Source organism: Paractinoplanes atraurantiacus, from assembly GCF_900215205.1.
Lineage (GTDB): Bacteria > Actinomycetota > Actinomycetes > Mycobacteriales > Micromonosporaceae > Actinoplanes > Actinoplanes atraurantiacus.
Map to the genome: position 1 here is coordinate 116390 of NZ_OBDY01000013.1, position 55637 is coordinate 172026.

Annotated in this window: 55 protein-coding genes and 1 pseudogene (1 of these 56 cut by a window edge); 20 read left to right on the forward strand and 36 right to left on the reverse strand. The window is 72.1% G+C overall.

Annotated features, from left to right (window positions below):
• On the reverse strand, positions 1-949 hold a 949-nt coding region (locus CRP55_RS27235), incomplete at its 3' end, for an NlpC/P60 family protein (protein ID WP_498368170.1).
• Positions 950-1318: 369 nt separating this feature from the next.
• On the opposite strand from CRP55_RS27235, the gene CRP55_RS27240 reads away from it, so the two are divergent.
• Both CRP55_RS27240 and CRP55_RS27245 read left to right on the forward strand, forming a co-directional pair.
• On the forward strand, positions 1319-1708 hold the full coding sequence (locus CRP55_RS27240; protein WP_097322979.1) for a VOC family protein: 390 nt from the start codon (positions 1319-1321) through the stop codon (positions 1706-1708).
• A 53-nt stretch (positions 1709-1761) separates the two neighbouring features.
• Positions 1762-2112, forward strand: coding sequence for a VOC family protein (locus CRP55_RS27245; RefSeq protein ID WP_097322980.1), 351 nt, complete (start codon positions 1762-1764; stop codon positions 2110-2112).
• Positions 2113-2161: 49 nt separating this feature from the next.
• On the opposite strand, the gene CRP55_RS27250 is transcribed toward CRP55_RS27245, so the two are convergent.
• Positions 2162-5551, reverse strand: coding sequence for a bifunctional proline dehydrogenase/L-glutamate gamma-semialdehyde dehydrogenase (locus tag CRP55_RS27250; protein WP_097322981.1), 3390 nt, complete (start codon positions 5549-5551; stop codon positions 2162-2164).
• 92 nt (positions 5552-5643) lie between these two features.
• Between CRP55_RS27250 and CRP55_RS27255 the strand changes: the two genes are divergently transcribed.
• Complete coding sequence (locus tag CRP55_RS27255; RefSeq protein WP_097322982.1) at positions 5644-6585, forward strand: LysR family transcriptional regulator; 942 nt, start codon at positions 5644-5646, stop codon at positions 6583-6585.
• Between the two features lie 31 nt (positions 6586-6616).
• Here the strand turns inward: CRP55_RS27255 and CRP55_RS56055 are convergent.
• The 3 genes and pseudogenes from CRP55_RS56055 to CRP55_RS27270 form a co-directional block, all read right to left on the reverse strand.
• Positions 6617-7171, reverse strand: a pseudogene (locus tag CRP55_RS56055) (ion channel); the annotation flags it as partial.
• Positions 7168-7671 (reverse strand): RDD family protein, encoded by a 504-nt coding sequence (locus CRP55_RS27265; RefSeq protein WP_245923394.1) that lies wholly within the window; start codon positions 7669-7671, stop codon positions 7168-7170. The gene CRP55_RS27265 and the pseudogene CRP55_RS56055, both read right to left, overlap by 4 nt.
• Complete coding sequence (locus tag CRP55_RS27270; RefSeq protein ID WP_097322984.1) at positions 7668-8204, reverse strand: hypothetical protein; 537 nt, start codon at positions 8202-8204, stop codon at positions 7668-7670. Before CRP55_RS27270 ends, CRP55_RS27265 begins: the two co-directional genes overlap by 4 nt.
• Positions 8205-8353: 149 nt before the next feature.
• Between CRP55_RS27270 and CRP55_RS27275 the strand changes: the two genes are divergently transcribed.
• Entirely contained in the window at positions 8354-9019 is a 666-nt protein-coding gene (locus CRP55_RS27275) for a nitroreductase (protein ID WP_097322985.1), read from the forward strand.
• Between the two features lie 2 nt (positions 9020-9021).
• Here CRP55_RS27275 and CRP55_RS27280 read toward each other — a convergent pair whose 3' ends face one another.
• The gene (locus CRP55_RS27280; protein WP_097322986.1) at positions 9022-9345 is read right to left on the reverse strand and encodes a hypothetical protein; all 324 of its coding nucleotides are present in this window, start codon (positions 9343-9345) and stop codon (positions 9022-9024) included.
• Positions 9346-9411: 66 nt separating this feature from the next.
• Between CRP55_RS27280 and CRP55_RS27285 the strand changes: the two genes are divergently transcribed.
• Positions 9412-9870, forward strand: coding sequence for a hypothetical protein (locus CRP55_RS27285; RefSeq protein ID WP_097322987.1), 459 nt, complete (start codon positions 9412-9414; stop codon positions 9868-9870).
• Between the two features lie 9 nt (positions 9871-9879).
• On the opposite strand, the gene CRP55_RS27290 is transcribed toward CRP55_RS27285, so the two are convergent.
• The 3 genes from CRP55_RS27290 to CRP55_RS27300 form a co-directional block, all read right to left on the reverse strand.
• On the reverse strand, positions 9880-10821 hold the full coding sequence (locus CRP55_RS27290; RefSeq protein WP_097322988.1) for a phosphoglycerate dehydrogenase: 942 nt from the start codon (positions 10819-10821) through the stop codon (positions 9880-9882).
• 61 nt (positions 10822-10882) lie between these two features.
• Positions 10883-11812: an HAD family hydrolase gene (locus CRP55_RS27295; protein WP_097323097.1), complete on the reverse strand. Its 930-nt coding sequence runs from the start codon at positions 11810-11812 to the stop codon at positions 10883-10885.
• Between the two features lie 71 nt (positions 11813-11883).
• Positions 11884-14433 (reverse strand): winged helix-turn-helix domain-containing protein, encoded by a 2550-nt coding sequence (locus CRP55_RS27300; protein ID WP_097322989.1) that lies wholly within the window; start codon positions 14431-14433, stop codon positions 11884-11886.
• A gap of 308 nt (positions 14434-14741) precedes the next feature.
• Between CRP55_RS27300 and CRP55_RS27305 the strand changes: the two genes are divergently transcribed.
• From CRP55_RS27305 to CRP55_RS27325, 5 genes are all read left to right on the forward strand, one after another.
• On the forward strand, positions 14742-16880 hold the full coding sequence (locus tag CRP55_RS27305; RefSeq protein ID WP_097322990.1) for a winged helix-turn-helix domain-containing protein: 2139 nt from the start codon (positions 14742-14744) through the stop codon (positions 16878-16880).
• Between the two features lie 58 nt (positions 16881-16938).
• The gene (locus CRP55_RS27310) at positions 16939-17370 is read left to right on the forward strand and encodes a DUF7144 family membrane protein (protein ID WP_143234904.1); all 432 of its coding nucleotides are present in this window, start codon (positions 16939-16941) and stop codon (positions 17368-17370) included.
• Between the two features lie 101 nt (positions 17371-17471).
• Positions 17472-17660, forward strand: a complete 189-nt coding sequence (locus CRP55_RS27315; RefSeq protein ID WP_097322992.1) for a hypothetical protein — start codon at positions 17472-17474, stop codon at positions 17658-17660.
• Positions 17661-17662: 2 nt separating this feature from the next.
• Positions 17663-18523, forward strand: coding sequence for a YhjD/YihY/BrkB family envelope integrity protein (locus CRP55_RS27320; protein WP_097322993.1), 861 nt, complete (start codon positions 17663-17665; stop codon positions 18521-18523).
• A 72-nt stretch (positions 18524-18595) separates the two neighbouring features.
• The gene (locus CRP55_RS27325; protein ID WP_097322994.1) at positions 18596-19222 is read left to right on the forward strand and encodes an HNH endonuclease family protein; all 627 of its coding nucleotides are present in this window, start codon (positions 18596-18598) and stop codon (positions 19220-19222) included.
• On the opposite strand, the gene CRP55_RS27330 is transcribed toward CRP55_RS27325, so the two are convergent.
• From CRP55_RS27330 to CRP55_RS27345, 4 genes are all read right to left on the reverse strand, one after another.
• Positions 19213-19434: a hypothetical protein gene (locus tag CRP55_RS27330; protein WP_097322995.1), complete on the reverse strand. Its 222-nt coding sequence runs from the start codon at positions 19432-19434 to the stop codon at positions 19213-19215. The two genes, CRP55_RS27325 and CRP55_RS27330, sit on opposite strands and share 10 nt — an antisense overlap.
• Before the next feature lie 283 nt (positions 19435-19717).
• A complete protein-coding gene (locus tag CRP55_RS53255; RefSeq protein WP_179855350.1) occupies positions 19718-21040 on the reverse strand; it encodes a hypothetical protein in 1323 nt (440 codons plus the stop codon).
• Between the two features lie 16 nt (positions 21041-21056).
• A complete protein-coding gene (locus tag CRP55_RS27340) occupies positions 21057-22160 on the reverse strand; it encodes an aminopeptidase P family protein (RefSeq protein WP_097322996.1) in 1104 nt (367 codons plus the stop codon).
• Positions 22157-23641, reverse strand: coding sequence for an MFS transporter (locus tag CRP55_RS27345; protein WP_097322997.1), 1485 nt, complete (start codon positions 23639-23641; stop codon positions 22157-22159). The genes CRP55_RS27340 and CRP55_RS27345 overlap by 4 nt, the downstream gene beginning before the upstream one ends.
• An 87-nt stretch (positions 23642-23728) precedes the next feature.
• Here CRP55_RS27345 and CRP55_RS27350 point away from each other — a divergent pair, with 87 nt between their 5' ends.
• Genes CRP55_RS27350 through CRP55_RS27365 form a run of 4 tightly spaced genes read left to right on the forward strand, consistent with a single transcriptional unit; the run spans position 23729 to position 28153 of the window.
• On the forward strand, positions 23729-24889 hold the full coding sequence (locus tag CRP55_RS27350; RefSeq protein ID WP_097322998.1) for a threonine/serine exporter family protein: 1161 nt from the start codon (positions 23729-23731) through the stop codon (positions 24887-24889).
• A 35-nt stretch (positions 24890-24924) separates the two neighbouring features.
• Entirely contained in the window at positions 24925-26385 is a 1461-nt protein-coding gene (gene gadC, locus CRP55_RS27355; protein WP_097322999.1) for a glutamate/gamma-aminobutyrate antiporter GadC, read from the forward strand.
• Complete coding sequence (locus CRP55_RS27360) at positions 26382-26819, forward strand: hypothetical protein (protein WP_097323000.1); 438 nt, start codon at positions 26382-26384, stop codon at positions 26817-26819. Before gadC ends, CRP55_RS27360 begins: the two co-directional genes overlap by 4 nt.
• Positions 26816-28153, forward strand: coding sequence for a dipeptidase (locus CRP55_RS27365; RefSeq protein WP_097323001.1), 1338 nt, complete (start codon positions 26816-26818; stop codon positions 28151-28153). Before CRP55_RS27360 ends, CRP55_RS27365 begins: the two co-directional genes overlap by 4 nt.
• A 60-nt stretch (positions 28154-28213) precedes the next feature.
• Here the strand turns inward: CRP55_RS27365 and CRP55_RS55740 are convergent, their stop codons facing one another.
• The 13 genes from CRP55_RS55740 to CRP55_RS27425 form a co-directional block, all read right to left on the reverse strand.
• Entirely contained in the window at positions 28214-28348 is a 135-nt protein-coding gene (locus CRP55_RS55740; protein WP_281260814.1) for a hypothetical protein, read from the reverse strand.
• Positions 28348-28764 (reverse strand): hypothetical protein, encoded by a 417-nt coding sequence (locus CRP55_RS27370; protein ID WP_097323002.1) that lies wholly within the window; start codon positions 28762-28764, stop codon positions 28348-28350. Before CRP55_RS27370 ends, CRP55_RS55740 begins: the two co-directional genes overlap by 1 nt.
• Before the next feature lie 8 nt (positions 28765-28772).
• Positions 28773-29828: a hypothetical protein gene (locus CRP55_RS27375; protein WP_097323003.1), complete on the reverse strand. Its 1056-nt coding sequence runs from the start codon at positions 29826-29828 to the stop codon at positions 28773-28775.
• A gap of 84 nt (positions 29829-29912) precedes the next feature.
• On the reverse strand, positions 29913-30974 hold the full coding sequence (locus CRP55_RS27380) for a sulfite oxidase (RefSeq protein ID WP_097323004.1): 1062 nt from the start codon (positions 30972-30974) through the stop codon (positions 29913-29915).
• A 17-nt stretch (positions 30975-30991) separates the two neighbouring features.
• Positions 30992-31846: an enoyl-CoA hydratase/isomerase family protein gene (locus tag CRP55_RS27385; protein ID WP_097323005.1), complete on the reverse strand. Its 855-nt coding sequence runs from the start codon at positions 31844-31846 to the stop codon at positions 30992-30994.
• Positions 31843-33141: a Dyp-type peroxidase gene (locus tag CRP55_RS27390; RefSeq protein WP_097323006.1), complete on the reverse strand. Its 1299-nt coding sequence runs from the start codon at positions 33139-33141 to the stop codon at positions 31843-31845. Before CRP55_RS27390 ends, CRP55_RS27385 begins: the two co-directional genes overlap by 4 nt.
• A 7-nt stretch (positions 33142-33148) precedes the next feature.
• Entirely contained in the window at positions 33149-34159 is a 1011-nt protein-coding gene (locus tag CRP55_RS27395; RefSeq protein WP_097323007.1) for a DUF4331 family protein, read from the reverse strand.
• Positions 34160-34176: 17 nt separating this feature from the next.
• On the reverse strand, positions 34177-34704 hold the full coding sequence (locus CRP55_RS27400; protein ID WP_097323008.1) for a hypothetical protein: 528 nt from the start codon (positions 34702-34704) through the stop codon (positions 34177-34179).
• Positions 34701-35252: an HdeD family acid-resistance protein gene (locus CRP55_RS27405; RefSeq protein WP_097323009.1), complete on the reverse strand. Its 552-nt coding sequence runs from the start codon at positions 35250-35252 to the stop codon at positions 34701-34703. Before CRP55_RS27405 ends, CRP55_RS27400 begins: the two co-directional genes overlap by 4 nt.
• On the reverse strand, positions 35249-35698 hold the full coding sequence (locus tag CRP55_RS27410; protein ID WP_097323010.1) for a DUF7144 family membrane protein: 450 nt from the start codon (positions 35696-35698) through the stop codon (positions 35249-35251). Before CRP55_RS27410 ends, CRP55_RS27405 begins: the two co-directional genes overlap by 4 nt.
• Before the next feature lie 12 nt (positions 35699-35710).
• On the reverse strand, positions 35711-35929 hold the full coding sequence (locus CRP55_RS27415; protein ID WP_097323098.1) for a DUF8691 family protein: 219 nt from the start codon (positions 35927-35929) through the stop codon (positions 35711-35713).
• A complete protein-coding gene (gene ppk2, locus CRP55_RS27420; protein WP_097323011.1) occupies positions 35926-36720 on the reverse strand; it encodes a polyphosphate kinase 2 in 795 nt (264 codons plus the stop codon). Before ppk2 ends, CRP55_RS27415 begins: the two co-directional genes overlap by 4 nt.
• Positions 36721-36725: 5 nt before the next feature.
• Positions 36726-37577: a M48 family metallopeptidase gene (locus CRP55_RS27425; RefSeq protein ID WP_218854709.1), complete on the reverse strand. Its 852-nt coding sequence runs from the start codon at positions 37575-37577 to the stop codon at positions 36726-36728.
• A gap of 114 nt (positions 37578-37691) precedes the next feature.
• Between CRP55_RS27425 and CRP55_RS27430 the strand changes: the two genes are divergently transcribed.
• Positions 37692-38987, forward strand: coding sequence for a diacylglycerol/lipid kinase family protein (locus tag CRP55_RS27430; RefSeq protein WP_097323012.1), 1296 nt, complete (start codon positions 37692-37694; stop codon positions 38985-38987).
• Positions 38988-39053: 66 nt separating this feature from the next.
• On the opposite strand, the gene CRP55_RS27435 is transcribed toward CRP55_RS27430, so the two are convergent.
• The gene (locus CRP55_RS27435) at positions 39054-39590 is read right to left on the reverse strand and encodes a hypothetical protein (RefSeq protein ID WP_097323013.1); all 537 of its coding nucleotides are present in this window, start codon (positions 39588-39590) and stop codon (positions 39054-39056) included.
• Positions 39591-39677: 87 nt separating this feature from the next.
• Between CRP55_RS27435 and CRP55_RS27440 the strand changes: the two genes are divergently transcribed.
• From CRP55_RS27440 to CRP55_RS27450, 3 genes are all read left to right on the forward strand, one after another.
• Entirely contained in the window at positions 39678-40067 is a 390-nt protein-coding gene (locus tag CRP55_RS27440) for a hypothetical protein (protein ID WP_097323014.1), read from the forward strand.
• Positions 40068-40120: 53 nt separating this feature from the next.
• The gene (locus CRP55_RS27445; protein WP_281260815.1) at positions 40121-40993 is read left to right on the forward strand and encodes a YhjD/YihY/BrkB family envelope integrity protein; all 873 of its coding nucleotides are present in this window, start codon (positions 40121-40123) and stop codon (positions 40991-40993) included.
• Between the two features lie 70 nt (positions 40994-41063).
• On the forward strand, positions 41064-41591 hold the full coding sequence (locus CRP55_RS27450; RefSeq protein ID WP_143234906.1) for a hypothetical protein: 528 nt from the start codon (positions 41064-41066) through the stop codon (positions 41589-41591).
• Between the two features lie 35 nt (positions 41592-41626).
• Here CRP55_RS27450 and CRP55_RS27455 read toward each other — a convergent pair whose 3' ends face one another.
• On the reverse strand, positions 41627-43009 hold the full coding sequence (locus CRP55_RS27455) for an MFS transporter (RefSeq protein WP_097323017.1): 1383 nt from the start codon (positions 43007-43009) through the stop codon (positions 41627-41629).
• A 53-nt stretch (positions 43010-43062) separates the two neighbouring features.
• On the reverse strand, positions 43063-43605 hold the full coding sequence (locus CRP55_RS27460; RefSeq protein WP_245923396.1) for an Rv1733c family protein: 543 nt from the start codon (positions 43603-43605) through the stop codon (positions 43063-43065).
• An 88-nt stretch (positions 43606-43693) separates the two neighbouring features.
• Between CRP55_RS27460 and CRP55_RS27465 the strand changes: the two genes are divergently transcribed.
• On the forward strand, positions 43694-44197 hold the full coding sequence (locus CRP55_RS27465; protein ID WP_097323019.1) for a hypothetical protein: 504 nt from the start codon (positions 43694-43696) through the stop codon (positions 44195-44197).
• Here CRP55_RS27465 and CRP55_RS27470 read toward each other — a convergent pair.
• The 5 genes from CRP55_RS27470 to CRP55_RS27490 form a co-directional block, all read right to left on the reverse strand.
• Complete coding sequence (locus CRP55_RS27470; RefSeq protein WP_245923397.1) at positions 44178-44900, reverse strand: metallophosphoesterase family protein; 723 nt, start codon at positions 44898-44900, stop codon at positions 44178-44180. The two genes, CRP55_RS27465 and CRP55_RS27470, sit on opposite strands and share 20 nt — an antisense overlap.
• Before the next feature lie 17 nt (positions 44901-44917).
• Entirely contained in the window at positions 44918-45754 is an 837-nt protein-coding gene (locus tag CRP55_RS27475) for a class II glutamine amidotransferase (protein ID WP_097323021.1), read from the reverse strand.
• The gene (locus tag CRP55_RS27480; protein WP_097323022.1) at positions 45679-47661 is read right to left on the reverse strand and encodes a phage holin family protein; all 1983 of its coding nucleotides are present in this window, start codon (positions 47659-47661) and stop codon (positions 45679-45681) included. The genes CRP55_RS27475 and CRP55_RS27480 overlap by 76 nt, the downstream gene beginning before the upstream one ends.
• A 3-nt stretch (positions 47662-47664) precedes the next feature.
• On the reverse strand, positions 47665-48246 hold the full coding sequence (locus tag CRP55_RS27485) for an HdeD family acid-resistance protein (protein WP_097323023.1): 582 nt from the start codon (positions 48244-48246) through the stop codon (positions 47665-47667).
• A 73-nt stretch (positions 48247-48319) separates the two neighbouring features.
• Positions 48320-50947, reverse strand: coding sequence for a winged helix-turn-helix domain-containing protein (locus CRP55_RS27490; protein ID WP_245923398.1), 2628 nt, complete (start codon positions 50945-50947; stop codon positions 48320-48322).
• Positions 50948-51118: 171 nt separating this feature from the next.
• Between CRP55_RS27490 and CRP55_RS27495 the strand changes: the two genes are divergently transcribed.
• Positions 51119-51553 carry a DUF7144 family membrane protein gene (locus tag CRP55_RS27495; protein ID WP_245923399.1) on the forward strand — a complete coding sequence of 145 codons (435 nt, stop codon included), beginning with the start codon at positions 51119-51121 and terminating at the stop codon, positions 51551-51553.
• Here the strand turns inward: CRP55_RS27495 and CRP55_RS27500 are convergent.
• Both CRP55_RS27500 and CRP55_RS27505 read right to left on the reverse strand, forming a co-directional pair.
• Positions 51540-54134, reverse strand: coding sequence for a winged helix-turn-helix domain-containing protein (locus tag CRP55_RS27500; RefSeq protein WP_245923400.1), 2595 nt, complete (start codon positions 54132-54134; stop codon positions 51540-51542). The two genes, CRP55_RS27495 and CRP55_RS27500, sit on opposite strands and share 14 nt — an antisense overlap.
• 76 nt (positions 54135-54210) lie before the next feature.
• Positions 54211-55637 carry the 3' portion of an alpha-amylase family protein gene (locus CRP55_RS27505; RefSeq protein WP_097323026.1) on the reverse strand. Its footprint extends 22 nt past the window's final position, so only the last 1427 of its 1449 coding nucleotides appear in the window; its start codon lies off the right edge, out of view; its stop codon occupies positions 54211-54213.

The following is a 55637-nucleotide window of genomic DNA, read 5'->3' on the forward strand; positions in this document are numbered from 1 at the left end:
CCAACTGCTCGACGTCCTCGTATTCGGTGACCCACCGGGCGCTGAGGCCACCGTCTTTCACCATGGCGACACCGTCAGCCGTCAGCACACCGATCCGGTCACCCGCCAGAACCAACTGCTCGACGCCCTTGTACTCGGTGACCCACCGGGCGCTGAGGCCACCGTCTTTCACCAAGGCGACACCGTCAGCCGTCAGCACACCGATCCGGTCACCGGCCAGCGCCAGCAGTTGGACATTTTTGTACTCGGTGACCCACTTAGCGCTGAGGCCACCCTCCTTCACCAAGGCGACACCGTCGGTCGTGAGCACGCCGATGCGCGGCGGCGGCGGGGGCGGCGGTGTCACCGACTTGATGTGGTCGTAGCGGACGGGGGTGTACCGGCTGGCGTGCACCGGCCGCCAGGTGCTCCGGACCGTGTCGTGCGAGCCGGTCTGCTCGATCACGATCGGACGAGTGTGTGCGGCGTCGGCCCAGCGTTCGAACAGCGCCACGTGGTCCTGGTGTGGATCACCCACGTGCCGCAGCAGGGCGTCGCCCGGCTGGAGCGCCCCGCGGGCGATGACATGCGACTTCTCGTGCAGATTGCCGGTCCAGTGTCCCTGGCCAGAACCGCCGAGGCCCCAGGCCATCGAGACGAAGCCGGAGCAATCCGTGCGGTAGCAGCCGTATTCGTTGCTGTAGCAGCGGTTCTGGCTGTACGGAACGACGACGGCGAGCCAGGAGCGCGCTCGGCGGAGCACCTCGTCCCTGGTCGGTGACTCGTCCGCCCCGTTGCTCCGGCACGGCTTGGGCGTCGTGGTGACCCGCTGCCTGGCGAGCGACGCCTTCGGCTGCTCGTCGAGCCAGGGGTACGACGGCAGCGGCGGGTCCCCGGGGAGGGTGCCGGCCGCGGGGGCCGGTGGATTGTCGGCCACCGTGGACGACAGCCGGGGCGATGTTCTGCGCATGGTCGTGGGCCTTTCGGATTCGCGGGCGTCATGGGGAGCCGGAGATACCGGCGCCCCCATAGGAGGGTGGACACCGGCCTCCGGCACGCTCGCCCCAGCTGACGCACCGTAGTCGAATGACCACCGAGTGCCATCTTTGGCATAGGCAGCCCATGAACACAATCAGCCCTCTCCAGGCGACAGCGCGGCTCGGCCAGGCGGTGGCGTCGTGGACAACCGCGCCCAAGCGCGTGATCGATCCGCTCCCGAACTGGTGGCGGCACGGTTGTGCCACTCGCCAAGCGCTGGCGCTCGCCAAGGCAAGGGCTGCCGTCGCCGGCTGCGATTGACGGATGTCGGACGATGGCAGCGGGCAACTATGGTGGCCCGATGGCGTCGGTGAGGAAGTTTCAGGTCACGTTCGACTGTGCTGAGCCCGTGCGGGTCGGCCGCTTCTGGTGCGAGGTGCTGGGCTACGTGGAGCCCCCGGCGACGGAGGAGCCCGATGCGTCGTTCGCCATCGTCGACCCCACCGGGGAGGGGCCGCGGCTCTTCTTCCAGCGCGTTCCCGAGGGCAAGGTCGTCAAGAACAGGGTGCATTTGGATGTACGCGTCGGCACCGGCCTGGTCGGTGCCGAGCGCCTGGCCGTCCTCGAGGCCGAGTGCGCCCGCCTGGAGGCGCTGGGCGCCAAACGCGGCCAACTCCTGCTGGCCGACGAGGAGAACGAGTCGTGTCAGGTGATGCAGGACGTCGAGGGCAACGAGTTCTGCCTCGACTGAGGCGATGAGGACTGAGCCGATGAGTTCCGGACGGTCGCGCGGTCTACCCCAACATGACCTCGATTCAGCCCATCGTCAGCACTCCCGACCTGCCCCGGCTGCGCGCCTTCTACGAGAAGGTGCTCGGCGCGGAGCAGACCCTCGACGAAAGCCCCGATTTCTATGTCGAGCTGCGCCTCGGCGCCACCAGGCTCGGCCTCGCGCAGAACGACAACACCGAGATCGGCGCCCCGGTTCGCGTCATCCTCAGCGCCGAGGTCGCTGACGTCGACGCGCTGCTCCCGGTGGTCGAGTCGGCCGGCGGCACCGTGCCCGGCCCGGCCAATGACATGCCGTGGGGTCAGCGGGTCGCGCACGTCCTCGACCCCGACGGCAACATGCTCAACCTGACCATGTGGCTCTGACGAGGCCCTCCCCACCGCCAACGGTGGGAAGGGCCTCGGCGGTGGTGCGTTACAGGGCCGTGGTGGCCAGGCGGTCCGGGTTGCCGAAGCGGTGAGCCGTGATGCTCACCGCCTGCTCGTGCAGGAACGGGAGCATCTCGATGCGGCCGGCCTCGGTGACCGGGCCGTGCCAGACGGCCAGGTCGGGGCGGCCCCCGGTGGCCGCGGTGACCTGGGACAAGGAGCCGCCGATCAGGCGTACGCGGCTGACGCCGTCCAGGCCGCGGGCCCACGTGGCGTCGTCCTCGACCGTGACCTCCACCGGCAGGTCGACCGGGACCGCCGACGAGACGCGGAGCGGTGCTCCGGCTCGCAGCCCGGCGGCCACGACGCGGGCCAGGGACGCGACCGGGGCGCCCTCGGCCAGGCGGATCGAGACCGGGACGGGCAGGTAGCGCAGCACGTTGCGCTCGGCCCACAGGCCCGACACGTCCGCCAGCTGGCCGAACTCGTCGGCCCAGGCCGCGGCGTCGCTGCGGGCGGCGCGGGCGACGAACTCGCTGTCGACGGAGGCCAGCAGCTTGCGAACCTCGGGGTGGTCGACCGTGGCCTCGGAGGTGGACGGCGCGGGAGCCCAGTGGGAGAGACCCACCAGGTAGTTCGGGCCGCCCGCCTTCGTGCCGGCGCCGACCGCGGAGCGCTTCCAGCCGCCGAACGGCTGGCGGCGGACGATGGCGCCGGTGATGCCGCGGTTGACGTACAGGTTGCCCGCCTCGATGCGGTCGAGCCAGGTGCCCAGGTCGGCCGGGTCGAGGGTGTGCAGGCCCGACGTGAGGCCGTAGTCGACCTCGTTGACCAGGTCGATCGCCTCGTCCAGGGTGGACGCGGTCATGATGCCGAGGATCGGGCCGAAGTACTCCGTGCGGTGGTACTCCGAGCCGCGGCGGACGCCGTCGCGGACGCCGGGGCTCCACAGGCGGCCGCTGTCGTCGAGCTGCTTCGGCTGCAGCAGCCAGCTTTCGCCGGCGCCGAGCTTGGTCAGGCCGTCCAGCAGTTTGCCCGCGGCCGGCTCGATGACCGGGCCGACCTGGCTCTCCGGGTCGGACGGCCAGCCGACCGTCAGCGACTCCACCGCGTCGATCAGCTGGTGGCGGAAGCGCTGCGAGCGGGCCACCGAGCCGACCAGCACGACCAGCGACGCCGCCGAGCACTTCTGCCCGGCGTGGCCGAAGGCCGAGGCGACGACGTCCTTGACGGCCAGGTCGAGGTCGGCGCTGGGGGTCACGATGATGGCGTTCTTGCCGCTCGTCTCGGCCAGCAGGGGCAGGTCGGGGCGGAAGGAACGGAAGAGCTGGGCCGTCTCGTACGCCCCGGTCAGCACCACCCGGTCGACCAGCGCGTGACCGACGAGCTGGCGGCCCAGCGCCTGCTCCTCGACCTGCACCAGGGTGAGCAGGTCGGCGTCGGGCAGGACCGGCTTGATGATCTCGGCGAGCAGTGCTCCGCATCGCTCGGCCTGACCGGCCGGCTTGAGCGCCACGGCCGAGCCGGCGGCCAGGGCGGCCAGAACCGAGCCGGCCGGGATGGCCACCGGGAAGTTCCACGGCGGCGTGACCAGCGTCAGCTTCTCCGGCACGTGGGTGGCGCCGTCGACATCGTCGAGACCGGCCGCCAGCTCGCCGTAGTAGTGGGCGAAGTCGATGGCCTCGGACACCTCGGGGTCGGCCTGGTCGGCCGTCTTGCCGGTCTCGGACGCCATCACCTCGATGAGGTCGGCCCGCCGGGCCTCGAGGGCCTCGCCGACGCGGTGCAGGATCTCGCCCCGGGCCTTGCCGGACAGCGCGCCCCAGGAGGCGGCGGCGCCGACGGCGGCGTTGAGCCGGGAGTCGAGCTTGCCCTCGGTGGTCACCCGGGCCGCGTCGATGGTCTCGACACCGAGCGAAGACGAGGGCACCCGGGCCAGGACCGCGCGGACCAGGTCGCGGTTGGCCGCGACGGACGGGTCGGTGTCCGGGGTGTTCTCGAAGTGGCCGGGCTTCGAGGGGGCGACGGCGGCGAACCGGTCGGCCACGCGGTGCGGCGGCGGGACGGTTTCATCGAGCGCCGCGAGAGACGCCAGGAAACGGTCCCGCTCGCGGACGAACAAAGCCTCGTTCTTGTCCAGCTCGAAGACCGCCGACATGAAGTTGTCGCTGCTGGCGCCCTCCTCGAGCCGCCGGATCAGGTACGCGATGGCGACGTCGAACTGCTCCGGGCGTACGACCGGTGTGTAAAGCAGCAGACCGCCGACCTCGCGCCGGACCACCTCGGCCTGGCCCTCGGCCATGCCGAGAAGCATCTCGAATTCGATTCCCGGCCGTACGCCGCGGCGACCGGCCAGGAGCCACGCGTACGCGACGTCGAAGAGGTTGTGGCCCGCGACGCCCAGGCGGACGTTGCCGATCCGGTCGGGGTGCAGGGCGTAGTCGAGGACGCGCTTGTAGTTGGTGTCGCTGTCCTGCTTGGTGTTCCAGGTGGCCACAGGCCAGCCGTGCACGTTGGCCTCGACCTGCTCCATCGGCAGGTTGGCCCCCTTGACCAGGCGGACCTTGATGCCGGCGCCGCCGCTCGCGCGGCGTTCGCGTGCCCACTCCTGGAGGCGGATCATCGCGGAGAGGGCGTCCGGGAGGTACGCCTGCAGGACGATGCCCGCCTCGAGGTCACGCAGCTCCGGCTTCTCGAGCAGGCGGGTGAAGACCGCGATGGTGAGATCGAGGTCTTTGTACTCCTCCATGTCGAGGTTGACGAACTTCTTGGTGCGCGCGGTGGCGGCCAGCCGGAACAGCGGGGTCAGCTGCTCGACGATGTGACCGACGGCCTCGTCGAACGCCCACGGGTTGTGCGGGGCGACGGTGGCCGACACCTTGATCGACACGTAGTCGACGTCGTCGCGGCCCAGCAGCCGCTCGGTCTCGCGCAGGCGCCGGGTGGCCTCCCCGCGGCCGAGGACGGCCTCGCCGAGCAGGTTCACGTTCAGGCGTACATCACGGCGTTTGATCTTGGAAATGGCCTTGCCGAGCTTGGCGTCGGTGGCGTCGACGATCAGGTGGCCGACCATGCGGCGCAGCACGCGGCGGGCGATCGGCACGACCACGCCCGGCATGACCGGCGCCAGGGTGCCGCCCAGGCGAACCGCGGCCCGCAGCGGAGCCGGCAGGAAGCGCGGCACGTCCGGCGCGAGCGCGTGCAGGGCGCGGGCGCTGACCTTCAGGTCCTCGGGGCGGACGACGCCGTCGACGAAACCGACCGCGAAGGCGAGGCCCTTGGGGTCCTTCAGGACGCCGGCGAGTTGCGCGGCGGAACCGCCCACCGGGATCGTCGCGGCCTCGTGCAGCCAGCGGCGGACCAGGGCAACCGCCTCGTCGGCGAGTTCGTTGTCCGCGGCCGGGGTGCTGGCCGGGGAGTGGGCGACGTCAGTCATGCCGAAAGTGTCCTTCCGAGTTCCGTTCAGGAAAAGCGACGGTTCATGACGAGTACTATTCACTTCTTCTTACGCTTCGTACGGGGGTTCCGATGCTCGAGATCCGGCGTCTGGTGCTGCTGCGCGAGCTGGCCATCCGCGGCACCATCGCGGCCGTCGCCGAGGCACTCAACTTCTCCCCGTCGGCCGTGTCGCAGCAGCTCAGCCAGCTGGAGAAGGAGGCCGGCATGCCGCTGCTGCGCAAGGCCGGGCGCCGGGTCCAGCTCACCCCGCAGGCCGAGGTGCTGGTGGCGTCGGTGGACGAGGTCCTCGACACCCTGGAGCGCGCCGAGGCCCGCCTGCAGGCCGCCGGGACGCGCGTGAGCGGGCGCGTGCGCGTCGCGGTGTTCCAGTCGGCGGCGCTCGCGCTGATGCCGGCCACCCTGCTCGCCATGGCCACCCGCTTTCCCGACGTCCGGGTCGAGATGGTGCAGCGCGAACCGGAGGAGGCGCTGCGCGAGACCTGGGCCCGCGACTTCGACATGGTGATCGCAGAGCAATACCCGGCGCACGCCGCGCCACACCATCCCGGCCTCGACCGGCGCCCGCTGACCACCGACCCGATCCGCCTGGCCCTGCCCGCGGCCGAGGTCGCCCTGCGGCCGGTGGCCTCCCTGGCCGAGGCCCGGCACATGCCGTGGGTGATGGAGCCACGCGGCGCCGCCTCGCGCCATTTCGCCGAGCAGCTGTGCCGGAGCACAGGCTTCGAGCCGGACGTACGCTACGAGACCGCCGACCTGCAGGCCCACATCCGCCTCGTCGAGTCGGGCAACGCGGTCGCCCTGATCCCCGACCTGGTCTGGGCCGGCCGGCAGACCTCGTGCCGCCTGCTCGACCTGCCGCTGATGCCGCGGCGGACCATCTTCACCGCTCAGCGGGTGGCGGGGGCGGCGTCACCGGCGGCGCGGGCGTTCCGGACTGCTCTGGAGGAGACGGCGAGCTCCGGTGCCACAGTCGCGGACGCCACGCCTCCACCACCTTCGCCACGGCCGTGACCAGGAAAAGCTGGCCGACGAGGGCCTCCAGCACGGCCAGGGTCTGCCCCGGGTTGCCCGCCGGCACGACGTTGCCGTAACCCGTGGTGGTCAAAGTGACGAAGCTGAAGAAGAGCGTGTCGGCCAAGGTCCCGTCGCCGACACCCCGCCCGAAGAAGGGGCCCGGTTGCAGCGTCGCGATGCACCGATAGGCGAAACCGAAGGCCATTCCGAGCATCAAGTACGCCGAGAGGGCGCCCAACATTAGTTCCCGGTCGGCGTCCGGGCGGCGGGCCACGTCGCGCACGATCGCGATCGGCGCGATCAGGTAGAGCGCGCTGCTGGTGATGAAGGTGGCGGCGGTGAGCAGCCGGTTGGCGTCGGTGACCGCGTTCCAGGCGGCGGTCATCAGGGCCAGCACCAGCACCACGCTGGCCACGGTCCGCACGCCCCGGCGGATGGCGGAGACCCGCAGCGCGTACCAGACGGTGCCGACCTGCACGAGCAGCACGATCGAGATGGACCAGTACCCGCTGAGCGACGTGGCGAGCACGTAGGTGGTGGCGATCAGGATGATCACCGGCAGGTACGAGCGCTTGGGCGTCATTCCGGACTCAGGCGCAGCACCGCGGTCCGGGCGATCTTGTCGTGGATCGCCTGGTGGCGGCGGTCGACGAGGATCCAGGCGGCCCCGATCGGGAAATAGCCGAGCACCAGGCCGCGGACGAGCGCGGCCAGCCAGCCCACCGGCCGCCCGCCGGCCGTGACCACCCGCAGGCCCAGCAGGGCCATGCCCGGGGTGCGCCCGGCGAGCAGCCAGAACACGGCGCAGTAGACGCCGAAGACGGCCGGCAGGGCCAGCGCGAACGCGCCCACCAGCAGCGTCTGCATCTCCCGGACGAGGATGCCGGCCACCTCGCCGACCAGGGCCAGCACGGCGATGGCGGCCGTACCGAAACCGGTGACGATCAGGGCGTCGATGAAGTAGGCGATCAGGCGGCTGACCGGCCCGGCGTAGACCTTGACCGGCCGGCCCAGCCCGTTCGCGCTCACCGCGGGCCGGCCCAGGGCGTCGCTTACTACGGGCCGCCCGGCGGCGTCGCTCACCGCGGGTCGGCCGGGGGCACCGGGACCGGGTCGCCGCCGCGCCGCAGCACGCGGGTGGTGACCCGGTCGACCGCGGTGTCCCCGGCCGCGGCGCCGTTGCGGATACGGCCGACGAGCTCGTCGACCATGGTGTCGCGCTGCCCGCGCACGAGCGGCTGGATGCGTTCCGGCTCCTCGGCCAGCAGGGCGAGCACATCATCCAGAATCGTGCGGACCAGCGGCCGCAGCACCCGCTCGAGCTGCGCGTCGACCACCCGGTCGGCCAGCTCCGAGGTCGCCACGGCCATGACCGCCGCGTCGAACGCGGCCTTGGCCCGCGCGGCCCGCCCGAGCATGCCCGCGGCGGCCTGTTCCCGCTCGGCGGCGCCGCGCCCGGCCAGCCCGTCCAGCCCCGCAGTGAACCGGCCGGCTGCCTTCCCGGCCGCCCCGGTCCCCGCCTCACGCACATCGACGAAGACCCGAACCGTCGCGTCCTGCGCCTGGAAGACCGCACCCAGCGCCGCATCACGCCATTTGCCGAGACCGTCTGCCACAGCGCTCACCTCATCCATCGCGGCCCGTCGCGCTCATCGTGCCGCCGACCTCACCGCCCCTACCTCATCTCGCAGGGATGAGACTCCACTCGGACCGTAGCGGAGCCGCCTCCTGAGCCTGATGGACGTTCCCTTCCTATGATCGTTCGATGGACGTGTACGAGGCGGTGAGCAGCCGCCGTTCCGTGCGGGCGTTCAGCGATCGGCCGGTGCCCAGGGCCGTGCTCGAGCGCGTGCTGGCCGCCGCCGCGCGGGCCCCGTCGAGCGGAAACCTCCAGCCGTGGCACCTGTACGTCGTCACCGGCGAGCCCCTGACCGCCCTGAAGCGGCGCGCGACAGCCCGGGCGCTGGCGCGGGACCCGGGCGACGCACGGGAATACCCCATGTACCCGGCCGAGCTGGTCCCGCCCTACCTGGACCGCTTCTCCGCCGCCGCCACCCAGCGATACGCCGCGCTGAACATCGACCGCGACGACCCGGACCGTCCCATGAAGATCGCCGCCCTGAACACGGAGGCGTTCGGCGCCCCCACCGTCCTGTTCTGCTACGTGGACCGGTCGATGGGACCCGGCCAGTGGGCCGACGCCGGCATGTACCTGCAAACCGTCATGGTGCTGCTCAGGGCCGAAGGACTGCACAGCTGCCCTCAGGTCATGTGGACGATGTACCGCGAGACCGTCAGCCAAGCGGTCGGAGCTCACGAAGACCAAGTGCTGCTGTGCGGCGTCTCAGTGGGTTTCGAACGTCAGGACGCGCCACAGGCACACACCGGGCGGGCGCCCCTGACCGAGACAGTCAGCTTCATCGGCCCGTAGCCCTAGAATTCGCCGACCCCGGGGTGTGACCTGGAGACGACCTCGCCATAACTGTCGCCGGCGGCGGGCCGGCCCTGGGACCGTGTGACGGGCCCTGCGGCAAGCTTCATGGTCGCGGCGGCGACCGTCACGCCTCCGAGAAGCAGGGCAACGAATCCGGCCACGATGCGCTGCACGACCGAGCCTTCCCCGAGCCCGGCCACGGTGACCGCTCCGGAGAAGACCAGGAGGGCCCCGACCAGAAAGGCGGCCCCCACGAGATAGCTTCCGATCACGACGGCCGCGAACGCGCTCCGCGACATGGCCGCCGAACCCTGGCGCTCCATCCGCCGATCGTAGGCGCCCCTCACTCCCCGAACAAGGCAAACCCGGCGCCCTCTACGCTGCCCCGGGTGAGGATCGAGGCCACGACTGTCCTGTGTTCCTTCGCCGACCGCGCGAACCCCGGCTACGGTCAGATCGGCTACTACCGGGGCACCGGCGCGACCGCCATCGAGCACACCATGAATCCCCGCACCCCCGGCTTCGTCAAGGCCCACCGCGACCCCGCCCACACGATCGGCCGCTCCCGCCAGACCTTGCGCGGCCACGACTGGCTGACCATCGTCCCCGCCGAGCTGACCACCATCCTGGGCGGCGCCGAAGCCTTGGCCGCCACGGGAGCCTTCACGGAGGTCCGCCCCTTGACCCACGGCGGCGTGGCCCTGCTGGCCACCCGCGACTTCAAGGACTACAACGCAGCCACCGCCGAGCCCCCGTTTCACGCCCTGGCCCCGGTGCTGCCGTCTGCCGGCCCTCTGTTGGTCGAGCAGCCCCCATGGACGCCACCGGCGTTCGTCATGGACAGGTGAGAAGGCCGGCTACCGCGACACCACGTTCTTCAACGGCTCTCCCGCGACGAACGCCGCAAGGTTCGCGGAGACCAGGCCGGCTGCGCCCACCGGGCGGCCGCCGGCCGCGTGCGGTGTGATGATGATGTTCGGCTCGTCCCACAGGGGGGACGAGGCCGGCAGCGGCTCGGTCTCGAAGACGTCCATCGCCGCGCCCGCGAGGCGGCCCGAGCGCAGCGCCGCCAGCAGCGCCGCCTCGTCGACCGTCGTCCCGCGGCCCACGCTGATCACCCAGGCTCGCGGGGGCAGCAGGGCCAGCACCGAAGCGTTCAGCGCGTGTGCCGTGGCGGAGGTCGCGGGCAGGATCGAGATCAGCACGTCCGTCCGGGGCAGCAGCGACGGGAAGGCCTCCTCCGTCACCACCTCGAAGCCGTGCCGAGTACCCGCGGTCCGCGCCACCCCCGTCACCGTCGCGCCCAGGGCCGTCAGATATGGCGCCAGCGTGGCCGCGATGCCGCCGAAGCCCCAGATCACCACCTGGGCGTCGCGCAGGGTGCGGAACGCGGTCGGGTCGTGCACCGGCTGATTGCCGCCGAGTTCCTGCGCCCATCGGTGGCCGACCTGGGCCCGTACGAGCAAATTGAGACGCCTCGCCGCGGCAAGCGTGAGTCCCAACGTGTGTTCCGCGACCGTCAGGTCGTGCAGTCCCGTCCCGGACGTGATCACCACGTCGTCGCCGAAGCCCGCCGCCAGCACCGCGTCCGGCCCGGCCGCCAGGGTCTGCACCCAGCGCACGTTCGTCAACCGAGAGGCCATGTCCTTCAGCGAAGCGGCGGGATTGCCCCACACGACGACCGCGGACGCGTCGAGTTGATCGTCGGAGAGGGGCTTGTCGACCGCGTAGACGGACGTGGTCACGTCGGAAGGCAGGGCGAGGTCCAGCGCGATGCTGTCCGGAATCAGGAGCTTCATGGTCCAAAACTAACCTCGGGTGCGCGGGGATCGCCCTCCCCGCGCACCCTCGGTTTCCCCCTCAACGAGGGCCGAAGACCTGTGACCAGTCTCCGGCCATGCTCACCGCCACCCAGTTCTCCGCCTCCGCGGCCGCGATCGCCTCGGTCGCGCCGGCCGTGTACGCGAACTCGCGCTGGGCGTCGTCGTGCACCACCACGATGCGCAGCGGCTCCCGGCGGCCCCCGCCCGCCGCCCGCAGCATCGGCAGGTCGCCGTTGGCGTTGCCCACGGCCAGGATCGGGTGGCGGCCGATGCGGCTCCAGATGCGCACCGGCTTGGCCGGCCCGTCGTCGAAGACGTCCAGCCGGGCCGTGTGCACGATCCGGCCGTCGCGGTACTCGAGCGCCACCGAGCTGCCGATCACCCGGTCGGCCGGGATGCCGTACACGTCCGCGCTGACCGTACGCAGGAAGTCGCGTCCTCCCCCGGTCGCGATGTAGCAGCTGAAGCCGTTCGCCACCAGGTAGTCGATGAGCTCGCGCATCGGCTGGTACGCCGTGTCCGCGTACGGCCGGTTGAGGGTCGGATGTTCGCCTTTGACGAGGAAGTCCCGGGCCAGCTCGGCGAATTCGTCGACCGTCGTTCCCTCGTACGCCTGAAGCAGACCCGCCGCCATCTCGCGCAGATCGGCGTCGTCGCCCTGGTAGTGCTTGGTGATCGCCCCGCCCAGCCAGTCGTGGTCCTTCTCCGACACCGCCTTGAAGGGCTGCCGGCTGCGCAGCGCCGGATATCGGTCGGCCAGCTCGCCGATGCGGCGCAGCAGGAAGTCCGCCTGCACGGGCAGTGGTTTCTCGCACCACAGCGTGCCGTCGTTGTCGAAGACCGCGATGCGGTCCTCGGGCGGGATCCCGGCCACCGCGACCGCCACGAACTCGAGGATCCGTTGCCTCGATGGGGTTTCCCGCCACGACGGGAGGACGGCCGGCGCGCTGGTAAGACTCTCGGTCATCTCATGCTCCGTCCCCATGCCGCTGAGCATCTCGGCTCGCCCGGCGGGGGTCGTCACCCCCACCGGATGAGCTACAGCAGGCCCAGGTCGCGTGCCCGGCGCACCGCCTCGTTGCGGCGGGTCGCGGCCAGTTTGCGCAGCACGCCGCGCACGTGTGTCTTGACCGTGTTGACCGAGACGTACATGGTCCGGGCGATCTCCTCGGTGGAGAACAGCTGCGCGAGGTAGCCGAGGACCTCGGTCTCCTTCGCGGTGAGCGGTTCGACCATGACCGGGGCGGCCGGCGCCGCCGGAGGCGGCGGGGCGGCGGGGACCGGCACGCTTGCGGGGCGCGGGGTCGCACCGAGCCAGTCATGGCGTACGGCGAGATCGCGATCCTCGCGGAGGAACCGCCGCACCGTGGCGGCCGTCTCGAGCAGGGGCCGCCGGAGACGTTCGGTCTCGGCCAGGGCCAGCGCCCGGTGCAGGGCGCGCCGGGCCCGGTCGCGACGCCCGTCGGTCAGCTCGGCCGCGGCCGTGACCAGCCAGCCCTCGACCCGCACGTCCAGCGGCAACCCGGGCCGTTCGCCCAGCGAGGCCACCACGCTGCGGGCCCGGGTCGTCTCCCCGGCCGTCACCGCGGCCAGCGCCTCGGCGATGGCGTGCGGCGCGGTGGTGCCCTTCGCCGACGGCGGCCGCCCGGGGGCGAGCAGCGCGTCACGGGTCACCGCGATCATCTCGGTGAGCCATGGCGGCATCGTGCCGGCGGGCGCCGCGGTGAGCGCCTCGACGGCCCGGGCCGTGTCGCCGCCGCCACGGTGCACGCGGGCCCGGACCAGGGCCAGCAACCCGGCAAGCAGGGCGTCCGGGTGTTCCTCGAGCCGCGCCGCCGCCTGTTCGGCGTGCACGCGGGCCGCGGTCAGGTCGTATTCGTCGGTGTGCACCCAGGCCAGGGCCACGTCGGCCGCCGCGTCGCCGGGGGTGTCGTCGGCACCGGTGCGATCCAGGGCACGGCGGGCGTGCTCGTTGGCCCGGCGCAGGCGGCCGCAGAGGGCCTCGGCCAGGGCGAGCCGGCCCAGCACCTCGCCTCCGTCGTTCTCGGACGGTTGCAGCACCGCGCAGGCGCCGGTCAGGTCGTGCCGCCAGAGCAGGCTCTCGGCCCGGGCGAGCCGGATCAGCGAGGCCAGGGCGGACGGCACGGCGACGCCGGTGACCAGCGCGTCGTCGAGCAGCCGCCAGGCGAGCTCGGCCGAGGCGGCCAGGTCGTCGGGCCGGCCGTGGCGCCGGGCGCGGGCCACGTCGACCGCGGCCAGGCTCAGCGGCAGGGAGATGTCGTGCCCGCCGGCCATCTCGCCGGCCCGCATCAGATGTTTGGCGCAGGCTTCGGGGTCGTCGAGATAGTGGGCGACGGCCGCGGCGACGACCGCGGCCTCGGGCCGGTCGAGGTCGGGCGGCATCGGGGTGAACGCGGTGGCGCCCCGGCCGTCGAGCAGGTCGGTGATGCCGAGGCTGCGCACCACCGAGGTGGCGGCCAGGGCCCATTCCTTCGCGAGCAGGGCGTGCGGCAGCGCCTCGGCGTAGCGGTCGAATCCGGCGTACCAGCGGGCGGCCCGGCGGTGCAGGCCGGTGACCCGGTCGACCGGTCCTTCGCTCAGGGCGGCCAGCAGCACCTCGCGGACCTGCGGGTGGTGCACATAGGTCCGCTCGCCGCCGGCGGCCGCGGTCACGAAGACACCTTGGCGGGCGAGCCGGTCGAGGACCTGGGCGGCGTCGCGGCGCACGCTGAGCTCGACGGCCAGCCCGGCCGGGAGCCGCTCGGCCACGCAGGTGCGCAGCAGCAGCTCGCGGGTGGCCGCGGTCTGCTCGCCGAGCAGCTCGTTGCGGATGTAGTCGGCCAGCTCGTCCTTCTTGTCGCCGGACATGGGCAGCGCGCGGGCCTCCAGGCGCAGCGCGGCGGCCCAGCCGTGCGTCTGCTCGGTCAGCTCGGCCACGGCGTTCGGCCCGAGCCGGGTGCCGTGGGCGGTCAGCAGCGCGTCGGCCTCGGCCGGGGTGAAGGCCAGCTCGTCGTGGCGGATCTCGGTGATCGAGCCGGCAAGGCGGTAGCGGTGCAGCGGCAGCGGCGGATCCGTGCGGCCGACCAGCACGCAGCGCAGCATCGGGCCGGCGTGCTCGATCAGGAAATGCAGACCGTCCAGGATGGACGCCCGGGTCAGCGTGTGCACGTTGTCGAGGATGAGCACGACCGGCTCCTGCTGGGCCGACAGGGCCACCACGAGACGGACCAGGAACGAGCGCTCGGCGCCCTCCTGCCATGGGCTGGTCACGTGCACACCGGCCCGGTGCAGGGCGGCCACCACATATGACCAGAAGGTCTCGGGACGGTCGTCGTCCGGTTCCAGTGTGAGCCACCCGACCCGGCCGCCGGCGTGGCCGCTGGCCGTCCAGTCGGCGACCAGGCTGCTCTTGCCCGATCCGGCCGGCCCCGTCACGACGGTGAGACGGCGGGCCGGCCCGGTATCGAGCCGCTCACGCAGTCGCTCGCGGACCACCCACCACGGTGGAAGGCCCGGCGGCTCCAGCTTGATCGTCATGATCGGCTCGCCGTCGGTCGTCGTCAGCTCGGTAGCGATCTCCCCATGCATCCAGTACCCCCATATGCGATCGCCCCGCCTGCGTTCGCACCAGTGCCGCCCAGGCGCGTCGCGGCCTGCCACGGGGACTCCGGTGTCTACGCAGAGTTTTCTACCGATCATCAACAGTCACATCACCCGACCTGGGTGATTCCGTAAGTGGATGACGAGAGCGGACAGTCACCAGGTCATGAGGTCCACGGGTGGCAAAAGTTGTGCGACGACCCGTTGCGGCGACTGCACAGTGTGCGATCTGATGATTACTCGATCTCGCCGGTCACCGACCGGCTTCACGTTGGCGGACGGGGGTCACGGCGCCGATGACACGCGGGGAGCTGGTGCCGCGCCGCAGGCTGATCACCGATCTGGCCGCGGTCCGCGACGACGTGCCCCTGATCCTGCTCGTGGCACCGCCCGGCTATGGCAAGTCGATCGCGCTGCGCCAGTGGGCCGCCCGCGACCAGCGGTCCTTCGCCTGGGTCACCGCCGAGCCGGCCGACCGCGATCCGCACCGGCTGCTGCGCCGCATCGCCCGGGCCATCGGCGAGATCCACCCGGTCGAGCCGGCCACGTGGCGCTCGCTGTCGGCCCCCGCGTCCGAGCTGGCCGGCGAGGCCGTGCCCCGGCTGGCCGCCACGGCGCCCGAGGTGCTGGTCATCGACGACGTCCACCTGCTGCGCGGCACCCCCGGCCAGCAGCTCGTGCTGGCCCTGGCCGAGAGCCTGCCGACCGGGTCGCACCTGGCGATCGGCGCCCGCAGCCGGCTCGGCCTGCCGGTCGGCGGGCTGCGCAGCCAGGGCCGGTGCGCCGAGTTCGGGCCGTCCGACCTGCGGCTGTCCCGGGCCGAGGCGATCAACCTGATCCGGGCCACCGGCACGGCACTGCCGGCCGAGCAGGCGCTGGGGCTCAACCGGCGGTTCGAGGGGTGGCCGGCCGGCGTCTACCTGGCCGCGCTGAGCCTGCGCGGCCGCTCCGACGCGGTCCGCGCGGCCGGGCAGGTCACCGGGGCCGACGCCTACCTCAGCGAATACTTCCGGGAGGTGGTGCTGGCGGCCGAGCCGGCCGACACCGTCCGGTTCCTGCTGCGCTCGGCCACCCTGGACACTCTCTCCGGCGGCGTCTGCGACGCGGTGCTGCGCCGGCACGGCTCGGGGCAGCTGCTGGCCGGCCTGGCCGTCCGCAACCTGTTCGTCGCGCCGATCCACCCGGCCTCCCGTTCCTACCGCTATCACCCGGTTTTCCGGGAGATGTTGCTGGCCGAGCTGCGCCGCCGCGAGCCCGCCGCCGAGCCGGCCCTGCACCGCCGGGCCGCCACCTGGTTCGAACGGCGTGACCAGGCCGAACCGGCCGTGCGGCACGCGGCCGCGGCGGGCGACACGCGGGCCACCACCCGGCTCGTGCTGCGCCACGGGCGCGGGCTGATCAACGAGGGCCGGGCCGGGCCGGTCGCCGACGCGCTCGACGGGCTGGGGCGGGGAGCGGTCGAGCAGGACGTCCGGCTCGCCGCGCGGGCGGGGTGGGTGTACGCGTTCGCCGGCCGAACGCTGCAGGCCGGCGCCTGCCTGACCGCCGCCACCGGCCAGGCCGCTCCGGACGCGAAGACGGCGGCCGCGGTCGAGCGGCTGCGGGCCGCGCTGGCACCGGGCGGTGTCGACGGGATGCTCGGCAGTGCCCGTCGCGCGGCCCGCGCCGAGCGTCCCGGCTCGCCCTGGTACGCGACGACGATGGTCCTGCTCGGCGTGGCCGAAGGGTTCACCGGCAACACCGTGCTGGCCACCGCCCGCTTCGCCCGGGCCGCCCGGACCGGCGCGGAGTATCCGGTGCCGGCCGCGCTGGCCCTGGCCGGCCTGGCCTGGCACGCCGCCGACCAGCACGACTGCGCCGCCTCCGCCGCGTACGCCGAGGAGTCGGCCGCGCTGCTCGGCCCCGGGTCGCGCACTTACGGCTGGGCCGTCATGACCCACCTGGTCCGGGCCCGGGTGGCCCTCGAGACCGGCGACGCCACCGCCTTCCGCCTGCTGCTGGGCGAGGCGGCCGAGGCCATGGAGCAGGCCCGGCCGTTCCCGTGGCTGGTCGCGGCGGCCTCCCTCCGGCTCTCCCGGGTGACGCTCGACGCCGGCGACCATACGGCGGCGTCGAAGGCGGCCGTACGGGCCCGGCTCGCGCTCGACCAGCTCACCACCACCGGCGTGCTCGCCGAGCGGTACCGGGCGCTCACGGCCGACCTGGGCCGGGAGTCGGCCGCGGACACCGGGGCCGGCACGGCCGGGCTGACCGCGGCCGAGCAGCGGGTGCTGCTCCTGCTGCCGACCCACCTCACCCTCAACCAGATCGCCGGCGAGCTCCGGCTCTCCCGCAACACGGTCAAGACCCAGGTCGCGGCCGTCTACCGCAAGCTCAGCGCCTCGACCAGGGCCGCCGCGGTCGTCCAGGGGCGCGAGCTCGGCCTGCTCGACTGACGCCGCTCATTCCTCACGGGTGAGGCCGATACTTCCCCGGCGGCTCACCCTGATGGCCATGTCCGTACAGAATGAGCCGACCCGGGTCACCGCGTGGGCGGGCTGGGTCGTATTCGCCGCGGTGCTGCTCGGCATCGTCGGCATTCTGCAGGTGACGCTCGGGATCATCGCCCTGTTCCGGCACGAGCTGTTCGCCATCGACGAGTCCCGGCTGCTGGTCGCCACGAGCTGGACGGCCTGGGGCTGGACGCATCTGATCATCGGTGCCGTCCAGATCGTCGTGGGCCTCGGCCTGCTGGCCGGCGCGAGCTGGGGACGGATCTTCGCCGTCGTGCTGGCGTTCCTGAGCTCCCTGACCAACCTGGCCTTCCTCGCCGCGTTTCCGGTGTACTCCCTGCTGATCATCTCGTTCAACATGATCACGATCTACGCGATCACGGCACACGGCAAAGAGGTGCGCCGGGACTACGACGAGAGCTACGACGAGTAACGCCCCGTCCGACCACCCCACCGCCGCCCTAGACCTGACTGAAGGCGTCCCATCCTCTGCGGGTGAGGCAATTCGGCCGTACGGAATCGGAGGATTCAGCCATGACGAAGTCTCGGAAGAAGAGCAAGGCGAAGTCGCGCCGGCCCGCCATCCTCGCCGCGGCCGGTGTGGCCGCGGCCGGCGTGGCCGCCGTGGTGATCGGCCGCCGCAAGAACCGGGCCGAGTCGGAGCCGGCGGCCGAGGCCGCCACGGCCACGCCGCTCGCCCCGGTGAGCACCGACAGCCGCTGACGGTGACGACCCGGCCGGTGCTCAGCGCGCCGCGCTGGGCGGAAGCCCTGTGGTCGTGGGCGTCCACCCGCTGGCCCGGCCGGGTCGGCCTCGGCACCCTCGCGGCCATCGTCCGGCTCGAGATCTTCGATCGCGCCATGACGCTGGCCGCGCAGCTCTTCACGTCCATCTTCCCGCTGCTGATCATGATGGCGGTGCTGCTGGGCCGGACCTTCGACGAGAAGCTGGCCGAGGTCGTGAAGGTGCCCGACGAGGTCGCGAAGGTGCTGAACGAGGCCATCTCGGGCAGCAGCGTCAACGCGTTCGGCGTGATCGGCGCGCTCATCGTGCTGGTGTCGACGACCAGCCTGGCCCGCGCGTTCACCCGCGTCTACGCGACCATCTGGGGCCTGCCCCGCCCGCGCAGCAACCCCCGTCACGCCTGGCGGTGGATGGTGGCGGTCCTGGTTCTCGCGTTCAGCGTGGTGGCCATCCGGTTGCTGGAACGGGCCGCGCTGGAGGCGCCGGCGCCGTGGGTGACGGTGGCCCTGGTGACCCTGGCCGCGGACTTCGGCGGCGCCCTGTTCGTGCCGTGGATCCTGACCGCGCGGCAGATCCCGGCCCGGCTGCTCGCGCCCGGCGCGCTGCTGTTCGGAGTCGTCATGCTGGTGCTGCGCCCGGTGGGCGCGTTCTACCTGCCGCACGCCCTGGATGTCAGCGCCGCCCGCTTCGGCACGATCGGCGTGGCTTTCACCTACATCGGCTGGCTGTACGTCATCTCCTTCGCCTACCTGATCACGGCCTCCGCCGGCCAGGTGATCGCCACCGACCCGGGCCGGCTCGGCCGCAGGATCCGCGGCATTCATTCAGACGTAGGACACTGACGGGATCTCCACACGTTCACTCCCGGGGTCGAGACTGATCGTCATCGATCCCCTGTCCCCCGGGAGCTGAAGATGAAGCGCCGCCTCGCCCTGCTCGTCACCCTCGCCGTCGCCTTCACCGTCGCCGCCGCCGGCCCGGCCGCGGCCACCCCGCCGAACATCCCCTCGGCCACCACGGCCCAGTCCCAGCTGAACGCCCTGACGGTCGCCACGCAGGGCTCCACCAGCGGATATTCCCGCGACCTGTTCCCGCACTGGATCACGATCAGCGGTACCTGCAACACCCGCGAGACGGTCCTGAAGCGCGACGGCTCCAGCGTCGTCACCAGCTCGGCCTGCGCCGCCACCTCGGGCAGCTGGTACTCCCCGTACGACGGCGCCACCTGGACCGCCGCCGCCGACGTCGACATCGACCACGTCGTCCCGCTGGCCGAGGCGTGGCGCTCCGGCGCCAGTTCGTGGACCACCGCCAAGCGCCAGTCCTTCGCCAACGACCTGACCCGCCCGCAACTGATCGCGGTCACCGACAACGTCAACCAGTCCAAGGGCGACCAGGACCCGTCCACGTGGCTGCCGTCCCGCACGGCGTACCGCTGCACGTACGCCCGCATGTGGATCGGCGTGAAGTACTACTGGGACCTCACCCTGCAGTCGGCCGAGAAGACCGCCCTGCAGAACACCCTCGACAGCTACTGCTGACGCCCGAACTTCTTCCGCAGCAGGTCGAGGTCCTTGCGATCGTCGACCCATTCACGCACGAACCCGCAGGTGAGGCAGATCAGGCGAGCGAACAGGACGAGGCGCAACGCGCTGACCGCCACCCCACTGACGGCCTGGCCGGAGAACCTGTCGGACGGGATCCGGATGATGTCGTCCTGGCCGCAGTTCGGGCACACGCCGAAGGAAGTCACCCCATGATCGTCCGCCCCACTGTCAAACTCAGCGGGGCGGACCGACCGGCGTCAGCGGTAGTGCACGTGGTATCGCGGGTGGGTCACGCCTTTGCCCTCGACGACCTCGGCACGCTCGAGCTCGGCCCGGTCGTTGTAGCGGATCCCGTCGCCGGTCATGGTCAAGCTCCTTCGCCCGCGGGCCGCCCGGCCGGCGGCCCGCACTCGAAGCTCAGACCGTCGAGGACAGGAGAACTCAGCGCTCGCCGCACACGAAATCGGCGCCGGTCGACGGGTGTCAGGGTCAGGTGGGTGACGGCTCCGGTCCGGGACGACGGCCCGACGGGGGTGGCCCGTCCCAAGGTCCGGGCTCCCGCCCCGTCCCCGACCGCGGCGGCGGGCCCGGGTCCGGTCCGGCCGGCGGCGTGTCAGGAGCAGATCCGGAGGTGGCCGGCGGCGTGCCAGGAGCAGATCCGGGGGCGGTCGGCGGCGTGCCTGGCCCGGGACCATGGCCGGGCGGAGGCGGAGCGGAGCCGGGACCGCTGCCGGGCGAGGGCGTGCCGTAGCCGGGATAGCCGCCGGCACCGGGTGGAGGTGCGCCGGGTGGAGGGGCACCGGGTCCGGGTGGGCCGGGTGGAGGGGCACCGGGACCGGGTGGGCCGTAGCCGGGCTGTGGCGCGCCGGGGCCGTAGCCGGGTGGTGGCGGCGGGGTGCCGGGGGCGGCGTTCGGATCCGGGGGCGGCGGTGGGGCCAGTTCGGCGTTCAGGGCGTCGAGGACCGCGTAGACCTGGGGGCGCAGCAGGCGCCAGTCGCGGGCGGCGGCCTGGGCGTCGCTCTCGTCGTCGATGGTGGCTATCAGGTCTCTCAGCAGGACCGCGACCTGGCCCGCGGTGGCCTGGCGGCTGTCGTCGCCGGCTCGGGCCGACAGGCCCTCCCAGCGGGTGATCAGGGCGATCAGGTCGTCGCGGACCGGGGGCCAGGCCAGGCGGCGCTCGGCGAACGTGGTCGTCTCCAGCACGCGCGGGATGGCCCGGTCGAGCAGCGCTCTGGTGTCGGCGGTCAGGCCGTCGAGTTCGGTGTCCCAGGAGTCCTTCTTGCGGGTTCGGACTATCAGGACCGCGGCGATCACGCCGCCCACGACCAGGAAGAGCAGGAACCAGGCGAGCAGGCTGCCGGAGTCGCTGTCGTCCGAGGCGGGAGCGGCCGCGACAGCGGAGGACGAGGTGGTCGCCGGGGCGGGAGCCTTGGTGGTCTGTTCGGCCGCGGTCGTCGTGCGGGTCGGCTCCGGTTCGGTGGTCCGGGTCGGTTCCGGCTCCTGCGTGCGGGTGGCTTCGGTGGTCCGGGTCGGTTCGGGTTCGGTGGTCCGGGTCGGTTCGGGTTCGGTCGTACGGGTCGGTTCGGGTTGCTGGGTACGAGTGGCTTCGGTGGTCCGGGTAGCTTCGGTGGTACGGGTCCGTGTCGGCTCGGCGTCGCCGGTGGGCTCGCCGGTCGCTTGCGGCCGGTCGAGGGAGATCTCCACCGACGGGCGGGTGGAGGGCAGCGCCACTCCGCCGTCGCCGTCCCCGCTACAAGCGGCCAGGCTCAGCAGCGTGGCGGCCGCCGCCACGGCCGCAACGCGGAAGCGCATCGAGGTCATCATCACCTCAGGCGACGATGTGCAGGTCGTGGCTGGTGTTGTTCAGCCGGCGGCCCGCGTTCTCGGTGACCGTGACGATGTCCTCGATGCGGACGCCGAAGCGGTCCGGCAGATAGATGCCGGGCTCGATCGAGAAGCACATGCCGGGCACCATCGGCCGGGTCTCGCCCTCCACCATGTACGGCGGCTCGTGGGTGGTCAGCCCGATCCCGTGACCCACCCGGTGGATGAAGTTCTCGCCGTAGCCCGCGTCCGTGATGACCTTGCGGGCGACCCGGTCGATCTCCTGGCAGGGCACGCCGGGCTGGACCGCCTCGAACGCCGCCTGCTGCGCCGCCCGGACGATGTCGAAGATGTCCCGCTCGAGCGGGGTCGGCGGGCCGACATGGACGGTACGGGTCGTGTCGGAGCCGTATCCGTCCTTCAGGCCGCCGAAGTCGAGCACCACCATGTCGCCCTCTTCGATGACCCGGTCGCCCATCTCGTGGTGCGGGTTGGCGCCGTTGGGCCCCGAGCCGACCACCGTGAAGTCGACCTGGGAGTGCCCGTGCTCGCGCAGGAAGCCCGCGAGGTCGTTGCCGACCTGTGTTTCCGTGCGGCCGGCGAAACGTACACCCTTAATTTGCTCGTACGCGGCGTCAGCCGCCGCCCCCGCCGCCTCCAGCAGGGCCACCTCGTCGGGCCCCTTGACCGCCCGCAGCATCGGCAGCGACGCCGTCATCGACGTGTACCGGGACTGCGGCAGCGCCGCCTGCAGGCCGAGCAGGTGCATGGCCCAGGCGTTGTCGGAGATCGCGTAGTGGCCGGCCGGGTCGAGCAGGCGGGAGACCGGCTCGTACGGATCGGTGCCGTCGGCCCAGTCCGTCGTCTCCACCACCGAATATCCGGGCGCCGCGGCCGCGTCCGGGCGTTCCAGCGTCGGCACGATCAGGTGCGGGTCGTGGTCGCCGTCGAGGATCAGCAGCGTGAGCCGCTCGGTGATCGCGGTCGGCTTGTAGCCGGTGAAGTAGGCGAGGTCGGGGCCGGGCGTGACCAGCAGCCCGGTCAGGCCGGCCGAGGCCGCCTGCGCCACCGCGGCCTCCATGCGGCGGGCGAAGTCTTTCGCAGTCATGCCGATGCACCTTCCAGGGGCTTGGTCGGGATCGTGTGGCTCGACGCGGCGGCGGCCGCGGCGAGGTGGACGGCGTGCGCGGGCTCGGAGCGGTGCCGGCGCAGCAGGACCACGAGGGCGATGCCGGCCGCCGACATGATGGCCAGGAACAGCGAGGCGGCGCTGAGCCCGGCGGCCAGCGCGTCCGCGGCGGGTTCGCCCTGATGGTTCTCGGTGGCGGCGGCGGAGACGGTCGCGGCGGCCGCCACGGCCAGCGATCCACCCACGTAGCGGGCCATGTTGGAGATGCCGGAGGCCTGCCCGACCTGCGAGGCGTCGACCGACGAGGTGGACGCCGACGAGGCGGGCCCGTTGGCGAAGCCGAGACCGACGGCAAGGACGATCAACGGAACGACGAAGGCCGCGTACGACCAATCAGCCGTCACAAAGATCAGCGCCCCGGCCCCGATCGTGGCCAGCAGGAAGCCACCGGCCACCGCGACCCGCCCGCCCAGCTTGACCGCCAGCGGGGTGATCAGCGGCGTCACCGCGATCATCGCGGCGGCGGCGGGCAGCGTCGCCAGACCGGCCTCGAGCGCGGTCATGCCGAACCCGGCCGGGTCCTGGAAGTAGAGCGAGAGCAGGTACATCAGGGCGTTGATGACGCCGGCCACGAGCAGGATGGCGATGGTCGAGCCGACCAGCACCGGGTTGCGCAGCAGCTTGAGGTCGACCAGCGGGGCCGCGGCGCGTTTCTCGACGGCCACGAAGCCGACGCCGCCGAGGACTGCGATGACCAGGCAGGAGATGGTCGGCACGGAGAGCCAGCCCCAGCTGCCGCTCTCGCTGAGCGCCAGCACCAGCGGGACCAGCAGCACGGCGACGAGCACGGTGCCGAGGATGTCGATGGACTTGCTGCGATGTTCGTCGCGCGATTCCTGTACGGCCGCGAGGGTCAGCGGGATGCAGCCGGCGGCGATCGCCGCGTCGATCCAGAACAGCCCCTGCCATCCGGTCGAGCCGACCAGGACGCCGCCGATGAGCGGCCCGATGGCGGCGCCGATGGCCGAGGCCGCTCCCCACATGGTGATGGCCTTCATCTGGGCCGCCCCGGACGAGGCGACCGACAGCAGGCTCATCCCGCAGGCGAGGATGGTCGACCCGGCCGCGCCCTGGATCATCCGCCCGGCGATCACGCCGGCCGCGTTCTGCGACAGCGCGATCAGCGCGCAGGAGGCGACGAACAGGACGAGGCCGCCGAGGAAGATCTTGCGGCGGCCGAAGACGTCGCCGAGCGCGCCCGAGGTGACGATGACCGCCGCCCCGACCAGCATGTAGCCGGTCACCGCCCATTGCAGAAGGTCGACCGAGGCGCCGACGTCCTGGCTGATCGCCGGGAGCAGGATCGTGACCGCGGACGTGTTGGCGTTCACCACCAGCGCGGAGACGCACGCCGCGAGGAGCACACCGGTGCCCGCGGCCCGGCTCGTTGTCACCGTCATGCGATCAGGGTCGCTGCCGCCTCCGTACGCCGGGATCCTTCGTTCCGGATGAATCCGTTTCGCACCGCGCACGGTTAGCTTCGGCCGATGGAGATCCTCGGGCCGCTGGTCGAGTGGCTGCTGCGCGGCAGCTTCGAGGGCACAGAGCGCAACGAGCGGATTGTGTACGACGTCGCGAAGCGCTACGGCTACTGCGCAGAGGTCACCTTCCTGGCCGATTCGGCGCTGCTCACGGTCGAGGGGCGCGCGTACTCGTACAGCCGGGAACCTGGTGTTCCGCCGCTGAATCAGGTCACCGCTTTCAAGAGGCTTCTCCAAGACCTGCCCGATCTGTCCGAAAAAGCGGCAGCGGAACAATTGCGGCAAATCGCCGCCATGCCTCCCCGCTGGAACAAGGCCTGGCAAGTGCTCGGGCTCGTGCTCTTCAGCGTCGGCTTCGGCATCTCGGTGCAGGCGACCTGGCAACAGGTCGGCGTCTCGGCGCTCACCGGCCTGCTCGTGGGTGGCCTCGTCGTCTCGGGACGGATGCGCCTGGCCCAGCCCTTCATCGCGTCCGTGCTCGTCACGGGCGTGGTGCTTCTGCTGTACGACAACGGGGTGCTCGACGGCGGGCCGATCCAGCTCATCGTCCCCGCGCTCTTCTACTTCATCCCCGGCGACGCGATCAGCGCCGGCGCCCTCGAACTCGCCATGAACCGTATGACCGCCGGCGCCGCCCGCCTCATCTACAGCACCGTAGTGCTGCTCGTGCTGGCCTTCGGCGCGCTGGTCGCCACCGTCCTGCTGCAGATGCCACCCAGCGTGCTGTTCGACGTGACCGTGCCCGGCAACCTCGGCCCGTTCGAGGTGTGGGGCGGATGGGTGCTGTTCGCGCTCGGGGTGATGTTCGTCTTCCAGATGGCGCCACGCGACTTCCCGTGGGCACTCGGCCTCATCCTTTTGACGGCCGCGGCGGCCGAGCTGGCGACTCGGGCGCTGGGCGACCCGTTCGGCACGTTCTTCGGCGCGGTGGTGATGACGATCGTCGCGCTGCGGCTCGGCCGGCGGCGGGGCGTTCCCCCGGCGTACGTCCTCTATCTCGGCGCCTTTTACGTCCTGACCCCCGGATCGCATGGCCTGCGCGGGCTGGAGAGCTGGATCGGCGGCAATCCGATCCAGGGCGTGGGCGGCGTGGCCGACATGGTGGGCCTGCTCGTCGCGATCGCCGTCGGCATGCTCGTGGGAGCGACACTCACTCGGAAAGGGTGAGGTGCGTCGCATCCAGCGCCACCGATGATCCGAGCATGAGCGCGACGGATGTGCCCGCCAACACGGGCGACAGGGCCGCGAAAACCCAGCAGGCGGTCAGATACATCTCCTGGGTCGCACTTGCCCTGATGACGACGAGTTCGGTGGCGAGCCTGAGGCCGGCACCGACCATGGCGGTCTACGGACTGGCCAGCATCTTCCTCTACCTGCTTCCGGCCATCGTGTTCCTGCTGCCGACCGCACTGGTCTCGGCGGAACTCGCCTCCGGCTGGACCGGTGGGGTCTACAAGTGGGTCAGCGAAGGTATCTCGAAGCCGATGGGCTTCCTGGCCGTCTGGTGCCAGTTCGCGATGACCATCTTCTACTACCCGAGCCTGCTGGGCTTCGTCGCCAGCACCCTGGCGTACGTCATCAACCCGGACCTGGCGTCCAGCGGCATCTGGACCGCGATCGTCATCATGGTCTGCTACTGGACCGGTGTCTGGGTCTCGTCGCGCGGCACCAGCGGCGTGGCCGGGCTGGCCAGCGCCGGCCTGGTCATCGGCACGCTGATCCCGGGTGTCCTGCTGGTGATCCTGGGCGTCGCGTTCCTCGGGCAGGGCAACGAGTCGGCCGCCCCGATGACCGCCGACAACCTGCTCCCGGCCTGGGCCGGCCTGTCCAGCCTCGTGCTCATCGTCAACAACTTCCTGTCCTACTCGGGCATGGAGATGAACGCTGTGCACGTGTCCTCGCTGCGCAAGCCCGGCCGCGAGTTCCCCCGGGCGATGTTCCTGGCCATGGGCCTCGTGCTGCTCATCTTCATCCTGCCGGCGCTGGCGATCAGCTGGATCGTCCCGGCCGACCAGCTTTCGCTCACGGCCGGCGTCATGCAGGCCTTCGACGCGGTCTTCGCCGAGTTCAACTCGCAGTGGCTGACCCCGATCCTCGGCGTCATGCTGGTCGCCGCCTCGCTCGGCGGCATGCTGACCTGGCTGGCCGGCCCGTCCAAGGGCCTGCTGCTGATCTCGCGCCAGGAGGGCTACCTGCCGCCGTTCCTGCAGAAGCTCAACAAGCACGGCGTGCAGCAGAACATCCTGGTCACCCAGGGCCTGGTCACCACGGTCATCGCGCTGGCGTACGCCCTGATCCCGGACGTGTCCAGTGTGTACTGGATCTTCTCGGTGATCACCACGCAGGTCTACCTGATCATGTACCTGCTGATGTTCGTGGCCGCCGTCCGGCTGCGCCGCAACAACCCCGACCACCCGCGCGGCTACAAGGCGCCCATGCTGACCGGCCTGTGCGGCGTCGGCTTCGCGGCCTCGCTGGCCGCCCTGCTCATCGGCTTCGTCCCGTCCTCGCAGTTCGGCTCGGGCAGCGTCGGCACCTATCTGGCCATCGTGGCCGGTGGCGCGCTCGGGCTCGGCCTGCTCGTGCCGTACCTCTTCTACCGCTTCCGCAAGCCGCACTGGAAGACCGAAACCGCCTCGGACCCGGAGGAGGCAGTCGCATGAAAGTCTCGGTCCAGCACAAGAGCAACACCGTGACCTACGTCGTGCTCGGCATCGTCTTCCTCGTGCTCTTCGGCACGGCGCTGTTCGCCTTCAGCAGCGCCCACGAGTCACGGCAGGCCGAGGAGAAGGCCCAGGAGCTGCAATCGCAGCTGTCGGCCGCCGGTATGCGGGTTCCCACGACCGATCAGATCGTCCGGGTCCTGGGCGACGACGGCGGCGCGGTCTGCGACAGCCCCGGCAACGCGCTGCGGCGGGCCACCCTCTACGGCCTGCTCACCAACGGCGCCGCCGGGCCCGGGCAGCGGCCGGTCATCGCCGACAACAAGGCGGTCCAGGGCCAGCTGATCATCATCAAGGTCTACTGCCCGCAGTACATCGAGGAATTCCAGGAAGTCATCGACGACCTCAAGCTCGACGACGTGGCGGCGACATGATGCGTTCTCAGATCGACGATTTGATGGGCCGGGCCCGCACGGACCTCGCCGAGCTGGTGTCCATCCGCTCGGTCGCGGACCCCCGGCAATATCCGGCGTCGGAGTGCGCGCGGGCGGCCCAGTGGGTGGTGGACAACTTCGCCGAGGTCGGTTTCACCGACCTGGCGCTGAAGGAGACGTCGGACGGGAGTCGCGCTGTTTATGGCGTACGGGCATCAAGCGTCCCGAACGCACCGACGGTGCTCCTGTACGCCCACTACGACGTGCAGCCCCCGCTCGACGAGGCCGCCTGGCGGACACCGCCGTTCGAGCTGACCGAGTCGGGCGGGCGCTGGTACGGCCGGGGCGCGGCCGACTGCAAGGGCAACATCGTCATGCACCTGACGGCGTTGCGCGCCCTCGGCCCCGACCTGCCGGTGAATCTGAAGCTCATCGTGGAAGGCTCCGAGGAGCAGGGCACGGGCGGCCTCGAGGACTTCGTCGCTCGCCATCCGTCATTGCTGTCGGCCGACGCGATCCTGGTGTGCGACACCGGAAACGCGGCCGTCGGAGTACCCGCCGCTACTGTCACGTTGCGAGGCCTCGTCAACGTGGTCGTCACTGTGAAAACCCTCTCGGGCGAGCTCCACTCCGGAATGTTCGGCGGCGCGGCGCCCGATGCCTTGGCGGGACTGATACAGATATTGTCGTCTTTACGCGATAAATCGGGCAACACGACGATCGCGGGACTGGACCACTCACAGACCTGGACCGGCGCGCCCTACCCGACCGACCAGTTCCGCTCCGACTCGGGCCTGCTGCCCGGGGTGGGGCTGCTGGGCGACGGCACGGTGTCGGACATGATCTGGGCCCGCCCCGCCGTGACGGTCCTGGGCATCGACGCCCCACCGGTGGTCGGCTCGGCCGCGGCCATCCAGCCGCACGCCCGGGCCCGCCTCAACCTGCGCGTCCCACCCGGCACCGACGCGGTGAAAGCGCAGGACGCTTTGATCGCCCAGTTGCACGCCGCGGCACCGTGGGGCGTGCAGGTCGACGTCGAAAAGGAGGCGCTGGGCCAGCCCTTCGAGGCCCACACGGGCGGCCCGGCCTACCAGGCGCTGGCCGCCGCCATGAAGGAGGCCTTCGGCCGCGACATGACCACCCTGGGCCAGGGCGGCTCCATCCCGCTGTGCAACGTCTTCGCCGACACCTATCCCGGCGCGGAGATCATCCTGATGGGCGTGGAGGAGCCGCAGGCCCTCATCCACGCGCCCAACGAGAGTGTCGACCCGACCGAGATAGCCGCCCTGGCCCACGCCGAGGCGCTGTTCCTCCAGTCGTACAAGAAATCCTGAGCCCCTCTTCGTTCCGCCCCTCGCCCGGCCTCCACCCGAAGGAGGCCGGGCGAGCCCACGTCATAGCGCATACCAGCGATCCGGTACGACCTCCCGAAGCTCACCCCGCTCGGCCAGGAGCCGGCAGGCGGCGGTGAGCTGGGCGTCGTCGGCGGCCTCCCCGAGGAACCGGTGGACGCGCCACCGCGCCGGCATCAGGGTCCACCGATGGCCTCGCGGCGAAGGAAAGTCAGGAAAGCCCGCAGATCCGCCGCCACCTCGACCGCGCAGTCCGCGTCGTACGTCTCGCCGAGGAGGGCGCCGCCGGACAACCGGAGAACGGGCCCGTCCGCTCCGCCGGGCAGGGCGAACAGCGCGCCACCGCCGTCGCTGCCGAACACGACCACCGGCCGCCCGTCGCTCAGCCGCCGAGGATGGCCCGGGTCCTCGCCCGGCAGCGGCGGGCGGTGGATCCAGTAGCCGATGCCGGCGTCGGGCAGCCGCACTTCGGCCACGACACGGTGGAAGGCCAGCAGGGCGTCGCTGTGCAGGCCGGCCATCTCCGCGGCGGTGGCCGCATCAGTGCCGCGGCACACGTCATCGCGCCACCGCTCGATCCAGGTTTCGTCCATTTCGGCCATCAGAACACGAAGTAGCTGTAGTGGTAGGGCCGGCCGCGCTCGTAGATGGCCCTCAGCCAGGGCTGCCCGGCCTCGGGCAGCCGGGCCAGAACGTCGAGGAAGATCCGCCCATCCGGCATGAGGCGGTGACTGGGCAGCAGTGCCGGCAGGGCCTCAGGCAGCATCGGCACCGACCGCCCGACCGGGGCCGGTTCGCGGTGGAAAGCCAAGTGGCGCCAGGCGTCCCAGGCCAGGGGCACCGCCCTCACCGGCGGGGCCACCGGCCAGACCCGGCCGGTCTGTGGATGTACCGGCACGAGGGCGAGGTCGCCGTCGGCGGGCGGAAGGCCGGGACCGGCCAAGGCCAGCGTGCGCTCCGGCCCGGCGCCGGGCGGCCCGAGAAGACGGTCCAGCATGGGCCGGAAGACCTCGGCGACCCGCTGATCCGCAATCACGATCTGATCGCCGCCGGAGGCGGCCAGCAGATGCGCCAGCGCCGAGGCCACGGCGGCCTCCCACATCGGGTTCCAGCCGCCGTCCGGTTCGGACAGCGGTACGCCCGGCCGCTGATCCATCAGGTCCGACCAGTCGAGCACAGGGTGCGGTCCGGGACCGCCCTCGAGCACGCGGATCGCCGGCGGATACAGCCAGATCGCCTGCCGCAGACCACAGTCGTCGATCCGGGTGGCCACCGGCGTGCGGCAACTGACGCAGACCGTGTTGGGCTCGACACCGTCGAGACCACAACATCCGTACTCGCCGACCAGCGCCGGATCGATGACGCTGCCGCGCACATCCCCCGGCCCGACCAGCACCCGGCCGGGCGGCCCCACGGAGACTCTGACCCGCCGCCCGTACCAGCCGAGGGCCTCCGCCTCACCGGTCCCGAGCTCCTCCCACGGGCGCCACGGCGGCCCGGACGGCAGCGGATCCACAGCGAAGGTCCCCGACTCCAGCGCCGGCTCGAGCGACCCCGGGCCGTTGCCGTATTTCTGATGCGCGTGCACGGGAAGCGCCACCTCGGACACCGGCACCGTCAGAGCGGCCCCGCACACCCGGCAGCCGAAAACCGTCACGCGAACCACCGTTGTCCCGACCGAGCCGACGCCAATCGCCGTGCAATTTAACAGCTCGACCGATCGCCCGGCGCCCCATTAAGGTCAGCGAACCTCGACGTAGGAGAGCTCGACCGCGTTGTTTCCGTAGCCCAGGCGGTTCCATGGTGGGACCTCGGGCTGAACGTTGCCGGCGGCGTCGCGGGCGCGGGCCCGGATGCTGTGCCGGCCCGGGGTGGCCTCCCACCGGAAACTCCAGTCCTGCCACTGGTACGGGCCGCGCGGGGGTTCCACCGTGGCCGGGGCCCACTCGCTCTCGCCGGTGAAACTCAGTCCGACCTCGGTGATCGGCCCGGCCCCGGACCACGCCTTGCCGTGGATCATGTGCGTGCCGGCCGGGATGAAGGCGCCCGGCTGCGGGTCGGTGATGCGGGCGCGGATGCGCATCAGCGTCACCGGCTCGGACGGGCGGTCGGGCCACTGGTAGACGTAGTGGCCGGTCTGGAACTCGCCGGTGAACGGTTCGGTGATCACGTCCAGGCGTTCGAGCCACTTCACCGAGGCCACCGCGTACCAGTGCGGCACCACCAGGCGGAACGGGGCGCCGTGGTCGGGCTGGAGGGGCTCGCCGTTCATCTCGTACGCGATGAGGATGTCGGCGGCCGGGTCGCTCGCGTGCGGCAGCGCCAGCGAGCGGACGAAGCTCAGGTCGGCGTCGGCCGGCTCCAGCACCGACGCCAGGTGGTATTTGCCGTGGTCGGCGCCCTGGCACCGCAGCTCGACACCGTCGGCGCGGGGGCCGGCTTGTGACAGCACGTCGGCCAGCCGGGCGCCGGTCCAGACGGCGGTGGACACCGCGTATCCGCCCCACGGCTCCCCGGTGGGCAGCGGGCGCATGTCGAGCCGGCCGTTGCCCGCGCATTCGAGGGTGACCGCCTGGGTGACGGCCGGCAGCGACCGCAGGTCGTCCACGGTCAGGGTCAGCGGGCGGTCGACCGCGCCGCCCACCGTGAGGGTTCCGCCGTGGTCGGGCAGGGCGAAATTGCTGCGTACGTAGTGCAGCTCCGTCGGCGTCGTGTGGCCGGCCAGGCCGGAGTGCGGCGCTTCGGCGTTGAACGGCTCGTCCTTGATCATGGTGAGGGACGCACGGTTGCGGGTGATCGTCATGGCGGCGCTCCTGAGGCTCAGTAGTCGGCGTCGTGGAAGTGCGGATCACGGTTGTCGTTGAACGCGCCGATGCCCTCGGCCCGGTCGGGGTGCACGGCCGAGCGCCAATGGGCCTCCATCATGATCGCGATGGCCTGTTCGATCGGCTGGCCGTCGCCCATCCGTACGGCCCGCTTGACCGCCTGGACCGCGGTCGGCGAGTTGCTCGCGATCTTCTCGGCGATGCGCGTCGCGGCCGGCATCAGGTCGCCCGGCGGATGGAGCTCGTTGACCAGGCCCAGCCGGTACGCCTCGGCGGCGGTGATCGGCTCGCCGGTCATGAGCATCTGCAGGGCGCGGCCGGGCGGCAGCAGCCGGGGCAGCAGCGCGGGCGATCCGCCGCCGGCCGACAGCCCGATCATCGCCTCGGGCTGCCCGAAGGTGGCGTTCTCGGCGGCGATGATGAAGTCGGTGCTCTGTGCGATCTCGGAGCCGCCGCCGTAGGCGATGCCGTTGACCGCCGCGAAGATCGGCTTTCGGAGCTGCCGGAGCGTGTAGAGGGTGCGGTCGAAGTCCTGGCGCTGGCGCAGCCACTGTTGCTTGGTCATGCTCCGGCGCTGCCGCAGGTCGCTGCCGACCGAGAAGGCCCGCGTGCCGGCGCCGGTGAGGATCGCGACGCGGACCGACGGCTCCACCGCGATGGTCTCGAGGACCTCGGTGAGCCGGGCGCCCATCTCGGTGCTGATCGCGTTGTCGGCGCCGGGGCGGTTGAGGGTGATGACGGCGATCGCGCCGCCGGAGAGACGGTCGAGCAGGACGGACTTGGCCGGGTCCTCGTCGTCCGGGGCGGGCGGCCCGAAGTCGAGGGACTTCCAGCGGTCGGTGGTGGTCATGGCATCTCCCGGAGGTCGGCGATCCACCGCAGGGCGCTGAGGCTGGGGGCGAAGCAGTATTCGCCGCCGCGGGTGACGACGAACGGTGGCAGGTCGCGCAGCCGCCGGCGGATCGGCTGCCGTGGGACGGTGAAGTCGCCGCCGCGGCCCACGAGCGGGTCGCTCTCCTGCGGCGCGCCGATGAAGATTCCGTCGTTGAGCCACTGCGTCTTGACGAACTCGAACTGGCGGCGAGGGTGGGCGCCGGCGAAGACGAAGATGATGCCCCGGTCGGCGCCGTCGTCCTCGAGCACCCCGTCCGGCAGCGGCGGCCCATAGCTGGTGCCCCGGCGGATCATCCGGTGCAGGCGGACGTCGACGGCGCCTTCGTGGTCGAGGGCGTCGCGGGGGTTGGCCCGGCGGGCGTGCGCCCCGGCCGGGCATTTGAGGCCACGGAGGTCGTCGCCGTACCGGAAATCGTTGTTGCGCTTCGGATCCGCGCCGAGCGACGGGTCGTCGCCGTCCGGCGCCAGGGTGAGCGGCGCCCCGCTGGGCCAGCGGCCGACCATCTTCGCGCCGAGCAGCGCCTCCTCCCGCCGGTCGGCGGCCCGGTCGCGCAGATAGCGCCGATAGGCGGCGACGCGAGTGTGCAGCTTGCGGAAGACCACGTACGTGCCGTTGCGGCCCAGCACTTCCGGCACCGGCATCGGCGCCTGACCGCCGGTCTCGTCGGGGTAGCCGAGGATGAACTCGCCGGCCTTGATCGGCGTCTCACCCGGGTGCTCCCCCAGACCTTCGACGGCCGGCTGCCCGATGCCGTCCTTGAAGCCGAACGAGGTGCGCCCGGTCGGCAGCTGGTAGCAGTCCTGCCGCCAGATCACCTCGACGCCCGGGAACTCCTCCCGGGCCCGCCGGGCCTTCGCCACCGCCTCGTCCAGGCTCGCCTGGTCGGGGGCCAGGGTGGCCAGCGCGATGTGCACGTCCGGGCCGCCCAGCGGCGGCTCCCAGTTCTCCGGGCCGCTCTCGCCGACGTCGCCGAGGATCGCCGCGCGGGCCGCCATGCCCTCACGGAACTCGGGGGCGAAGCCGGCCAGCGATTCCGGCGGCACACCGAGCGCCTCGAGCCCGCGGTAGGTGAAGGCGACGGTCAGCCACGCGCCGCCGGCGCCGGCCGGCGACAGCAGTGGGATGAGCCGCCGGACGAGCTTGCGCCCGTCCCGGCGGTCGTTCACCCGCAGCAGGAGGTAGGTGCCGACGTACGGCGACGGCCGCTCGTGCAGCGCGCCCGCCTGGATGTCGTCGAGGTCGAGGTCCATCGCGGTCCTAGAGGTGTGCGGGCGGCTTGGGCGGGTCCGGGTTCGGCTCGGCCAGGTACGGGAACGTCCGCGTCGCGGGACGGCTGGACCGGTCGACGCCGTCACGGATCACCGGTCCGGCCCCGCCGTTGATCAGGAAGGTGAAGAGGGTGTCCATGGCGTCGTCGTTGAGCGAGCGGCCACCGCAGGTGCGGTGCGGGTTCCCGGCCAGCCCGGCCCTTTCGATCTCCAGGAAGGACCCGCTTTCCGCGTACGGCTTGGTGACGTCCACGACGAGGTGGTCGGCCAGGAAGAAGTCGGTCAGAGGGTGGCGCCCGTCCGGGCCGACGGGCCAGTCGGTGCGGCCGTCCAGCCCGTCCCAGAAGGCCAGGTTGGCGTCGAGCCGCGCCCGGTAGGCGCCGAGGTAGCCGTCGGCCAGGTGGAACGCGTCCTCCATGTTGTAGAGGTCGCGGATCTCCAGGTCCCGGTTGACCCGGTCGAACTGCTTCGGTCCCAGCAGCAGGTTCTTGACCTCGGGCCGCCCGGTGCGCTCGATGCGCACGTTGTGGCGGCCCCGGGTGAGCGTCTCGGCCACCACGCCGAGCAGCGAGTGGCCGGCGCAGTCGATCTCGAGCACGATGCTCAGGACGTTCTTGCCGTCCAGATAGATGGCGGAGGGGTCGGTGAAGGCCAGTTGCCCGGTCGCCACCGTCCGCAGGGCGGCCGGCGCGTCGAGGATGAACGGATCCCACCGCGGCCCGGCGAAAGCCCGTACCACCGCAAGAGGTCCTTGGCATTCGACCTCGCCCGAGGCGGAGAAGACACAATCGAAGACCAGAGGTACGCCGTCCGGCAGCGGCTTCAGGCGGAACCGGTAGATCAGCCCGTCCGAGTGCCGGGCGTCGTAGGGCGCGAACGGCAGCGTGTTCATCACCAGCACCAGGTGGCCCGGATTCTCGGGACTGGGGAAGGCGTACACGTCGGTGATGTCGGCGATCGGCTCGGCGAGCGCGCGGGGACCCGAGATGTGGTCGGACATGTGCGGCTCCCCCGCCTTCAGTCGGCGGCTTCGGCGAGCAGCGGGGCCAGGGCCGGCGCCTGGAGCGCCTCGGCCGCCGCCGGGTCGTCGAGCACCTCCTGGAAGGCGCGGTTCACGCGCTCGGCCTTGCGGATCTGTTTGACCGTCCCGCCGTAGTTGCGCGAGTAGCCGCCGGCGGTGACCTGGGCGCTCAGGATGAACTTCTTGACCGACTCGAGGTCGGGCAGACCGTCGTAGCCCTCGACGTGCCGGAAGATCGCGTCGAACAGCTTCAACGGCTTGGACGCGAAGTCGTCCATGTACGAGTCCCACGGCCCGTCGAAGCTCGTCGCGAACAGCAGCCGGGTGTCGTCGTCGAACGGCACGAATCGCGCCTCGTGGATGGTCGCGATCGGCAGGTCGTAGTCGCCGTCCCGGTAGCCGGGCGCCGCCTGGAGCTCGCGCAGGGCCTCGCGCAGGGCCGGGCCGTGACCCGGCCGCACATGGAAGAAGAGAGAGAACTCGCTGGTCGGTCCGACACTCAGGCCGGGACGAGAAGTGGTCACGAGTAGGCGCCTTCCGGCTGGGCCCGCAAACGGGCGATCGACACGAAGACCAGGCAGATGCCGACGAAGACCAGGACGGTCGCGCCGAAGAAGAGGAAGGCTTGCAGGCCGATGCTCGGCCAGACCAGCAGGGCTATGCCGGCCAGGACGGCCACGATGCCCAGGCCGATGCGCCAGCTGCCGCCGGACTCGCCGCTTCCCACAGTGGAGAAGATCTCGGCCAGGCCGTCGAGCATCCAGCCCAGGGCGACGATCAGCAGCAGGATGCCGAGCGAGGCGATGACGTTGCGCATGCAGAGGATGCCGAGCAGGGCGGTCAGCACGCCGAGGATGATCCCGAGCACCCGGTTCAGGACCGGGTACCCGGGGCTCATCAGCAGCGCCACCGTGCGGACGACGCCCGCGATCAGCAGGTTGAGGCCGAACAGGAAGGCCACGACCTTCAGGGTGGCCTCGGGCCACGAGAACGCGACGACCCCGACGACGATGGCGAGGATGCCGCCGGCCAGCCTCAGCCAGTTGAGCGAGCGGGACACGGCAACGCTCACTTGACCTCGCGGCCGTGCACCGCGAGCGCGTAGATGATCAGGACGTCCATCGCGATGACGATCGCGCACCAGATCGGGTAGGCCGGCAGGAACGCCGCGTTGGCCAGGGCGCTCAGGCAGGCGATGATGATGCCGACCACGCGGGCCCACGTCTGGCCGGCGAAGATGCCGATGCCGGTGCCGACCGCGATCAGGCCGATGATCAGGTGCGTCCAGCCCCACGCGGTGTAGTCGAGGGTGAGGATCAGGCCGCTGTTGGTGGTCAGGTAGTAGTCGTCGCGGACGATCGCGACGATGCCCTCCATGATCTGGAAGCCGCCCATCAGCATGAGCATCACGGCGGCGAAGACGACCACCCCGACCCAGGCGGTCGGCTCGGCGGTGCGGCGGCGAGGGGCGACGTACGCCTCGTCCGCGTAGTTTGACCTTGCCGTTGTGTCGGACATGTCCGTCCCCAATCAGGATTCTTGCGAAGGTGGAATACGCCGGACCTCGATGAGCCGTAGCCCGAGGCCGTGAATGCGGGAGATCAGCCCCACCACTGCCGACTGGTCCGGCAGTGATCCGTGCAGGATCGTCTCCGGCGGCTCCACGCTGACCGTGAGGTCGCGCAGCTCCTCCAGAAGCTCCTCGGGAATCACCCCGGAGACCCTGACCTGATAGGTCGCGTCGGTCATGACCACGTGCCTCCCTCCATCAGGGCGACCTCCTCGTCGCCCGGCACGACGATCCGCGGATCCGGCGTGAAGTCGAGGTCGGGAGCGCGGTGCTTGTAGTCGACGGCGTTGAGGATGACCTTCATGGTGTTCAGCCGTGCCTTTTGCTTGTCGTTGGAGCGCACGATCGTCCAGGGCGCCATCGGCGTCCCGGTGCGCCGCAACATGTCGTACTTGCGGTTGGTGAAGTCGTCCCAGCGGTCCTGCGCCTGCATGTCGATCTCGCTGAGCTTCCATTGCCGCAGCGGGTCGGTGCGGCGGCGTTCGAAGCGGCGGGCCTGTTCCTCGCGGGTGACGCTGTAGTAGAGCTTGACCAGGATCGTGCCGGTGCGTACGAGATCCTTCTCGAAGCCGGTGACCCCGTCGAGGAAGTCCATGTACTCCTTGGGCGTGCAGAATCCGAAGACCTGTTCGACCATCGCGCGGTTGTACCAGCTGCGGTCGAACAGGACCATCTCGCCGCCGGCCGGGAACTGGGCCACGTACCGCTGGTAGTACCACTGCGAGCGCTGCTCCTCGGTGGGCCGGCCGAGGGCGACCACCCGGTACCGCTTCTCGTTCATGAAGCGGGTGACCCGGCGGATCGCCCCGCCCTTGCCGGCGGCGTCGCGGCCCTCGAAGAGCACGATCATCCGCAGGTTCTGGATCTCGAGATGCTGCTGCAGCTTGAGCAGCTCGACCTGCCAGGGCCGCAGGGCGTGCTCGGCGTCGAGCTTGCGGGCCGCCTTCTCATGCGAGTGTTCGAGATCCATGACGATCAGCCTGTTACGGGGTGACCGACCCGCACGTCATCCGTTGCGGATGACCGCAGCATGCCCAGCGAGACGAGCCTCTCCAGGCGCCGGACCGTGAACGGGTGCGACATCGGCAGCTGGGCCAGGCCGACCCAGAATCCGTGCAGCCGCTTGCCCTGGCGGACCAGCTCGGGGATGTCCACGGTGTTCTCGGTGTAGCGGCCGCCGGCCAGCAGCACGAGCCCGGTCGCGCCCTCGGGGCACAGGTGGGCGCCGTGCCGGTCGCACGAGTACTCCCGCAGCCGGGACAGGGTCGGCCCGAGGATGGGGATGCGCTCGGAGTAGGCGACGGCGAGCTGGTACCACAGCGCGACGTGGTGCAGTTTGATGTGCCCCACCTCGTGCCCGAGGATGAACCGCAGCCCGTTGCGGTTCTCGTTGCGCAGGTTGACGAACAGCTCGTTGGCGATGACCACGTAGTCGTGGCCGGTGGCCTGCGCGGCGAAGGCGTTGAGGGTGCCGTTGCCGTTGGCCAGGTAGATGCTGGGCCGGCGGGGCAGGGCCAGCTTGTGCGCGAACTCGTCGAGGATCGCGTAGATCTCGGGGTACTGCCGCGGGTTGAGCTCGATGGCGCCGCCGCGGATGGACGCCCGCTGCGTCTCGCGGATCACCACGAGGGCCGGGACGAGCAGCAGCAGGGCGATGAAGGCGGAGCGCACCGTGGTGCCCCAGCCGGACTCGCGGATCCGGTCGGGCAGGAACGGCAGTGTGATCGCCGCCTGAATGATCGCCCAGATGATGATCACGTTCAGGACCACCATGAAGATGAACATGGGGATCTCGGCGGGGTGCCGCAGGCGTTGGGTCGTCGGCACGGCAGGTTCCCTTCTTTCGGGAGAGGCTGATGCTGACGGTCCACCCGCGCCTCCCGCCGCACCTCATCCCGCTGGTATGAGGTGCGCGACGCGGCCGCCTCGGAGTCTGGTGTCATGTCCGAACGCTGGCTGGCGCGGCTCGCCTTCGTCTTGATCGCGGCCGCTGGAGTGCTGGTCCTCGCCGCGGCGGGGATCCGTGGCAGCCTCGCGCTGCTGCTCACGGGGATCATCGGGGTGACGATCGGCCTGGCCGCCGCGTGGTGGTTCCTCACCCATCACGGGGTGCTGCGCTGGCTGGCCGGCGTCGTCGTGGTGCTGGCGCCGCTGACGGTGGCCGTGCTGTTCGCGCGCGCGAGCCTGATCTGGGTCGTGGTCCTGTTCGGGCTGCTCTGGGCGGGCGCGGCCGCGGCCGGCCGGCGGGCGCTGACGGCCGCCCATCAGGAGCCCGACGAGTACGAGTCGGCGCCGCCCGCCAAGCCGTACCTGATCATGAATCCGCGCTCCGGGGGCGGCAAGGTCGAGCGTTTCCACCTGGCCGACCGCGCCCGCGCCCTCGGTGCCGAGGTGTTCCTGCTGGACGGAAGCCACGACGACGGCGCGCCCGTGGACGTGGCCGACGTCGCCCGGCGGGCGGTCCGCGACGGCGCCGACCTGCTCGGCGTGGCCGGTGGCGACGGCACCCAGGCCCTGGTGGCCGGGATCGCCGCCGAGCACGGCCTGCCCTTCCTGGTCATCTCGGCCGGCACCCGCAACCACTTCGCGCTCGACCTCGGCCTGGACCGCGAGGACCCGGCGAACTGCCTGGACGCGCTGACCGACGGGGTCGAGGTGCACATCGACCTCGGCGTGATCGGCGACCGGATCTTCGTCAACAACGCCTCGTTCGGCGCGTACGCCGAGGTCGTGCAGAGCCCGGAGTACCGCGACGACAAGATCGGCACCGCGCTGGACATGCTGCCGGCCGTGCTGACCGAGGACCGCCCGCTGCGGTTGACCACCGACGCCGGCACGCTCAGCGGCCCGCAGGCGGTGCTGGTCAGCAACAACCCGTACGCGAGCGGCTCCGGCCGGCGGGCCCGCCTCGACCGGGGTGTGCTCGGCGTGATGGCGGTGACCGTGCGGGGCGCGCTCGGCGCGGTCAACCTGATCAGCGCCGGCGGCCGGGCCCGCTCGGTGGCGGTCAGCGAGGTGACCGAGGCCGTGATCGACGCCGACGCGCCCGAACTGCCGGTCGGTGTGGACGGCGAGGCGCTGATGCTGGCCACGCCGGTGCGCTGCACGATCCGCCCGGGCGCCTTGCGCGTGCGGGTGCCCAGGCACCGGCCGGGTGTGCCCCCGGCCCGGCCGGACCTGGACTGGGCTCGACTACGGCGGCTGGCCTTCAGCGGCGGCGAGCTACCCGCCGGGTGACCCGGCGGGCGGTCCGCCGCCCGGTGCGCCGTGCGACTCTCCGCGATCCGAACATGGCTGTTCCTCTCAGGAAGAAGCGGATTCGAGGTCGTGCAGTTCCTTGGCCTCCTCGGCGCTGACCAGGCCGATCTCGACCAGGTCGAACGGGCTGACGAAGCCGTCCGAGAGGCGGAAGCCGCCGGCCCGCGCGATGGCGTCGCGCAGCGGCACCGCCCAGTGGTGCTCGAGCAGGATCAGCGCGGCCGCGCTGTCCGGCGGGATCTCGCCGATCACGTCCCAGGCATCCTCCTCGTCGAAGACCTCGATGCCGTCCTCGGCGCTCTCCGCGCCCGCCCGGGCACCGGCCACCATGCCCCGCTCCCCCTCGATGCCGAGGCCGACCAGGGCGCCCACCTTGCTGCCGAGCTCGATGGCCTCCTCGGTCGTGAGGTTGCTCAGGTGCTCGACCTCGATCTCACCGGCGGCGTCCTTGTAGACGGCGAGCGCGTCGATGACCCGTACTGTGTCGGACTGGCGCAGCCGCTCGAGCTCCTCGATGACCTCGCCGTGAAAGTTGGGGTGTCTGAAGCCCAGCACGATGAGCTGGACAGGTCCGATTGCCATGACCCCATCGTCGGGCGGGTGTTCCGCCGGTCGCCTCATCCCGTGCGGGCGAGGAGCGCACGGCCGTGTCGGCGGATCGTTCCAGTAATGAAGCGACTGGTGATTTTGCTGCTGTTCCTCGGCACCCTGGCCGGCTGCTCCGACAGCACGGCGTCCGCGGGCGGCACACCGGCGGTGTGCGAGAGCGTCGCCGCCGCCCAGAACACGGTGAGCCACATCCGTGAGACCACGGTCTCGCAGACCGGTGTCACGCAGATGCGGACCCTGCTGACCCAGCTGCGCGACGAGCTGGGCCAGGTCGTGACGGACGCGCAGGCGCAGTTCAAGCCGCAGGCCGACGCGCTGCGCACGGCGACCGACCAGCTCGGCACCGCTTTGCAGGGCCGCCCGGCCGATCTCGGCGCCGTGCGGGCCGCGGTCAACGAGGTCCGCGTGGCCGGGCAGAACCTGGTCGACGCCCTGAAGGGAACCTGCTGACCCCGGCCGGCCTGCTCCGCCGCCTCGACGACGTCCAGCGGCGGCATGCCGTCCTGGGTTTCCCGCACGCCGTCGTCCGCAAATATCTCGACGACGGCGGCGCGCGGGAGGCCGCCCTGATCACCTACTACGGCTTCCTCAGCCTGTTCCCGTTGCTCCTGCTCGGCGTCGCGGTGCTCACCCAGCTGCTGGCCAACCGCCCGGAGCTGCTGGAGGAGCTGATCGAGGCCATAGTCCCGCCGACGCTGAGCGGTGACATTCGAAGAGAGCTTCCTTCGTCGTACGCGGCCCTGGTCGTGGGCATCTGCACGTTGCTCTTCACCGGCGCGGGCGTGGTCTTCTCCGCCTACCGGACGGTGAACCACCTGGCCGCCGTGCCGTTCCGCGAACGGCACGGCATCGTCTCGTGGCTGCTGCGGGTCTTCGCCGCGCTGCTGGTCGTGCTGGTCGGCACGGCCGCCTCGGCCGCGACGGCCACGGTCTTCCTGGCCGGCAGCGCGGTCGTCGCCGGCTTCACCCTGATCGCGGTGGTCAAGCTTTTGCTGGCCCGCCCGGCTCCCCTGCGGGCGCTGTGGCCGGCCGCGGTGCCCGGCGGCGTGGCGATCGCGCTCGTCCTCGGCCTGAGCGCCTCCGTGCTACCCGGCATGATCCGCCGCGCCGGCCCGGTCTACGGCGCCTTCGCCACGGTCGCCGCCGCTTTCACCCTGCTCTACTTCCTGAGCAACATTCTGGTGTACGCCGCCGAGGCTGCCGCCGTCCGCTACGCGCGCCTGTGGCCCCGAGCTCTCGACCCCGAGCGCCCCACCGAGGCCGACGCCCGTGCCTTGGAGCTGCTGGCCCGCGAGCAGGAACGCGGCCCCTACGACCGGATCGTCACGAGGCAACGTGCCCCCGGCACCGAGCCGGCGCCACCGCCGGCCCGTTGACCCCGGCCCCCGCAGGCCGTCGGCTGGGCCCGCCGTGGCGGTCGAGCCGGCCCGTCGATACCCTCGCGACATGGCCGGGGATCTGCGGGCGCTCCTTTTGAAACCCACCGCGCAGAGCCCTGGTGCAACGGCACTGCCGACGGTGCCGTTGAGCGCTGACAGCGGCTTGTCGCTCCTGCCCCTGACCGACGAGACCATGGCAAACGTGATGTCGGCCGGCCCTGAAGACTCGTGTGTGGACGGCTTCTACGAGCTGAGGACCGGAGTCGCCGAGTGGGCCCGTCGCCGATTCCACTTCGGCGATGTGGCTTACGTGCACATGGAGTTCTTCGGCGGCCACGGCTTCCACGCCGCCATGGCCTGGCGCGCCGGCTCAGTCGCCTGGGGCCCGTCCTTCACGGAAACCACCGCCGGAGAGGCCGAACCTCACTACACGGTCACCCCGGCCATCCGCGACATGGCGATCAACGCACTGCTCCGCTGGTGGGGCATCCAGCCCACCGGCCAGGACGACGAGTTCGCCGCCGCGGGGGTGGACCGCCACCGTTCGACGAAGGCGTGGAGCCGCTCATGTGGCCCCCGACCGCTGGATCGCTGACGACGCGGGGCATCTGCTATGCGCGTTCGGGGAGCTCACGTAGCGACTCGTCCTCGGGGTAGGGCCAGGGCCGCGGCCAGTCCGATGACGCCGGCCGCGGCCACCGCGATCATGGCCAGGGCGTAGTTGCGGCCCGGTGTGGCCGCTATGCCGGCCACCAGGATGGTTCCGGCGATCGCGCCGCCCAGCGACGAACCGAGGTTGGAGACGCTGCGGGACAGGCCGGAGATCTCGCCCTGCAGGTCCTCGCCGAACGCGGACTGCACCACGTTGACCGACGGGGTGAGCATGAGGCCGAGCCCGAAGCCGCTCACGAACAGGCCGGGCACGAACGCCCACGCCCCGCCGATGTTGCTGACCATCGGCACCAGGATCGCGATGCCCACGACGGCGATGGCGAAGCCGGCCACGATCAGCGTCCGCTGGGTGCGGCGGCGGGCGAAGCGCTCGGCGCCGAGCGAGGACAGCAGCAGCCCGGCCGTGGTCGCCGTGAAGATGGCGCCGGTCTCGATGGCGTTGTAGCCCCGTACCACCTGGAGATAGGCCGAGACCACGAAGGACGTGCCCATCAGCATCAGCCATTGCAGGTTCTGGGTGATCATGCCCAGGTTGGCCGTCTTGTTCTTGAACAGGACCATCGAGAGCAGCACCGGCTTGCCGGCCCGTTCGCGGGCCCGGACCGAGATGAAGAACCAGGCCAGAACGCCGATGCCGGCGATCACCATGCCGGCGCAGAGCGCGAGGTTGTCGTCGGCGGCCAGGATGCCGCTGACGACCAGCACCAGGCCGAGCGCCGAGGTGATCGAGCCGCGCACGTCGAACGGCATGTCGGGGTCGGCCGGCAGCGGGTCGGTGACCCACTTGCGGCTGAGCACGGCGATGAGGATGACGATGGCCGCCTGGAACAGGAAGGCGACCCGCCAGCTGAAGAACGAGGTGATGAAGCCGCCGATCAGCGGGCCGGTGGCGGCGCCGATGCCGCCCATCGCGCTGATCGCGCCGAACGCCCGGGCCCGCGACGCCATGTCGGTGAACAGCAGCGTGGTCAGGATGTAGACGGGCGGGATCAGCAGCGCGGTGCCGATGCCCTCCAGGATCGAGTTGCCGAGCACGAGCACCCAGATGCCGGGTGCGGCCGCGCTCAGCAGGGCGCCCACGGCGTAGATGAGCAGGCCCGCGGTCAGGCACCGTTTCCGCCCGTACCGGTCGGTCAGTTTGCCGCCGGGGATCATCAGCGCGGCCATCACCAGCAGGAAGACGGTGATGGTGACCTGGACACCGGAGACCGTGGTGTTCAGGTCCTCGCTGATGTCGTTGATCATGACGTTCATGTTGGAGCCGGCGTAGCTGCAGATGAACTGCGCCAGCGCGAACGGGATGAGTGCTCGCCTCAGCGAGGCGGAGAAGCGCACGGCCATGGACCCGAGCGTTCCGGTCCCGGCCGTGCCCGGCATCCTCCGGAGCGCATGACTCAGCGGCTCTCGCGGCTCCAGCGCGGGCCGACCTCGAGCCACTCGCGTTCCCAGGTGCGGTAGCGGTGACGGTCGAGCAGGGCGCGGCCGATGCGGTGCAGCCCGGCCGTGGCCGCGGCGGCGCACAGCACGACGGCGGCGCCGACCATGAAGCCCTGTGCGGCGGGTTGCCGTTGCGGCGGCGGCTGACGCGGTGTCCCCCGGTCGTCGACCCAGATCGGGACGCGCCCGCCGGCCGCGTCGTTCGGCGTCACCGGCACCGCGCCCTCGCGCGGGGTGCCGTCCGGCGCCGTCCAGGTGGCCCGGGCGGTCAGGGTGGCGCCGGTGCGGCCGCCGACCGACGGCACCGGGTCGCCGCGCAGCACCGCCTCGGCCCGGAAGATGTGCGCCTGCTCCCAGCGCTGCGCGCGCAGGTCGGTGCGGTAGGCCTGCTGGCCCGCCCACCAGGCCAGCAGCGGGGCGCCGGCCAGAAAGGTCATGACCAGAGTGAAGAGCATGAGGCCCTCCAGGCGATCGGTGGCGCGGCGCAACTCGTTCGGCACGTGATCCAGCATCCCTGTGGCGGGCCGCCCATGGGTTCACCCTCGCCGGATGAGTCCTCGTAAGGGGATCGCGGCGAGGCTCGGTGGCATGGCGCGAACCTGGATGCCGTTGCGGGGACGTCTGCGGCTGGAGACGGAGGAGGCGACCGCGTCCGGCATCTACGGGCTCATCGTGGGCGCCGCGGTGCTGGTGGCCGGGCACGGCGCGACGGCGCGGGCGGTGGTCGCGGCGGTGATCGTCACGCTGGTCATCTACTGGGCGGCCGAGCGCTACGCGCGGATCGTGGCCGAGCGCATCCACCAGGGCCACCGCCCGGCCTGGCACACCATGCGCAAGCAGTTGACCAGCGGCTGGGAGCTGGTGAGCGCCTCGATCCTGCCGCTGCTGGTGCTGCTCGCGGTGAAGGTCACCGGCGCGTCGCTGATCAGCGCCGAGCTCGCCTCGCTGGCCACGACGACAGTGCTGCTGTGCATGGCGGGCTGGCGGATCGGCTCCGGCGGCCGGCTGACGGTCGGCGAGCGCGTCGTGTCCACGCTGGTCGCCGGGATGTTCGGGGCGGGCTTCGTGCTGCTCAAGACATTGCTGCACTGAAACGGGGCACGTCGACGACCCGGGCCGTGTACCAGCCGACGTCGTCGAGATAGCGCTCGCTGATCGCGAAGGCGGCGGGCGAGACCGAGATCAGGCTCCACGAGTGCGGGACGCCCCGCGTCCGGTGGCTGGTCGCCGTGCCCGCCACCACGATCACGCAGTCGTCCATCGGCAGCACCCGCGGCACGTGGGTGTGCCCGGCGAGCACGATGTCGGGCCGGGCGGCGCGGCGCAGCCGGTCCCAGCCCGGCAGCCAGCCCGCGCCCGGCGGGTGGTGCATCGCCACCAGCCGCACGTCGCCGTCCGGGGCATCACCGAGCACCCTCGCCGCCAGATCGGCCTGCCGGCCGGTCAACCGGCCGTTCTTCCACCGCCACCGCGGCATCGACGGCAGCCCCAGGGCGGTCAGCCCCGGCACCCGGCGGACCGGGTCCAGCTCGTCGGTGATCCCGCTTCGATAGGCGCCGTACGGGTCGAGCACGCGCCGCCGGCTCCACAGCGGCACGTCATGGTTGCCGAGGACGACGAGCAGCGGGCGCGGCAGCCGGTCGAGCAGCTGCCGGGCCAGCCGGAACTCGCGGGGGCGGGCCCGCATGGTGCTGTCGCCGGTGACCACGGTCAGGCCGGGCCGGGCCGCCACCACGTCGGCGGCCAGACCGGCCGCCGCCCGCGGATCGTGCGCACCCAGATGCAGATCCGACACGTGCGCGACGAGGAGCGTCAAGGCATCGCCGGCTCGAAGTGTCCCAATTCGTCCTCGCCCTTCTGGATGACTCCCCAACTCGCCTCCGGCACCGGCTGCCAGGCCCCTTCGAGCTCGCCGAGCGGCTCGGAGACGACCAGGCGGGTCTCGTCGGACAGCCCACGCAGCCGCTTGTCATCAGGGTAGAGCTCATGCAGGGCGGACAGGGCCGTGCTGTAGAACAACGACCGGCTGTGCCCCTCGCTCGAGTAGCGGAAGGCCCAGATCCGGTCGCCGTCGGTGGTGGCCACGGTCATCTGCAGCGGATGGGGCACGCCGTGCGCCCGGGCCACCGACTCGACCAGGCCGGCCATCCGCTCGACGGCCACGATCGGCCGGTCCCGCAGGCCGTAGGTCAGCGCCAGGTGGAACATGACCTCGGAGTCGGTCGAGCCGGCCAGCGACGGGTAGAGGTCGGGGTCGATCGCCAGCACCAGGTCGCGCTTGAGCCGGCCGAAGTCGCGGATCGAGCCGTTGTGGACCCACAGCCAGTTCTCGTGCCGGAACGGGTGGCAGTTGGTCTGCTGCACCGCGGTGCCGGTGCTGGCCCGGATGTGGGCCAGGAACAGCGGCGAGGAGGTGGCGGCGGCGACCTCGCGCAGGTTCGCGTCGCTCCAGGCCGGCCCGACGCCGCGCAACAGGGCCGGCTCCCCCGGGCCGTCGACCGGGTACCAGCCGACGCCGAAGCCGTCACCGTTCGTCGTCTCCACTCCCATCCTGGAGTGCATGCTCTGGTCGATCAGGGAGTACTGGGTCTTGTAGAGGACCTCGTCGAGGCGGATGGGTGTTCCGGAGTAGGCGAGCCAGCGGCACATGGTGCTTCCTTTTCGTCGAGCCGGTGGCGCAGCAGCCGGTGGACGGCGTCGGCGCCGATCAGGACGGTGGGCACGGGCCATTCCCGCGGGTGGATCAGCAGCGGCCGGTCCTGCCAGCCGCCGAGGCCGCCGTGGCAGCCGATCAGCTCCTCGAACGCGGCGACCTCCTGCGTGCCGGCGTCCCACAGGCTGTTCACGAGCAGGTCGCCGGTGTGCGCGAGGCCGTCGTGGCGGCGCAGGTCGTCCGCGGCGTGCGGGCCGAAGCCGTCGAGCGGGTCGGCGCCCTCGACCCGGTCGCCGTCGAGCAGCCGGCGGCCGCCGCGGCCGATCACGACCGGGCCGTCGCGCCGCGAGCGCGCCATCACCCAGCCGACGCCGGGGTGCGCGACCAGGCCGTCGATCAGCTTGGGGTGCCGCTCCTCGATCTCCTCCAGGCTCACCCGGCCCGGCAGCCGGGCCAGGTAGATCAGCGCGAGGTTGCCCGACGCGGCGACGACGATCTCCGGGCGGCCGATGTCCGGCTCGTCCTTGTGAGGAGGACCGGGGGTCAGGCCGGCGCGCAGCACGCGGGCCCGGCCCTCCTGCTCGTCCTCCTCGGGCGCGACCACCGCGTCGGGGGTCGTCAGCTGCCCGACCAGGTCTTCGAAGCGCAGGCCGTAGCGCTGGGCGAAGGTGGCGCCCTGGCTCTGCCCGTGGTCGGAGAGCACCACGAACTCGTACGGCCGGGGTGCCGCCGCCGCGACCTCTTCCAGGGTGGCCAGCACCGCGTCGATGCCCTCGAGGGAGGCCAGCGCCTCGGGCCGGAACGGGCCGGCGTGGTGGGCGATCTCGTCGTAGTCGACGAAGTCGCAGTAGACGGCGGGCGCCCCGCGCATGACGTGCTCGGCGATGAGCGCCAGGTTGAGGTGCCGCAGCAGCACGTTGGTGGCGCCGCGCAGCAGCACGTAACCCCAGTCGCGGCCGATCCGCGGCTCCACGCCGCGCAGCCGCCGCCGGCGGGCCTGGTAGAGCTCCTTGACGATCTCGCCGATGGTCAGCACGAGCGAGCGGGTCAGCCCGAACGGATCGAGCAGGTAGGCGCTGACGTAGCGGTCGGGCCCGCGCCCGGAGCGAACCGTGCTCATCGTCAGCAGCGAGGTGGGTGCGCCACCGGAGAAGACGTTGCTGATGCTCACCCCGCCGTCGGTGAGCAGGCCCTCGGTGCACCGCTGCTCGACCAGGGCGGCGTCCGCGGGCCGGTTGGTCACGATGAGGCGGCCGGGCTCCTTCTCGTACCACCGGAAAGCCGGAACCTGATCGCTGGCGCCGTGCAGCAGCCCGGCCTGGCTGGCCGGCGTCGTCGCCGGCAGCTGGGCGTGCCACTCGGTCAGCGTGTGCCCGGCGCGCAGCCAGCGGCTCAGCGTGGGCAGGTTGCCGGCTTCGACCGCCCAGCGGGCCAGCGGCGCCGACAGCCCGTCGATCTGGATGATCACGAGGCCCGGGGTGTCGGTGCGGGTGACGTCCCGGCGGTAGCGGCGGTGGGCCCGGATCAGGTGGCGGGTGACCACGCCGGGCTGGCCGGCCGTCACCACCCACAGGCCCAGGCTCATCAGCGCGGCGCCGATCCAGGCGGCCCAGAACGCCGGCCAGAAGCCGTCGACGTGGATGCCCGGCGAGAGCACCAGGGCGGCGTAGACGATGAGCGCCTGGCAGACGAGCCAGCCGATCACAACACCGGCCCAGCCGATCCAGGTCAGCAGCCCGGCCAGGGCCGGTCGCAGCACGGCGCCGAGCAGGCCGACGACGATCGCGACGACCAGCACGTCGTCGGCGCCGTCGGCGCTGATCCCGGGCAGCACGGCGACGGTGATGCCCGCGGCCGCCCAGCCGAGCGCGACGACGGCCACCGCCCGTGCGACGGCGCCCATCGCTCAGTGCGCCGTGCGGCGCAGGTAGAACGACAGGACGATCTCGCCCAGGCCGACCACGATGCTGCTGATGCCGGTGAGCAGCACCAGGGCGGTCAGCGACAGGCCGGGCGCGAACAGCAGGATCAGGCCGGCCACGATCGACAGCAGGCCGACGCCGAGCAGGCCGGCCCGGCGCACGCCGGTGGTCTGGAAGGCGGCGAGGACCTCGGCGATGCCGCTGAGGACCCAGGTCACCGCAAAGATCAGCGCCAGCACGGTGAGGCGGGTGACCAGGTCGCGCAGGCAGAGCAGCCCGCCGACCAGCACCACGATGCCGACGATGCCGGTGAGCACGTGCTCGCCGGCGCTCTTGCCGCGGCCGGGGATGAAGGCGCCGACGGTCCAGGCGGCGCCGCTCATAAAGAGCCAGATGCCGACCAGGAGCGCCATGATGCGCAGGCTGATGTCGGGCCAGGCGAGCACGGCGACGCCGAACGCCGTGCCGAGCACGCCGGTGACGAGCATGGCCCACCAGGGGAACGGCTGGGAACGTACCTCGGCGAGCAGGTCAGGGGGCTGCGTCCGGATGGTTGCCTCGGTCATGTGCCCAGCGTCGGCCCTGGCCCGGGGCCGGGCCTCATCCGGAGCGAGTGAGCAGCCCCGGAGTGGGCCTGGATCAGAGCAGCCCGGCCTGGCGGGCCTGCACGACCGCCTCGCGGCGGCGGCCGGCGCCGAGCTTGCGGTAGATCGAGCGCATGTGGGCCTTGACCGTGTTCACCGAGATGCCCAAGCTCTCGGCGATCTCCCCGGCGGTCAGCACGGTCGGCAGATATTGCAGGACGTCGACCTCGCGCTCGCTGAGCGGGTCGGCCGTGGGCAGGCCGCTGAGCACCGGGATCTCGCCGGTGATCTCGGCCAGCACCCCGTCGCCGACCGGGCCCCGCGGCTCGTTGAGCCACTGCTGGCGGCCGGCCAGCACCAGCACCCGCTCGGGGTCGAGGCGGCGGAACGGGCGGCGGATCCGGTCGGCCTCGGCGGCGGCGAGCGCGTGGCCGAGCGCGTCGGCGGCGCGGCCGCTGCGGCTGTGCGCGTCGGCCGCGAGCGCGGTGAGCACCCACGCCGCGACCACCGACACCCGGTCGGAGCCCTCCCGGGCCAGGGCCAGCAGCTGCTCGGCGGCGTGGAAGTCGCCCAGCGCCAGGTGGCCGCGGGCGAGGCAGACCTGCTCGGCCGGGGCGAGCGGGCCGGCCGCATAGCGTTTCACGACCGCCGCCGGCTCGCCCAGCGCGAGATCGATCTCGGCCGCGGCGAGATCGAAGGAGCGGTCGAGCAGCGGCGCCCGCTGCCCCGGCCCGGCCTCGGCGGACGCCTTGGCCAGGACGGCCCGGGCGGCGGTGGGCTCGCCCCGGTCGATCAGCAGCCGGGCCCGGAGCACCGCGGCCAGACCGGCCATGACGGTCTCCGGATGTTCGCCGAGCGACCTGAGCACCTGCCGCAGGGTGGCCTCGGCGTCGGTGTCGGCACCCCGGTCGAGCTCGATGAAGGCCTGCGCGAGATGGGCCGGCGCGACGGCCGGGTGGCTGAGCGCGTCGATGCGGCGGGCGGCGTCGATGGCCGACACCGCGTGGCCGGCCGCTTCGGCCGGCGAGCCCTGACGGTGCACCAGCAGGGCCAGGTGGCTCAGCGCGTTGATCTCGACGAGCGGGGTGCCGGTGACCCGGGCGGCCGACGCCGCGGCCCACAGGTAGCGGTCGGCGTGGTCGAGCCGGCCGGTCCAGAACAGGGCCGAGCCCTTGTTGTTGAGCACCATCGCCCGGTACGGCAGCAGCGACGGCACGTGCTCGGCGTCGAGCCGGGTCAGCTCGGCCAGCAGCGCCGTGGTGCTCTCGATGACGCCCGGCATGTCGCCGCGCCGGCGGGTCACCGTGCCCGACTCCAGCACCGCGACGGCCAGCTCGACCCGCCCCCGATAGCCCGGGGCGTACGTCTGCAGCAGGGACCGGGCGCGGGCGAGCTGCTCCGGGATCGCGGCCAGGTCGCCGTGCGCATACCGCAGGAGCGCCGAGCAGAGCAGCAGCTCGGGGCTGTCGGCCAGGCGGCCGGGCGGGATGCGGCGCAGCACCTCGAACAGCTCGGCGTGATCGGCCGAGGCGACCAGCGTCAGTCCATGGTCGACGACGAGGCGACCGACCAGGCCCCAGTCGCCGGCGGCCGACGCGTGCCGCAGCGCGGTCAGCCCGTCGCCCTGCCCGTTGTGCCACTGCGCGGCCAGCAGGTGCAGGCGCGGCACCTCGCCGGGCTTGCTCACGGTGACCCGGTGACGCAGCGCGGCCCGGAAGAGCGGGTGGTAGCGGAACCACCGCCCGGAGCCGATCCGCTCCACGAACAGGTTGGCCGCCGCCAGCTCCTCGAGCACCTGCTGGCTGTGCTGCTGGCCGGTGAGCGCGTCGGCCAGGCCGGCGCAGATCCGGTCGGAGACGCTGGTGCGCAGCAGGAACAGCTGCCGGTGGGCGGGCAGTGCGGCCAGCACCTCGCGCAGCAGGTAGTCCTCGGCCGCGGCGGCCGGGCTGACGCCGTCCGGCGCCTCCATGGCCAGGCGCAGGCCGGCCGGCCAGCCCTCGGTGCGGCGCAGCAGCTCGGCCAGCCGGTCGGCGGGCAGTCGCCGGCCGAACTGCGCCGACAGCTCGGCCGTCTCGGCCGCCCGGAACGCGAGGTCGGCCGACCGGATCTCGGTCAGCTCGCCGGCCGCGCGCTCGCGGTGCAGCGGCAGTCCGGGCTCGCTCCGCGTGATCAGCACGAACCGCAGCCGGTGACCCGGCCGGGCCACCAGTGCGGCCAGCCCGGTCAGGGTCCGCTCGTCGGTCACCTGGTGCAGGTCGTCGAGGACGAGGACGACCGGCGTGGGCAGCGTCGCCACGGCGGCCGCGACCCGGCCCGCGTACTCGGCCTCGTCCTCGGACGGCAGCGGGCCCGTCTCGGGCAGCGTGTGCCCGGGCGGGACGGCTCCCGAGGTGCGCAGGGCCAGGACCAGATCGGACCAGAGCGCGTACGGGTGGTTGTGCCGCGGCTCGCAGCTCAGCCAGGCGATCGGGCCGGACGCCGCGCGGGCCGCCGCCCACGAGCCGGCGAGCGCGGTCTTGCCCCAGCCCGGCCCGGCGCAGATCAGCGTCACCGGCTGCCGGACGCCCTGGTCGAGCCGCTCGGCCAGGCGGCCGCGCCAGAGCAGCGTGCTCGGCAGGCGCGGGCCGGAAGGCCGGGCGCCGAGCGCTGGCACGGCACGGCCGCGCACCACGGAATCGCCCATATCGCCACCCTCCGGCTGGAGACGCCGTTTCCACGGCTGGGTTCCACCGTCACCGAAGCACACGAGGCGGACCGGCAACAACCCCTCGGTATTCGCAAGACACGAAGAAATGCCCGCGTTCATCCCGCGGGCATGAGGCGCTGTCGCGGGGTCGCGGCCATGCTGGCCGTCATGTCCAGCTACGCCACGGAACGACCGTCGGGCGCCGCCACCGCGCCGCCGACGACCGGATGGATCGGCATCATCGTGTTCGGCGGCATCATGCTGATGGTCGCCGGCGCCTTCCAGGTGATCGAGGGCCTGACCGCGCTGTTCCGCGACGAGGTGCTCCTGGTCACCTCGGAGGATCTGCTCATCGACCTGAGTTACACGGCCTGGGGCTGGATCCACCTGATCTTCGGCCTGCTCGCCATCGCCGCCGGCGCCGGGGTCTTCGCCGGCTGGCTCTGGGCCCGGATCGCCGGCGTCGCCGTCGTCTTCGTGGCCACCCTGGTCCACGCGATGTTCCTGCCGGCGGCGCCGGTGTGGTGCACGATCCTGATCGTCATGGACATCGCGATCATCTACGCGCTGTGCGCGCACGGAAGAGACGTCAGAGCAGGTTGAGCTGGCGCGCCCGGCGCACCGCCTCGTTGCGGCGGGCCGCGGACAGCTTGCGCAGGATGCTGCGGACGTGGGTCTTCACGGTGTTGACCGAGACGTACATCCGGGCCGCGATCTCCTCGGTCGGCAGCATCTCGGCCATTCCCCGCAGCACGTCCAGCTCGCGCCGGCTCAGTGGTTCGACCAGGGCCGGCGGGGTCGCGGCCGGCCCTTCGGCGGCCGGTTCGGCGCCGAGCCAGCGGTACTGGTCCTCGGCCCGCAGCACCCGGCGCAGCTGGGAGCGCACCTGGTGCATCGGCCGCCGGTGCCCGTCGGGGGCGGCGACCCGCATGGCCCGGCGCAGCGCCTCGCGGGCGGCCGGAGCGTCGTCGGCGTCGGCGGCCAGCACGGCCAGCAGCAGCCAGGCCTCGATCGCGACCGGCACCGGGACGCGCACCCCGTCGGCGACGGTCCGGGCCAGCTCGTGCGCCCGCACCGCGTCGCCGCGTGCGTGCAGCAGGGCGGCGTCCACGATCGCCACCTCGGGCGGGCGCGGCGCCGGGTAGGGGCCCAGGATGACGGCGGCCTCGGTCAGGTGGCCGGAGCCGATCAGCAGGCGGCAGTGCCCGAGCACGATCGCCGAGCGCAGCCAGGCCGGCGCTTCCGGCACCCCGCCGCCGGCCAGTGTGGACAGGGCGCTGCGCTGCTCGCCCCGTGTCTGCAGGCGGCGCGCCTTGACCAGGGTGTAGGCGGCAACCGAGAGCGGGTCGGCGCCGGGGCCGCACAGCGGCTGGGCCGCGCGCAGGTGCCGGTCGGCCGCCTCGACGTCGTAGCGCTCCAGCGCCACCCAGGCCAGGGCGACCTCGGCCGCGCCGGGCGACCGGTGCCCGGTCAGCCCGCATTGGGCGGCCAGATCGAGGGCCTGCTGGGCGCTGGTCTCGGCGCGGCCCAGCCGGCCGCGGTGGGCCTCGAGCAGCGCGAGCTGCCGCAGGCAGTCCACCTTGAGCGACTCGCTGCCGACCGGGGTCAGGGCCGCCGCCTCGGCCAGCGCCTCGGCCGCCCGGTCGACCGAGCCGGCGTCGCCGTGCGCCATGCCTTCGGCCGCCCGCAGCAGCGCCGGCAGCTCGGGGTGCCGGGCCAGGCGGTCGGGTGGCGCCACGGACAGAAAGGTCTTGGCCACCGGCACGAGCTCGTCGATCCGCTGCGGGTCGGCGCCGCGCGCGAGCAGGATCCGCATGAGGAAGCAGGCCAGGGTGAGCCCGTCGCCGCAGCCGCTGCCGTGCAGGCTGAGCAGCCGGCCGGCGTAGCGCAGCTGCTCGGCCGCGCGGAAGTGGTCGCCGTCGCCGTAGGCGATGGCGGCCCGGACCACGACCGTCTCGGCGTGGGCCAGATGCTCCGGGAGCCGGGCGAAGAGCCGGCCCAGCCGGCCCGCGCTGCCGTCGATGACGAGCCGGCCCACCGCGTAGTCCTCGATGACCATCGTGGCCGCCGTGCTCCAGTCGCCGGCGCGGACCGCGTGCTCCACGGCCTCCTCCAGCCGCCCGTGGTCGGCCAGCCAAGCCGCCGCCCGCTGGTGCAGCTCGGCCACCAGGTCGGGCTCGACCCAGGCCAGCTGCGCCTGGAGCAGCTCGGCGAACAGGCGGTGGTAGCGGTAGACGTGCGCGCCCTCGCCGACCGGCTGAATGAACGCGTTCTCCCGGGTGAGCTCGGTCAGCAGGTGGGAGGCGTCGAAGCGGCTGGTCACCGCGGTGGCCAGGGCCGGGGTAAACGTGTCGAGCACGCTCGTCTCGAGCAGGAAACGGCGCACCTCGGGGGTCTGTATCCGCAGCACCTCGGCCATGAAGTACTCGGCGATGGTCGACTCGTCGCCGGTGATCGTCGCGACCAGGCCCTCGGCGTTCTCGCTGGACTGCAAGGCGCAGGCGCACAGCCGGATGCCGGCCGCCCATCCCTCGGTGTGTGTCAGCAGGGCCTTGCGGTGCGGCTCGTCGAGCCCGACGCCGTGCAGGTCGAGCAGGTGGGCCGTCTCGACGTCGGTGAAGGCCAGGTCGGCCGTGCGGATCTCGTGCAACTGCCCGGCGAGGCGGTAGCGGTGCAGCGGCAGCGGCGGGTCCCATCGGCCGGCCAGCACGACACGCAGGTTGCCGGTGTGCTCGAGCAGGAACTCGAGGCCGCCGGCCCAGCGCTCGCCGGGCAGCTGGGAGGCGCCGTCGAGGATCAGGACGACCGGGGTGGGCTGGGCCGCGATGACGCCGGCGAGCCGGGTCAGCAGGGCCCGGCTCGCACCGGCGCCGGGCGCCACCGGCACCAGCGGCGGCACCGGCACGCCGGACCGGCGCAGCCCCTCCACCAGATAGACCCAGAAGTCGTCGTCGCTCTCCACGGTGATCCAGGCGATCGGCCAGTCCACCGGGCGGCTGCGCACCCACGAGGCGAGCAGCTGGGTCTTGCCGCCGCCGGCGACGGCGGTGACGAGCGTGACCGATCCGTGCACTCCCTCGGTCACGCGGTCGCGCAGGACCGGCCGCTCCACCATGAACGGCGGCGCGGCCGGCACAGCGAACTTGCTGGCCAGGATCGCGTTGTCGGCGAATGTCTCGAGCACGACTCTCACCCTTGCGGGGGCTGGACCCGTGCACATCGTTCGATTCGGATAGACGTGACCCTCGGTGCCGTTCCGGCTACGTGAAGCTGAAGACGTGGTATCCCCACGGTGGCAGGCCGACGTAGAGCCCGTTCCCGGCCAGGTCGTCGCCGTCGCGGTCGAAGACCCGGCCGTCGGTCAGCTCGGTCAGCCGCCACGACCGTCCGCCCAGGTCGCCCCAGGGCAGGGCGATCCGGGCCTGCGAGTCGTGGTCGCCGAAGTTGACCGCGACCACGTGCCGGGTGCCCTCGTCGTGCCATGACCAGGACAGCACATCCTGATGAGTGGGATTGTCCGGCCAGCCGCCGGGCTCCAGCAGGGTCCATTGCCCGCGGCGGACGATCTCGGCCGCCCCGACCACCTTGCGGTAGAAGGCGCGCAGGCCGTCGTCGGCCGGCTCATCCGGGAAGCGGCCGAGGAAGACCGGCAGGCGCACCTTGCGCCCTTCGAACTGCCCGTCGTGCCACAGGGTCGTGCCGGGCAGGGTCGCGATCGCCACGGCGGCGGCCCTGCCCCGCCCGCCGGGCAGGGTGGCCGCGGCCCGCGGCTCGTCGTGGTTCTCGATGAAGCGCAGCAGCCGCCGCTGATAGTCGAGCCCGGCGGTGAGGTGCTTGCGGACCGAGCCGGCGTCCTCGTGGGCCAGCCGGTCGTAGAGCCGCTTGTCGTAGCAGAGGTCGAAGCCCTGCTGCTGGAGCGTCCACTCCATGTCCCAGTAGACCTCGGCGATCAGCGTCAGATCGGGGTGCCGCTCACGCACCCGTCCGAGCACCGAGGGCCAGAAGTCCTCGGCCGGCGGGGCGCCCACCCGCGCGCCCCACGTGCGGGCGAAGACCTCGTTGGTGAACAGCATGGCCATGTCGCAGCGGATGCCGTCGCACTGATCGCCGATGCTGATCAGGGCTTCGGCCGCCGCGTCGCGCAGGCCCGGCGAGAACGCGTCGAGCTGGGCGACGTCGGGCCAGGGGGCGAAGTACGGGTCCTTGCCGTGGGCGATGACCCGGTCGCCGGCGGCGAAGAAGCCGGCCGGGTCGCGGGCCAGGTCGTCGGCGGTGCCCCGCACGAACCACTCGGGATGATCGGTGACCGCCGGGTGGTCCGGGGCCACGTGGTTGGGCACGTAGTCGAGGACGAGTTTCAGCCCGCGCGCCCACAGCTCGGCCCGGGCCGCCGCGAGCCCGTCCGGGCCGCCGATGCGGTCGTCGACCCGGTACCGGCGTACACAATAGGGAGATCCCACCAGATCGGCGGGGCTGTAGTCGGGCAGGGCCTCGCGGAAAGAGCGCTGCAGTCCCTCGTCGGCGGTGGCCACGGCCAGCCCGGCCGGGCTCCGCTCCCAGACGCCCATCAGCCAGACCGCGTCCAGGCCGGAGGCGGCCACCTCGTCCCACACCTCGCCCGGCACGTCGCCGAGGGTGACCGGCCGGCCGAAGCGCTCGGAGAGCCCGGTCAGCCAGGGCCAGGTGA

Coding starts and splice junctions, on each gene's coding strand:
- CRP55_RS27240 (WP_097322979.1), top strand. CDS start 1,319: ATGGCGTCGGTGAGGAAGTTTCAGGTCACGTTCGACTGTGCTGAGCCC.
- CRP55_RS27245 (WP_097322980.1), top strand. CDS start 1,762: ATGACCTCGATTCAGCCCATCGTCAGCACTCCCGACCTGCCCCGGCTG.
- CRP55_RS27250 (WP_097322981.1), bottom strand. CDS start 5,551: ATGACTGACGTCGCCCACTCCCCGGCCAGCACCCCGGCCGCGGACAAC.
- CRP55_RS27255 (WP_097322982.1), top strand. CDS start 5,644: ATGCTCGAGATCCGGCGTCTGGTGCTGCTGCGCGAGCTGGCCATCCGC.
- CRP55_RS27275 (WP_097322985.1), top strand. CDS start 8,354: ATGGACGTGTACGAGGCGGTGAGCAGCCGCCGTTCCGTGCGGGCGTTC.
- CRP55_RS27280 (WP_097322986.1), bottom strand. CDS start 9,345: ATGGAGCGCCAGGGTTCGGCGGCCATGTCGCGGAGCGCGTTCGCGGCC.
- CRP55_RS27290 (WP_097322988.1), bottom strand. CDS start 10,821: ATGAAGCTCCTGATTCCGGACAGCATCGCGCTGGACCTCGCCCTGCCT.
- CRP55_RS27295 (WP_097323097.1), bottom strand. CDS start 11,812: ATGACCGAGAGTCTTACCAGCGCGCCGGCCGTCCTCCCGTCGTGGCGG.
- CRP55_RS27300 (WP_097322989.1), bottom strand. CDS start 14,433: ATGCATGGGGAGATCGCTACCGAGCTGACGACGACCGACGGCGAGCCG.
- CRP55_RS27305 (WP_097322990.1), top strand. CDS start 14,742: ATGACACGCGGGGAGCTGGTGCCGCGCCGCAGGCTGATCACCGATCTG.
- CRP55_RS27310 (WP_143234904.1), top strand. CDS start 16,939: ATGTCCGTACAGAATGAGCCGACCCGGGTCACCGCGTGGGCGGGCTGG.
- CRP55_RS27315 (WP_097322992.1), top strand. CDS start 17,472: ATGACGAAGTCTCGGAAGAAGAGCAAGGCGAAGTCGCGCCGGCCCGCC.
- CRP55_RS27325 (WP_097322994.1), top strand. CDS start 18,596: ATGAAGCGCCGCCTCGCCCTGCTCGTCACCCTCGCCGTCGCCTTCACC.
- CRP55_RS53255 (WP_179855350.1), bottom strand. CDS start 21,040: ATGCGCTTCCGCGTTGCGGCCGTGGCGGCGGCCGCCACGCTGCTGAGC.
- CRP55_RS27340 (WP_097322996.1), bottom strand. CDS start 22,160: ATGACTGCGAAAGACTTCGCCCGCCGCATGGAGGCCGCGGTGGCGCAG.
- CRP55_RS27345 (WP_097322997.1), bottom strand. CDS start 23,641: ATGACGGTGACAACGAGCCGGGCCGCGGGCACCGGTGTGCTCCTCGCG.
- CRP55_RS27350 (WP_097322998.1), top strand. CDS start 23,729: ATGGAGATCCTCGGGCCGCTGGTCGAGTGGCTGCTGCGCGGCAGCTTC.
- gadC (WP_097322999.1), top strand. CDS start 24,925: ATGAGCGCGACGGATGTGCCCGCCAACACGGGCGACAGGGCCGCGAAA.
- CRP55_RS27360 (WP_097323000.1), top strand. CDS start 26,382: ATGAAAGTCTCGGTCCAGCACAAGAGCAACACCGTGACCTACGTCGTG.
- CRP55_RS27365 (WP_097323001.1), top strand. CDS start 26,816: ATGATGCGTTCTCAGATCGACGATTTGATGGGCCGGGCCCGCACGGAC.
- CRP55_RS55740 (WP_281260814.1), bottom strand. CDS start 28,348: ATGCCGGCGCGGTGGCGCGTCCACCGGTTCCTCGGGGAGGCCGCCGAC.
- CRP55_RS27370 (WP_097323002.1), bottom strand. CDS start 28,764: ATGGACGAAACCTGGATCGAGCGGTGGCGCGATGACGTGTGCCGCGGC.
- CRP55_RS27380 (WP_097323004.1), bottom strand. CDS start 30,974: ATGACGATCACCCGCAACCGTGCGTCCCTCACCATGATCAAGGACGAG.
- CRP55_RS27385 (WP_097323005.1), bottom strand. CDS start 31,846: ATGACCACCACCGACCGCTGGAAGTCCCTCGACTTCGGGCCGCCCGCC.
- CRP55_RS27390 (WP_097323006.1), bottom strand. CDS start 33,141: ATGGACCTCGACCTCGACGACATCCAGGCGGGCGCGCTGCACGAGCGG.
- CRP55_RS27395 (WP_097323007.1), bottom strand. CDS start 34,159: ATGTCCGACCACATCTCGGGTCCCCGCGCGCTCGCCGAGCCGATCGCC.
- CRP55_RS27410 (WP_097323010.1), bottom strand. CDS start 35,698: ATGTCCGACACAACGGCAAGGTCAAACTACGCGGACGAGGCGTACGTC.
- CRP55_RS27415 (WP_097323098.1), bottom strand. CDS start 35,929: ATGACCGACGCGACCTATCAGGTCAGGGTCTCCGGGGTGATTCCCGAG.
- ppk2 (WP_097323011.1), bottom strand. CDS start 36,720: ATGGATCTCGAACACTCGCATGAGAAGGCGGCCCGCAAGCTCGACGCC.
- CRP55_RS27430 (WP_097323012.1), top strand. CDS start 37,692: ATGTCCGAACGCTGGCTGGCGCGGCTCGCCTTCGTCTTGATCGCGGCC.
- CRP55_RS27435 (WP_097323013.1), bottom strand. CDS start 39,590: ATGGCAATCGGACCTGTCCAGCTCATCGTGCTGGGCTTCAGACACCCC.
- CRP55_RS27440 (WP_097323014.1), top strand. CDS start 39,678: ATGAAGCGACTGGTGATTTTGCTGCTGTTCCTCGGCACCCTGGCCGGC.
- CRP55_RS27450 (WP_143234906.1), top strand. CDS start 41,064: ATGGCCGGGGATCTGCGGGCGCTCCTTTTGAAACCCACCGCGCAGAGC.
- CRP55_RS27455 (WP_097323017.1), bottom strand. CDS start 43,009: ATGGCCGTGCGCTTCTCCGCCTCGCTGAGGCGAGCACTCATCCCGTTC.
- CRP55_RS27465 (WP_097323019.1), top strand. CDS start 43,694: ATGGCGCGAACCTGGATGCCGTTGCGGGGACGTCTGCGGCTGGAGACG.
- CRP55_RS27475 (WP_097323021.1), bottom strand. CDS start 45,754: ATGTGCCGCTGGCTCGCCTACTCCGGAACACCCATCCGCCTCGACGAG.
- CRP55_RS27480 (WP_097323022.1), bottom strand. CDS start 47,661: ATGGGCGCCGTCGCACGGGCGGTGGCCGTCGTCGCGCTCGGCTGGGCG.
- CRP55_RS27485 (WP_097323023.1), bottom strand. CDS start 48,246: ATGACCGAGGCAACCATCCGGACGCAGCCCCCTGACCTGCTCGCCGAG.
- CRP55_RS27490 (WP_245923398.1), bottom strand. CDS start 50,947: ATGGGCGATTCCGTGGTGCGCGGCCGTGCCGTGCCAGCGCTCGGCGCC.
- CRP55_RS27495 (WP_245923399.1), top strand. CDS start 51,119: ATGTCCAGCTACGCCACGGAACGACCGTCGGGCGCCGCCACCGCGCCG.